This is a genomic window from Nonomuraea sp. NPDC049649, from assembly GCF_040675175.1.
Lineage (GTDB): Bacteria > Actinomycetota > Actinomycetes > Streptosporangiales > Streptosporangiaceae > Nonomuraea.
On the sequence record NZ_JBFAOH010000007.1, the window covers coordinates 168,443 to 223,514 of the forward strand.

At 72.9% G+C, this 55,072-nt stretch carries 55 protein-coding genes (2 of these 55 cut by a window edge); 30 read left to right on the forward strand and 25 right to left on the reverse strand.

Going from position 1 to position 55,072, the window contains the following annotated elements:
* A protein-coding gene (locus AB0J42_RS12520; RefSeq protein ID WP_364292301.1) for an HAD family hydrolase crosses the window boundary here: on the reverse strand, positions 1-638 show its 5' portion. It extends 52 nt beyond the left edge of the window; the window shows 638 of its 690 coding nt (coding positions 1-638); the start codon lies at positions 636-638; the stop codon falls past the left edge of the window.
* Entirely contained in the window at positions 635-1,291 is a 657-nt protein-coding gene (locus tag AB0J42_RS12525) for a GntR family transcriptional regulator (protein WP_364292304.1), read from the reverse strand. Before AB0J42_RS12525 ends, AB0J42_RS12520 begins: the two co-directional genes overlap by 4 nt.
* Before the next feature lie 54 nt (positions 1,292-1,345).
* Here AB0J42_RS12525 and AB0J42_RS12530 point away from each other — a divergent pair, with 54 nt between their 5' ends.
* The 6 genes from AB0J42_RS12530 (at position 1,346) to AB0J42_RS12555 (ending at position 7,057) form a co-directional block, all read left to right on the forward strand.
* Positions 1,346-2,533, forward strand: coding sequence for a CoA transferase (locus AB0J42_RS12530; RefSeq protein ID WP_364292307.1), 1,188 nt, complete (start codon positions 1,346-1,348; stop codon positions 2,531-2,533).
* Positions 2,530-3,357, forward strand: coding sequence for a CoA ester lyase (locus tag AB0J42_RS12535; RefSeq protein WP_364292310.1), 828 nt, complete (start codon positions 2,530-2,532; stop codon positions 3,355-3,357). The genes AB0J42_RS12530 and AB0J42_RS12535 overlap by 4 nt, the downstream gene beginning before the upstream one ends.
* 241 nt (positions 3,358-3,598) lie before the next feature.
* On the forward strand, positions 3,599-4,564 hold the full coding sequence (locus AB0J42_RS12540) for a sugar ABC transporter substrate-binding protein (RefSeq protein WP_364292313.1): 966 nt from the start codon (positions 3,599-3,601) through the stop codon (positions 4,562-4,564).
* Positions 4,561-5,601, forward strand: coding sequence for an ABC transporter permease (locus AB0J42_RS12545; RefSeq protein WP_364292316.1), 1,041 nt, complete (start codon positions 4,561-4,563; stop codon positions 5,599-5,601). The genes AB0J42_RS12540 and AB0J42_RS12545 overlap by 4 nt, the downstream gene beginning before the upstream one ends.
* Positions 5,598-6,356, forward strand: coding sequence for an ATP-binding cassette domain-containing protein (locus tag AB0J42_RS12550; protein ID WP_364292319.1), 759 nt, complete (start codon positions 5,598-5,600; stop codon positions 6,354-6,356). Before AB0J42_RS12545 ends, AB0J42_RS12550 begins: the two co-directional genes overlap by 4 nt.
* An 86-nt stretch (positions 6,357-6,442) precedes the next feature.
* Entirely contained in the window at positions 6,443-7,057 is a 615-nt protein-coding gene (locus AB0J42_RS12555; RefSeq protein ID WP_364292322.1) for a YigZ family protein, read from the forward strand.
* 43 nt (positions 7,058-7,100) lie between these two features.
* On the opposite strand, the gene AB0J42_RS12560 is transcribed toward AB0J42_RS12555, so the two are convergent.
* Entirely contained in the window at positions 7,101-8,330 is a 1,230-nt protein-coding gene (locus tag AB0J42_RS12560; RefSeq protein ID WP_364292325.1) for an isochorismate synthase, read from the reverse strand.
* A gap of 159 nt (positions 8,331-8,489) precedes the next feature.
* Here AB0J42_RS12560 and AB0J42_RS12565 point away from each other — a divergent pair, with 159 nt between their 5' ends.
* Positions 8,490-9,320: a GDSL-type esterase/lipase family protein gene (locus AB0J42_RS12565; protein WP_364292328.1), complete on the forward strand. Its 831-nt coding sequence runs from the start codon at positions 8,490-8,492 to the stop codon at positions 9,318-9,320.
* A 6-nt stretch (positions 9,321-9,326) separates the two neighbouring features.
* On the opposite strand, the gene AB0J42_RS12570 is transcribed toward AB0J42_RS12565, so the two are convergent.
* Both AB0J42_RS12570 and AB0J42_RS12575 read right to left on the reverse strand, forming a co-directional pair.
* On the reverse strand, positions 9,327-10,043 hold the full coding sequence (locus AB0J42_RS12570; protein WP_364292331.1) for an HNH endonuclease family protein: 717 nt from the start codon (positions 10,041-10,043) through the stop codon (positions 9,327-9,329).
* 88 nt (positions 10,044-10,131) lie between these two features.
* The gene (locus tag AB0J42_RS12575) at positions 10,132-12,891 is read right to left on the reverse strand and encodes a CHAT domain-containing protein (RefSeq protein WP_364292334.1); all 2,760 of its coding nucleotides are present in this window, start codon (positions 12,889-12,891) and stop codon (positions 10,132-10,134) included.
* Between the two features lie 306 nt (positions 12,892-13,197).
* On the opposite strand from AB0J42_RS12575, the gene AB0J42_RS12580 reads away from it, so the two are divergent.
* From AB0J42_RS12580 to AB0J42_RS12595, 4 genes are all read left to right on the forward strand, one after another.
* Positions 13,198-14,436, forward strand: a complete 1,239-nt coding sequence (locus tag AB0J42_RS12580) for a S8/S53 family peptidase (RefSeq protein WP_364292337.1) — start codon at positions 13,198-13,200, stop codon at positions 14,434-14,436.
* A 336-nt stretch (positions 14,437-14,772) separates the two neighbouring features.
* Positions 14,773-15,432 carry a sigma-70 family RNA polymerase sigma factor gene (locus tag AB0J42_RS12585; RefSeq protein ID WP_364292340.1) on the forward strand — a complete coding sequence of 220 codons (660 nt, stop codon included), beginning with the start codon at positions 14,773-14,775 and terminating at the stop codon, positions 15,430-15,432.
* Positions 15,371-15,835, forward strand: a complete 465-nt coding sequence (locus AB0J42_RS12590) for a hypothetical protein (protein ID WP_364292343.1) — start codon at positions 15,371-15,373, stop codon at positions 15,833-15,835. Before AB0J42_RS12585 ends, AB0J42_RS12590 begins: the two co-directional genes overlap by 62 nt.
* A gap of 66 nt (positions 15,836-15,901) precedes the next feature.
* The gene (locus tag AB0J42_RS12595; protein WP_364292345.1) at positions 15,902-16,810 is read left to right on the forward strand and encodes a trypsin-like peptidase domain-containing protein; all 909 of its coding nucleotides are present in this window, start codon (positions 15,902-15,904) and stop codon (positions 16,808-16,810) included.
* Here the strand turns inward: AB0J42_RS12595 and AB0J42_RS12600 are convergent.
* Together AB0J42_RS12600 and AB0J42_RS12605 are read right to left on the reverse strand one after the other, a co-directional pair.
* Positions 16,770-18,158 (reverse strand): glycosyltransferase family 4 protein, encoded by a 1,389-nt coding sequence (locus AB0J42_RS12600; protein WP_364292348.1) that lies wholly within the window; start codon positions 18,156-18,158, stop codon positions 16,770-16,772. The two genes, AB0J42_RS12595 and AB0J42_RS12600, sit on opposite strands and share 41 nt — an antisense overlap.
* 975 nt (positions 18,159-19,133) lie before the next feature.
* Positions 19,134-20,156: an Rv2578c family radical SAM protein gene (locus AB0J42_RS12605; protein WP_364292351.1), complete on the reverse strand. Its 1,023-nt coding sequence runs from the start codon at positions 20,154-20,156 to the stop codon at positions 19,134-19,136.
* A gap of 133 nt (positions 20,157-20,289) precedes the next feature.
* Here AB0J42_RS12605 and AB0J42_RS12610 point away from each other — a divergent pair, with 133 nt between their 5' ends.
* A complete protein-coding gene (locus AB0J42_RS12610) occupies positions 20,290-20,556 on the forward strand; it encodes a DUF3040 domain-containing protein (protein ID WP_364292354.1) in 267 nt (88 codons plus the stop codon).
* Positions 20,557-20,770: 214 nt separating this feature from the next.
* Here AB0J42_RS12610 and AB0J42_RS12615 read toward each other — a convergent pair whose 3' ends face one another.
* The 6 genes from AB0J42_RS12615 to AB0J42_RS12640 form a co-directional block, all read right to left on the reverse strand.
* Positions 20,771-22,384, reverse strand: coding sequence for a penicillin-binding transpeptidase domain-containing protein (locus tag AB0J42_RS12615; RefSeq protein ID WP_364292357.1), 1,614 nt, complete (start codon positions 22,382-22,384; stop codon positions 20,771-20,773).
* 48 nt (positions 22,385-22,432) lie between these two features.
* Positions 22,433-23,125: a lysophospholipid acyltransferase family protein gene (locus AB0J42_RS12620; protein ID WP_364292360.1), complete on the reverse strand. Its 693-nt coding sequence runs from the start codon at positions 23,123-23,125 to the stop codon at positions 22,433-22,435.
* 278 nt (positions 23,126-23,403) lie between these two features.
* The gene (locus tag AB0J42_RS12625; protein ID WP_364292363.1) at positions 23,404-24,000 is read right to left on the reverse strand and encodes a CoA pyrophosphatase; all 597 of its coding nucleotides are present in this window, start codon (positions 23,998-24,000) and stop codon (positions 23,404-23,406) included.
* 12 nt (positions 24,001-24,012) lie between these two features.
* Positions 24,013-24,171, reverse strand: a complete 159-nt coding sequence (locus AB0J42_RS12630; RefSeq protein ID WP_364292366.1) for a hypothetical protein — start codon at positions 24,169-24,171, stop codon at positions 24,013-24,015.
* A 46-nt stretch (positions 24,172-24,217) separates the two neighbouring features.
* Positions 24,218-24,580, reverse strand: a complete 363-nt coding sequence (locus AB0J42_RS12635; protein ID WP_364292368.1) for a nuclear transport factor 2 family protein — start codon at positions 24,578-24,580, stop codon at positions 24,218-24,220.
* A complete protein-coding gene (locus AB0J42_RS12640) occupies positions 24,577-25,431 on the reverse strand; it encodes an NmrA family NAD(P)-binding protein (protein WP_364292370.1) in 855 nt (284 codons plus the stop codon). The genes AB0J42_RS12635 and AB0J42_RS12640 overlap by 4 nt, the downstream gene beginning before the upstream one ends.
* 69 nt (positions 25,432-25,500) lie before the next feature.
* Here AB0J42_RS12640 and AB0J42_RS12645 point away from each other — a divergent pair, with 69 nt between their 5' ends.
* Positions 25,501-26,418 (forward strand): AraC family transcriptional regulator, encoded by a 918-nt coding sequence (locus tag AB0J42_RS12645; RefSeq protein ID WP_364292373.1) that lies wholly within the window; start codon positions 25,501-25,503, stop codon positions 26,416-26,418.
* A gap of 3 nt (positions 26,419-26,421) precedes the next feature.
* Here AB0J42_RS12645 and AB0J42_RS12650 read toward each other — a convergent pair whose 3' ends face one another.
* The 3 genes from AB0J42_RS12650 to AB0J42_RS12660 form a co-directional block, all read right to left on the reverse strand.
* Positions 26,422-28,770 (reverse strand): esterase-like activity of phytase family protein, encoded by a 2,349-nt coding sequence (locus AB0J42_RS12650; RefSeq protein WP_364292376.1) that lies wholly within the window; start codon positions 28,768-28,770, stop codon positions 26,422-26,424.
* Positions 28,771-28,779: 9 nt separating this feature from the next.
* A complete protein-coding gene (locus AB0J42_RS12655; protein ID WP_364292379.1) occupies positions 28,780-29,916 on the reverse strand; it encodes a PQQ-dependent sugar dehydrogenase in 1,137 nt (378 codons plus the stop codon).
* Between the two features lie 114 nt (positions 29,917-30,030).
* The gene (locus AB0J42_RS12660) at positions 30,031-30,825 is read right to left on the reverse strand and encodes an SDR family oxidoreductase (protein WP_364292589.1); all 795 of its coding nucleotides are present in this window, start codon (positions 30,823-30,825) and stop codon (positions 30,031-30,033) included.
* A gap of 267 nt (positions 30,826-31,092) precedes the next feature.
* Here AB0J42_RS12660 and AB0J42_RS12665 point away from each other — a divergent pair, with 267 nt between their 5' ends.
* Together AB0J42_RS12665 and AB0J42_RS12670 are read left to right on the forward strand one after the other, a co-directional pair.
* Positions 31,093-32,328, forward strand: a complete 1,236-nt coding sequence (locus AB0J42_RS12665; protein WP_364292382.1) for an MFS transporter — start codon at positions 31,093-31,095, stop codon at positions 32,326-32,328.
* Between the two features lie 67 nt (positions 32,329-32,395).
* Positions 32,396-33,988, forward strand: a complete 1,593-nt coding sequence (locus AB0J42_RS12670; RefSeq protein ID WP_364292385.1) for a peptide chain release factor 3 — start codon at positions 32,396-32,398, stop codon at positions 33,986-33,988.
* 113 nt (positions 33,989-34,101) lie between these two features.
* Here AB0J42_RS12670 and AB0J42_RS12675 read toward each other — a convergent pair whose 3' ends face one another.
* Positions 34,102-35,073 (reverse strand): tyrosine-type recombinase/integrase, encoded by a 972-nt coding sequence (locus AB0J42_RS12675; RefSeq protein ID WP_364292388.1) that lies wholly within the window; start codon positions 35,071-35,073, stop codon positions 34,102-34,104.
* 10 nt (positions 35,074-35,083) lie between these two features.
* On the reverse strand, positions 35,084-36,265 hold the full coding sequence (locus tag AB0J42_RS12680; RefSeq protein WP_364292391.1) for a cysteine desulfurase-like protein: 1,182 nt from the start codon (positions 36,263-36,265) through the stop codon (positions 35,084-35,086).
* 181 nt (positions 36,266-36,446) lie between these two features.
* Between AB0J42_RS12680 and AB0J42_RS12685 the strand changes: the two genes are divergently transcribed.
* Positions 36,447-37,859: a wax ester/triacylglycerol synthase family O-acyltransferase gene (locus AB0J42_RS12685; RefSeq protein ID WP_364292394.1), complete on the forward strand. Its 1,413-nt coding sequence runs from the start codon at positions 36,447-36,449 to the stop codon at positions 37,857-37,859.
* Between the two features lie 3 nt (positions 37,860-37,862).
* Here the strand turns inward: AB0J42_RS12685 and AB0J42_RS12690 are convergent, their stop codons facing one another.
* Positions 37,863-38,885 (reverse strand): RNA polymerase sigma factor, encoded by a 1,023-nt coding sequence (locus AB0J42_RS12690; RefSeq protein WP_364292397.1) that lies wholly within the window; start codon positions 38,883-38,885, stop codon positions 37,863-37,865.
* 73 nt (positions 38,886-38,958) lie between these two features.
* Positions 38,959-39,708, reverse strand: coding sequence for a protein phosphatase 2C domain-containing protein (locus AB0J42_RS12695; protein ID WP_364292400.1), 750 nt, complete (start codon positions 39,706-39,708; stop codon positions 38,959-38,961).
* A gap of 157 nt (positions 39,709-39,865) precedes the next feature.
* On the opposite strand from AB0J42_RS12695, the gene AB0J42_RS12700 reads away from it, so the two are divergent.
* The 7 genes from AB0J42_RS12700 to AB0J42_RS12730 all read left to right on the forward strand — a co-directional run bounded on the left by AB0J42_RS12700 (position 39,866) and on the right by AB0J42_RS12730 (position 45,783).
* Positions 39,866-40,627: a class I SAM-dependent methyltransferase gene (locus AB0J42_RS12700; protein ID WP_364292403.1), complete on the forward strand. Its 762-nt coding sequence runs from the start codon at positions 39,866-39,868 to the stop codon at positions 40,625-40,627.
* 45 nt (positions 40,628-40,672) lie between these two features.
* Positions 40,673-41,626 carry an adenosine deaminase gene (gene add, locus AB0J42_RS12705; RefSeq protein ID WP_364292406.1) on the forward strand — a complete coding sequence of 318 codons (954 nt, stop codon included), beginning with the start codon at positions 40,673-40,675 and terminating at the stop codon, positions 41,624-41,626.
* An 862-nt stretch (positions 41,627-42,488) separates the two neighbouring features.
* Positions 42,489-43,433, forward strand: a complete 945-nt coding sequence (locus AB0J42_RS12710) for a hypothetical protein (protein ID WP_364292409.1) — start codon at positions 42,489-42,491, stop codon at positions 43,431-43,433.
* Positions 43,434-43,558: 125 nt separating this feature from the next.
* The gene (locus tag AB0J42_RS12715) at positions 43,559-43,714 is read left to right on the forward strand and encodes a hypothetical protein (RefSeq protein WP_364292412.1); all 156 of its coding nucleotides are present in this window, start codon (positions 43,559-43,561) and stop codon (positions 43,712-43,714) included.
* A 162-nt stretch (positions 43,715-43,876) separates the two neighbouring features.
* Complete coding sequence (locus tag AB0J42_RS12720; protein ID WP_364292415.1) at positions 43,877-44,434, forward strand: DUF6624 domain-containing protein; 558 nt, start codon at positions 43,877-43,879, stop codon at positions 44,432-44,434.
* Between the two features lie 37 nt (positions 44,435-44,471).
* Entirely contained in the window at positions 44,472-45,059 is a 588-nt protein-coding gene (locus AB0J42_RS12725) for a helix-turn-helix domain-containing protein (protein ID WP_364292418.1), read from the forward strand.
* Position 45,060: 1 nt separating this feature from the next.
* A complete protein-coding gene (locus tag AB0J42_RS12730; RefSeq protein ID WP_364292421.1) occupies positions 45,061-45,783 on the forward strand; it encodes an SRPBCC domain-containing protein in 723 nt (240 codons plus the stop codon).
* 6 nt (positions 45,784-45,789) lie between these two features.
* Here AB0J42_RS12730 and AB0J42_RS12735 read toward each other — a convergent pair whose 3' ends face one another.
* A complete protein-coding gene (locus tag AB0J42_RS12735) occupies positions 45,790-46,455 on the reverse strand; it encodes an ROK family protein (RefSeq protein ID WP_364292424.1) in 666 nt (221 codons plus the stop codon).
* A gap of 21 nt (positions 46,456-46,476) precedes the next feature.
* On the opposite strand from AB0J42_RS12735, the gene AB0J42_RS12740 reads away from it, so the two are divergent.
* Positions 46,477-46,902, forward strand: coding sequence for a hypothetical protein (locus tag AB0J42_RS12740; protein ID WP_364292427.1), 426 nt, complete (start codon positions 46,477-46,479; stop codon positions 46,900-46,902).
* A 114-nt stretch (positions 46,903-47,016) separates the two neighbouring features.
* Here AB0J42_RS12740 and AB0J42_RS12745 read toward each other — a convergent pair whose 3' ends face one another.
* Entirely contained in the window at positions 47,017-47,802 is a 786-nt protein-coding gene (locus AB0J42_RS12745; RefSeq protein WP_364292430.1) for a TetR/AcrR family transcriptional regulator C-terminal domain-containing protein, read from the reverse strand.
* Positions 47,803-47,901: 99 nt separating this feature from the next.
* Positions 47,902-48,231, reverse strand: coding sequence for a hypothetical protein (locus tag AB0J42_RS12750; protein ID WP_364292433.1), 330 nt, complete (start codon positions 48,229-48,231; stop codon positions 47,902-47,904).
* A 228-nt stretch (positions 48,232-48,459) separates the two neighbouring features.
* Between AB0J42_RS12750 and AB0J42_RS12755 the strand changes: the two genes are divergently transcribed.
* Positions 48,460-49,122, forward strand: coding sequence for a class I SAM-dependent methyltransferase (locus tag AB0J42_RS12755; RefSeq protein WP_364292436.1), 663 nt, complete (start codon positions 48,460-48,462; stop codon positions 49,120-49,122).
* Here AB0J42_RS12755 and AB0J42_RS12760 read toward each other — a convergent pair.
* Positions 49,089-50,270, reverse strand: a complete 1,182-nt coding sequence (locus AB0J42_RS12760) for a Cmx/CmrA family chloramphenicol efflux MFS transporter (protein ID WP_364292439.1) — start codon at positions 50,268-50,270, stop codon at positions 49,089-49,091. The two genes, AB0J42_RS12755 and AB0J42_RS12760, sit on opposite strands and share 34 nt — an antisense overlap.
* Before the next feature lie 157 nt (positions 50,271-50,427).
* Positions 50,428-51,000, reverse strand: a complete 573-nt coding sequence (locus AB0J42_RS12765; RefSeq protein ID WP_364292442.1) for a TetR/AcrR family transcriptional regulator — start codon at positions 50,998-51,000, stop codon at positions 50,428-50,430.
* Positions 51,001-51,111: 111 nt separating this feature from the next.
* On the opposite strand from AB0J42_RS12765, the gene AB0J42_RS12770 reads away from it, so the two are divergent.
* The 5 genes in view from AB0J42_RS12770 to AB0J42_RS12790 are tightly spaced (at most 17 nt apart) and all read left to right on the forward strand, a layout consistent with a single transcriptional unit that may run on beyond the window.
* On the forward strand, positions 51,112-52,008 hold the full coding sequence (locus AB0J42_RS12770; RefSeq protein ID WP_364292445.1) for an ATP-binding cassette domain-containing protein: 897 nt from the start codon (positions 51,112-51,114) through the stop codon (positions 52,006-52,008).
* Positions 52,005-52,766: an ABC transporter permease gene (locus tag AB0J42_RS12775; RefSeq protein ID WP_364292448.1), complete on the forward strand. Its 762-nt coding sequence runs from the start codon at positions 52,005-52,007 to the stop codon at positions 52,764-52,766. Before AB0J42_RS12770 ends, AB0J42_RS12775 begins: the two co-directional genes overlap by 4 nt.
* 11 nt (positions 52,767-52,777) lie before the next feature.
* Positions 52,778-53,887, forward strand: coding sequence for a histidine kinase (locus AB0J42_RS12780; RefSeq protein ID WP_364292451.1), 1,110 nt, complete (start codon positions 52,778-52,780; stop codon positions 53,885-53,887).
* Positions 53,878-54,522: a response regulator transcription factor gene (locus AB0J42_RS12785; RefSeq protein ID WP_364292454.1), complete on the forward strand. Its 645-nt coding sequence runs from the start codon at positions 53,878-53,880 to the stop codon at positions 54,520-54,522. The genes AB0J42_RS12780 and AB0J42_RS12785 overlap by 10 nt, the downstream gene beginning before the upstream one ends.
* 17 nt (positions 54,523-54,539) lie before the next feature.
* Positions 54,540-55,072, forward strand: the 5' portion of a protein-coding gene (locus tag AB0J42_RS12790; protein WP_364292458.1) for a pentapeptide repeat-containing protein. It continues 259 nt past the right edge of the window; 533 of the gene's 792 nt are visible here — the first part of the coding sequence; the start codon lies at positions 54,540-54,542; the stop codon falls past the right edge of the window.

Genomic DNA, 55,072 nt, shown 5'->3' on the forward strand with positions numbered 1-55,072 from the left:
AAGCCCTCCGGGGCCGGGGACGTGCCCAGGCGGTCGAGCCAGACCGAGCGCATGCCCGTCGCCGCCGGCCCCGTCACGTCGTTGACGATGTCGTCGCCGACCAGCAGCACCTCCCGCGGCGGCAGCCCGAGCGCGGCCGCCGCCGCGGTGTAGCAGGCCTCCGCCGGCTTGTAGCAGCCGCCCAGCACCTCGCCGGTCAGCACCCGGCCCACCCGCCCCTCCAGGCCGATGGCGCGTACCTTCTCCTCCTGGATCTCCTGGGCGCCGTTGGTCAGCACCCCGATCCGGAACCCGTCCAGCGCGGCCAGCGCCGCCGCCGCGTCGGCGAAGGCCGTCCAGCCCCGCCGGTAGTGCCCGGTGAATTCGGCGAAGGCCGCGTCCAGGTCGGCGGGGGGCTCGATGGCCAGCTCCGCGCAGAGCGCCCGCAGACGGCGGCGCCGCTGCTCCTGCCACGAGCACTCGCCCGCGTGCCAGGCCGCCAGGTGCGGCTCCTCCAGCGCCGCCCAGAGCGCGGCCGCCTCGCCCAGCCGGGGGTTGCCCGGGGCCCGCTCCGACACCCACGCGCCGATCGCGGTGTCGGCGGCGGTCCGGTGCTCGAGAAGGGTGCCGTCCAGGTCGAACAGAATGCCGTTGATCACGTCGTCGTCCTCCTGCGGTATTCGCCGGCCTCCCGGACATGGTCGATCATCGCTTGCTCGGCCGCCTCACCGTCCCCCCGCTCCAGGGCCGCGAGCACGTCCGCGTGCGCGGCGAGCTGACGGCGGGCCTGGTCGGGATCGAGCCACTGGGACGCCCCGGCGGGCACCGGGAAGCTGTCGCGCACCGCCCTGGCCTGCCGGCCGAGGAACGCCGGGCCGCCGATGTCGGTGATCCGCAGGTGGAAGTCCCTGCTCTGGCCGGCCAGCCGGTCGTGGCGGCCGGCGTCGGCGTCGCGGGTCATCGAGGCGTGCAGGTCGCGCAGCCCGGCCAGCTCCTCGGCGGTGATCCGGGCCGCCGCCAGCCGCGCCCCGAAGCCCTCGACGACCGCGCGCAGCCCGTAGAACTCCTCCAGCGCGTCGTCGCCCAGGTCGACCACCGTCGCGCCGTGGTGCGCCTCGTAGCTGATCAGGCGGTCCCTCTCCAGCCTGCGCAGCGCCTCCCGTACCGGGGTGACCGAGACGCCGAGCCGCCGCGCGACCGCCCCGGCCCGCAGGGCGGTCCCGCCGGGGATGCGGGCGGTGCGGATCTCCTCCAGCAGCACGCGGTAGACGTAGTCGGCCTTGCTCATGGGCGGCCGGTGGTCGGAGGTCATGGGGTAAGTCTCCCAAAGTTGACCCAGGCCCTTTTTCTTATAACTTATATGAATATGACGAGTCTCGCGGGTTTACGGGTCATCGACGCCGCCACGCTCTTCGCCGGGCCCACCGCCGCGATGATGCTCGGCGACTTCGGCGCGGACGTGATCAAGATCGAGCATCCGCGGCGCGGCGACCCGGCGCGCGGCCACGGCGCCTCGGCCGACGGGGTGGGGCTGTGGTGGAAGACGCTCGCCCGCAACAAGCGGGCCGCCGCCGTCGACCTGTCGCGGGCCGAGGGCCAGGAGATCCTGCGCCGCCTCGCCGGCCGCTCCGACGTGCTCGTGGAGAACTTCCGGCCCGGCACGCTGGAACGCTGGGGGATCGGCCCGGACGTGCTGCTGGAGCGCAACCCCCGGCTGATCGTGGCCCGGATGACCGGGTTCGGGCAGTTCGGGCCGATGGCGGCGCGGCCCGGGTTCGGCACCCTGGCAGAGGCCATGAGCGGGTTCGCGGCGATGACGGGGGAGCCCGGCGGTCCGCCGACGCTGCCGCCGCTCGCGCTGGCCGACGGCATCGCGGGCCTCGCCATGGCCTACGCGGTCATGGTCGCGCTCCGCGCCCGTGAGCGGACCGGCCGCGGGCAGGTCGTCGACCTGGCCATCATCGAGCCCATCCTCGCCCTGCTCGGCCCCCAGATGACCGCCTACAAGGCGACCGGCGCGGTGCCGCGGCGCACCGGCAACAGGTCGAGCAGCAACGCGCCGCGCAACACCTACCGCACCCGCGACGGCCGCTGGCTGGCGATCTCCACCAGCGCCCAGCCGATCGCCGAGCGCGTCATGACCCTGGTCGGGCGGCCCGACCTGGCCGAACAGCCCTGGTTCAAGAGCGGCGCCGGGCGCGTGGAGCACGTCGACGAACTGGACGAGGCCGTCGCCTCCTGGATCGCCGCCCGCGACGCCGCCGAGGTCGTCGCCCGCTTCGAGGAGGCGCAGGCCGCGGTCGCGCCCGTCTACGACGTCACCGACATCGCCGACGACCCCCAGTACGCGGCGCTGAACACGTTCGTCGAGCTGCCCGACGAGGAGCTGGGCTCGGTCACCGTGCAGAACGTGCTCTTCCGCCTCTCCGACACCCCGGGCGAGGTGCGCTGGCCCGGCCGCCCCCTCGGGCGCGACACCGACGCCGTGCTCGGCGAGCTCTCCTACCCGCCGGACGAGATCGCCCGGTTGCGCGAGAGCGGGGTGATCGCGTGACCATCCCCGTCACCTGGTTGTACGTGCCCGGGGACCGGCCGGAACGGTTCGCCAAGGCGGCCGCGTCCGGTGCCGACGTGGTCATCATCGACCTGGAGGACGCGGTCCCGCCCGCCCGCAAGGACGAGGCCCGCGCCCACGCCGCCGCCTACCTGCGCGCCCGCCCGGCCGGCGGGCCGCCCGTGCACGTGCGGGTCAACGACCTGAGCACCCAGCGCGGGCTGGACGACCTCGCCGAGCTGGCCGGGGCCGCCGACGCGGTACGGCTGCCCAAGGTGGAGTCGGCGGCCACGCTCGACCTGGTGGAGCGGCTGGGCGCGCGGGCGTACCCGCTGCTGGAGTCCGCCGCCGGGATCCTGGAGGCGCGGGCCATCGCCGCCCACCCGTGCGTCGACGGCATCGCCCTCGGCGAGCAGGACCTGGCGGCCGAGCTGTCCGTCACCGGCGGGCCCGCGCTGGACCACCTGCGCCTGAGCGCCGTGCTGGCCGCCGCCGCCGCGGGGCTGCCGCCGGTGCCGCTCTCCGTCTATCCGGACGTACGAGACGAGGCCGGGCTGGCGGCGTCCTGTGCGCACGGGCGGACGCTGGGCCTGTTCGGTCGTACCGCCATCCACCCGCGGCAGATCCCGGTGATCAGGGCCGCGTTCCGCCCGACGCCGGAGGAGACGGCGCGGGCCGCCGAGATCGTGCGGGCGGCCGAGACCGCGGGCGGCGGCGCGCTGGCCCTGCCGGGCGGCGCCTTCGTCGACGCCCCCATCGTGGCCCGCGCCCGCCGCACCCTCACCCTCGCCGCCCAGCTCACCGAACCTTCGCAGCCCTCGTAGAGCCGCCCTCGCGCATCCCGCACCGTGGTAGGGGCCGCCCTCGCCTGTTCCGCGCCGCCGCCCCCGTGCCGCGGCGGGGCCGTCCTCCTGCTCGCCGTCTCCGTCCTCCTCAGGGCCGCTTGGGGACGTTCCGTGCCCGTTCCCCCAGGGGTCAGGCCGCTGGTCTCATTGGTCTGTATGTCTATACATACGGATGATATTGAGGTAGAACCGGGGCGAGCCCATCGCTCTGGAGGTGTCCATGAGACGAATCCCTGTCGTGCTGGCACTGGCGAGCGCCCTGGCGCTGACCGCCTGCTCCGCGCCGGCCGAGCAGAACGCGGAGCCCGGATCGGCGCCTCCGGCAGGCGGCGGCGAGTACGCGGTGATCACCCACGGCGCCCCCGGAGACTCCTTCTGGGACGTGGTCAAGAACGGCGCCGAAGCCGCCGGGCAGGAGTACGGCGTGACCGTCACGTACCAGGGCGACGGCGACCCCGCCAAGCAGTCGCAGCTCATCGACCAGGCGGTGTCCGGCCAGGCGGACGGCATCGTGGTGTCCATGGCCAACCCGGACGCGCTGCGCGAGGCGGTGGGCAAGGCGGTGGCGGCGGGGATCCCGGTGGTGACCATCAACTCAGGAGCTGACTCGTCCAAGGAGTTCGGCGCGATCACGCACGTCGGCCAGTCGGAGGACGTGGCGGGGCGCGGCGCCGGCGAGCAGCTCAAGTCCGCCGGGGTGACGAAGCTGCTGTGCGTGATCCACGAGGCCGGGAACATCGGGCTCGACCAGCGCTGCACGGGCGCCGAGGAGACGCTCGGCGGCGCCGTCGAGCGGCTGCAGGTCGACGTGAGCAACCTGGCCGACGTCACCTCGAAGGTCACCGCCAAGCTCCAGTCGGACCAGTCGGTGAACGGGGTGCTGGCGCTGAACCCGGCCGTCGCGGTGGCCGCCAGGGACGCGATCAGGGACTCGGGTTCGCAGGCCAAGCTGGCCACCTTCGACCTGTCGGCCGACGTGGTCGCCGCGATCCAGGCCGACGAGATCCTGTTCGCGGTGGACCAGCAGCAGTACCTCCAGGGCTACCTGCCGATCACGTTCCTCCACCTGTACAAGAACAACCTGAACACCGTCGGCGGCGGCCTGCCGGTCAACACCGGCCCCGGGTTCGTCACCAAGGAGAACGCCGAGCGGGTGGCCAAGCTCGCGGAGGCGGGCACGCGATGACGGCCGCCACGAGCCGCGCGGACGAGCGGGTCGCCGACGTCGGCCTCCTGCGCCGCCTGCTCATCCGGCCCGAGCTGGGCGCGGTCGTCGGGGCGATCGTGGTGTTCACGTTCTTCGCGAGCCAGTCGGCGGTCTTCCGCTCGCTGGACGGCATCGCCAACTGGCTGGACCCGGCGGCGACGCTCGGCATCATGGCGGTCGCGGTCGCGCTGCTGATGATCGGCGGCGAGTTCGACCTGTCGGCGGGCGTGCTGACCGGCACGACCGGGCTGATCCTGGTGACGCTCGCCACCCGGTACGGCCTGAACGTCTGGGTGGCGATGCTCGCCGGCCTGGTCGTGGCGCTCGCCGTCGGCCTGTTCAACGGGCTGATCGTGACCAGGACCCGGCTGCCGAGCTTCATCGTGACGCTCGGCACGTTCCTGATGCTGCAGGGCATAAACCTCGGCGTCACCAAGGCGCTCACCGGCACGGTGCAGGTCGGGGGGTTGCGCTCGGCCTCCGGGTACGAGGGGGCGCGCACGGTCTTCGCCGGTACGGTCGAGATCGGCGGGAGTTCGTTCCGGGTGGCGATCCTGTGGTGGCTGCTGGTCACCGCGGTCGCGACCTGGGTGCTCATGCGTTCCCGCCAGGGCAACTGGATCTTCGCGGTGGGCGGCGACGAGAAGGCGGCCCGCGCGGTCGGGGTGCCCGCGGCCCGCACGAAGATCGCGCTGTTCATGACGACGGCGTTCGCCGCCTGGCTGGTCGGCTCGATCCTGGCGCTGCGCTACACGTCGGTGCAGGCCAACGTGGGCATCGGGCAGGAGTTCATCTACATCATCGCGGCGGTGATCGGCGGCTGCCTGCTCACCGGCGGGTACGGGTCGGCGATCGGCGCGGCGATCGGGGCGGTGATCTTCGGGATGGCCGACAAGGGCATCGTGTTCCTGGGGTGGGACGCCGACTGGTTCAAGTTCTTCCTGGGCGCGATGCTGCTGCTGGCCACGCTCGCCAACCGCCTGGTGCGCCGCTACGCCGAGGGGGTCAGGCATTGATCCTGGAGACGAGGGGCATCGGCAAGTCGTTCGGCTCGGTGCTGGCGCTGCGCGAGGTGTCGATGTCGGTGGAGGCCGGCCAGGTCACCTGCGTGCTCGGCGACAACGGGGCCGGCAAGTCGACGCTCATCAAGATCCTGTCCGGGGTGCATCAGCACGACGCCGGGTCGCTGCTGGTCGACGGGGCCGAGGCCCGGTTCGCGAGCCCGCGTGACGCGCTCGACCGCGGCATCTCCACGGTCTACCAGGATCTGGCGATGATCCCGCTGATGTCGGTGTGGCGGAACTTCTTCCTCGGGTCGGAGCCGCGCAGGGGCCTGCTCGGCTTCGACGTGCGCCGGGCCAGGCGGGTGGCGCGCGACGAGCTGCGCGCGATGGGCATCGACGTCCGGGACGTGGACCAGCCGGTCGGCACGCTGTCCGGAGGGGAGCGGCAGTCGGTGGCGATCGCCCGCGCGGTGTACTTCGGCGCGCGCGTGCTCATCCTGGACGAGCCCACCTCCGCGCTCGGCGTCAAGCAGGCCGGGGTGGTGCTGCGCTACATCGCCGCGGCCCGCGACCGGGGGCTGGGGGTGGTGTTCATCACCCACAACCCGCACCACGCCTATCCGGTGGGGGACCGGTTCCTCCTGCTGAACCGGGGGACGAGCCTGGGGCAGTACGCCAAGGCCGACATCAGCAGGGAGCGGCTGACCTCTCTGATGGCGGGCGCGGCCGAGCTGGAGGAGCTGGCCCACGAGCTCGAACGGGATTGAAATCTACAATGTAAAGGCGCCCGGCCGGGTCACGCCGTGCGCTCCGGGGTTCGAGATCGACGACGGCGGGGCCTAGCCTTGAAGGCGTGTCCTCGTACCTGACCCTGAAGAGCCCCATCGAGCACGAGACGGAGGCCAAGCGCTCCCGCTTCATCTGCGCGATCGCCCCGGCCGAGACGACGGAGCAGGCCGCGGCGTTCATCGCCGAGCGGCGGCGGCTGCACCCGTCGGCCACGCACAACTGCACCGCCTACGTGATCGGGCAGGACCGCAGGGGCGACGACGACGGCGAGCCCGGCGGCACCGCCGGCACGCCGATGGTGCAGGCGCTGGTGGGGCGCGGGTTCGACCGGGTGGTGGCGGTGGTGACGCGCTACTTCGGCGGCACGCTGCTCGGCGCCGGCGGGCTGGTGCGGGCGTACGGGTCGGCGGTGACCGAGACGCTGGACCGGGCCGAGGCGGTGCGGATGGTGCCCGCCCGGCTGATGACCGTGTCGGTGGCGCACGACCAGGCGGGCCGGGTGGAGAACGACCTGCGGGCCTCGCGCTACCCGGTGCGCGGGGTGACCTACGGGCAGGCGGCCGAGTTCGCGGTGGCGGTCGGCGAGGACGAGGTCGCGGCGTTCACCGACTGGGTGGCGACGCTGACGGCGGGCCGGGCGCGCGTGACGCCCGGCGAGCACGTCCACCTGCCCGCCTGAGCGGGTCAGCCTTCGAGCGCGTCCGCCTGCCCGCCTGAGCGGGTCAGCCTTCGAGCGCGTACTGCATGACGCGGAACTTCGCCTGGGCCTCGGCCAGCTCGGCGGCCGGGTCGGAGTCGCCCATGATGCCGCCCCCGGCGAACAACCGGGCCCGGCGGCCCTCGACGATGCCGGAGCGCAGCGCGATGCCCCACTCGCCGTCGCCGTGGGCGTCGATCCAGCCGACCGGCCCCGCGTAGCCGGCCCGGTCCATCCCCTCCAGCTCGCGGATCACCTCGATGGCCGTGGGCGTCGGGGTGCCGCCGACCGCGGCCGTCGGGTGCATGGCCGCGACCACGTCCAGCACGGACGCGCCGTCGGCCAGCCGGCCGGTGACGTGGCTGGCCAGGTGCTGCACGTTCGGGAGCATCAGCAGCTCCGGCTCGTCGGGCGTGCGCAGCGAGGAGCAGAGCGGGCCGAGGGCCTGGCGGACCGAGGCGATCGCGTACTCGTGCTCGTGGCGGTCCTTGGCGGAGGCCAGCAGCGCCTCGCCGCGGGCCAGGTCGTCCTCCGGGCCGGTGCCGCGGGGCGTGGTGCCCGCCAGCACCAGCGACTCGATCTCCTGGCCGGTGCGCCGGATCAGCAGCTCGGGGGTGGCGCCGACCAGCCCGGCCACCGAGAACGCGTAGCACTCGGGGTAGCGGCGGGCCAGGCGGAGCAGCAGGAGCCGGATGTCGATCGGGTGCTCGGCGGTGGCCAGCAGGTCGCGGGCGAGCACGACCTTCTCCAGTTCGCCGGCGCGGATCCGGCGGGCGGCGCGGGCCACCACGTGCTCCCATTCGGGCGCGGTGAGGCTGCCGTCGCCGTAGCTGATCCGGCCCGGGTCGGCGAGCGGGGAGAACGTCTCCAGCGGCGGGTCGCCGATCGTGGTCAGCCAGGCCCGCCCGTCCTTGCGACCGAGCACGGCCTGGGGGACGACCAGCGTGGAGCCGGGGGAGTTCTCGTCGAAGGTGAAGGTGCCGAAGGCGACCGGGCCGCTGCCGGGCACGCCCACCGGGTCGTCGACCTGTATGCCCTCGAACACGCTCGCCAGCCACTGGTGCGCCCAGGCGAACCGGCCCGGGCCGGGCGGGACGTCGGCGCGCGCGGCCTCCCCCCATCCGACGAGTCCTTCGCCGTGCCTGATCCATGCGAAAGGTGCTGTTTTGGGCAGGCTGGCGATCAGGTTACCGGGGTCGCGTACAGGAGTGGTGCGAACCGGTAGATGACGGGAAGTTCCGAGCGCGACACTCACCCGAGACACTCTATGCGGGATCTGAACACGTTCGACTAAGACCCCCGTGAATGGGCGTTACGGTCCCATCGTCAAGCGGCGATAGCGAGTTGGTTCAGAGATGGCAGACGTTGCCCGGAGGTGATGGCCGCATGGTGATCGGCTGCCTACGGTGTGTGCATGATCAACAAGGTGGCGCCGGTGCTGGCGATCGCGGGGGTGCTGGCGGGCTCGGGAACGGCGGTGGCCGAACCGCTGCGGAGCGAGCCGCTGCCCCGGGTGATGGCGGCGCTCGGCGACTCGATCTCGTCCGGGTTCAACAGCTGCGGCTTCTTCCTCTCGTGCCGGTCGCGGTCCTGGTCGGCGGGCCGGCACGACTCGGTGGACAGCCACTACGTGCGGCTGAAGGCGCTCGGCGCGAGCCTGGCCCCCAAGAACTACGCGGTGCCCGGCGCCGCCAGCGCCGACCTGCTCGGGCAGGTGCGCAAGGCGGTGGCGGAACGGGCCGACTACGTGACCGTGCTGATCGGGGCGCAGGACGCGTGCACCTCCTCCGAGGGGCGGATGACGTCGGTGGCGCTCTACCGGTACCGGCTGGAGCGGGCGCTGGACCAGCTGCGGGCGGGGGTGCCCGGGGTGCGGGTGCTGCTGGCGAGCATCCCGGACGTGCACCGGCTGTGGGAGGTGGCCAAGGACCAGGCGAAGGCGCGGACCGTGTGGCGGCTCGGGCGGGTCTGTCAGTCGATGCTGGCCCGGCCCACCTCCACCGCCAAGGCCGACGTGCGCCGGCGCGCGAACGTACGAGCGCGGATCATGGACTACAACCGGGAGGCGGCCGAGATCTGCGCGGCCCGCAGCTGGTGCCGCACCGACGGCGGGGCCGTGTTCGCCTACCCGTTCACGCTCAAGCAGGTGTCCCGGTGGGACTACTTCCACCCGAACGTCGCCGGTCAGCGGGTGCTGGCCGAGCTGACCTTCGGCAACGGCTTCGACTGGGCCGACCCCCGCTGAACCCCGTCACCGGCACTGGGCGAGCATGACGCGCTTGTCGGCGCGGGTGACCGGGACCGCGTACTTGACGGCGACCTGGGCGAAGCGGGTCACGTACGCGCAGCGCACGCGCCGCCGCGGCGGCAGCCAGCTCGCCGGGCCCGACGCTTCCTTCTGCTCGTTGGCGGAACCCTTCACCGGCAGCAGGTTGAGCGGGTCGTTGGCGAAGTCGACCCGCTTGCCCATCGGCCAGCGGGAGGCGCCCATCCGCCAGGCGTAGGCGAGCGGCACCACGTGGTCCACCTGGACCTCGCCCGGGTCGCGCTTGGACCAGGAGATGAGCTGCCCGGTGTACGGGTCGGACAGCTCCATCGCGATCACCACGCAGGTGGATCCCTCGCGGTATCGGACGTTGCGGCCGTCGCGGGCCAGCAGGTCGTCGCGGGTGCGGCAGCCGTTGCGCGCGTACGGGACGCCGGTGGCGCTGTCGGCCCAGTTCTCGCCGAACCGGGTGCGGCGGTAGCCGGTGCTGGGGCCGCGGCCCTTGACCTTGAGGCGGGCGATGACGGCGCGGGCGCGGGCCTTGTCCTGCTCGCTCGTGATGGGGGCGAGACCGGGCAGGGTGCCGCTGGCGTTCGAGAGGGGGCTGGCGGCGGCGACGTGGGGGGTGGTCTCGGCGCGGTTGGCGAGGGAGACGAGGATGACCACTCCGGCGAACAGGGCGACGGCGTCCTTGGCACTCAAGCAGGGCTCCGTGAGGCGGGGGCGACTTCTCTGGAGAGGTTCCCGCGGCGGCGTGTTCCGACACGGTGAGGAATGCGTGGCGGCGGGGTCAGCAGGTGCCGAGCGAGACGAAGGACCAGCCGGTGGCGGTGGCGACCGGGTCGGTGGCCGTCGCCCGGCGGGCGTCGCGCAGCGCGGCGGGCAGGCAGGCGCCCTTCGCGAGCCGGCGGTGCAGCTCCACCATCAGCGGCACCGCGGCCGCGTCGTTCACCAGCAGCACGCCGGCCACGATGCCGGTGGTGCCGAGCTGGATCAGCGAACCGGCCAGGCCCAGCAGCTCGTCGGCGCCGGTCGGCGCGGTCAGCCCGGAGTCGCAGCTCGACAGCACCACCTGGCGGGGCGCCCGGCGCAGCTGCTCCAGGTCGTAGACGGTGAGCGGGCCGTCGTCCACCCGCAGCGCCGAGAACAGCGGGCTGTCGGCGCGGAAGGTGCCGTGCGCTGCCACGTGCGCCAGCCGGGCTCCGTCGAGCGCGCGCAGGATCCGGGCCACCGTCGCCGTCCCGCCGCCCAGCACGACGGGGGAGGGGTACTCGGGGATGATGTCGCGGATCTCGGCGCCCTCCGAACGCAGGCCGGGCCCTCGTACCAGCACCACCTCGCCCCCGGTGGGCGGACCGGCGCGGCGGGCGCGCAGCCACGTGCCGGCCGAGGGGGCGACGCTCACCGCGCGGTCACGCAGGCTCGGCAGCAGCGCCCACGGCACCGCGTGCAGCCGGCCCGGCGGGACGATCACCACCTCGCCGCCGCCGAGATGGCGGGCGGCCTCGCCCAGCAGCGTCTCCTCCAGCGCGCGGCCGCTCCTCTCCGCCTGGGCGAGCAGGTCGGCGGGGCTGAGCGCGGAACGGCCGTGCGTCAGCCGGGACAGGCCGAAACGGGCGATGTCGAGGTGGCGGGCGGCCTGCGCGGTCTCACCCGCGGGGTAGCGGCGCACCCGGCCGGAACCGCAGACCAGGACGTGCAGCCGGCCGTCCACGTCGACCAGCTCCAGCAGGCGGTCTTCGCCCAGCTCGGCCAGGAGCGCCGGCACGTCGCAGCCGGTGGCGCCCTTGTCGTGGCCGCGGGCGTGCAGGGCGCGGGAGCGGGCGGCGCGCTCCAGCCGCAGCTGCTCGGCGGTGAGGTGCGCGGTGGGCAGTCCCCGCGCGCGGGCCCGCGCCAGCCGGTCGGTGACGGCGCGGATCGCGGCCAGGTCCGCCCGCAGGCGCTCGTCTTCGTGCGGTCGTACGGGGGGAACGGCGAGCGCGGTGGCCCGCCAGCGTTCGCTCCAGGCCAGCAGCAGGCGGGGACGGTCCAGGCGCAGGGCGTGGCGCTGGCCGAGCGCGGCCAGTTCGGCGCCGTGCGCGCTGGCCTGGGCGCGCAGCTCGCTGGAGCCGAGCGTGGCGCGGTGCTGGTCGAGCACGTCCAGGCCGCGCCTGCACGCCCGCATCAGCCTGGTCCCGTCGTGGTCGGCCTCGGCGCGTAACGCCTCGGCGAGCCAGGCCACCGCCCGCGACAGCGCCGGGCCGTGGCGGCGGCCCCGGGCGGCGGCGGTCAGATGTGTACGTGCCGCGCTTGTACGGCCCAGCTCCAGTGCCAGCCGCCCGGCGATGAGGTGGGCCAGCGGCAGATCCGGCGAGGACAGCGAGGCGAGCTCCCGGGCGCACCGCCGCGCCTCCCGCAGCAACCCGCCCCCACGTTCCGATTCGGGAAGCCCGTCATCGCCTGACGTCCGAGCGCGCCCGGTGCCTGGACGAGATCCCGCACCGTCATGTTCGTTGTCGGGGTCGCGGGGTTCCGCTCTGGCCTGGCCGTGTTCGGGGTCGTGCTGGAGGTGGGGTGGTCGGGCGGCCTGGGCGCGGACCATCATGAATGTGGCGTGGGCGCGCCACCAGCGGCGGCGCTGGCGGCCGAAGAGGTCGGCGGCGCGGGTGGCGTGGTGTAACGCGGCGGTGCTCTGACCTGCGGCCAAGGCACAGGCTGCGGCGGTCAGTTCCAGTTCGGCTCTCTTGGTGGCCTGGCCGTGGGTGCGTTCGAGACGGTGCAGCGCGGTGTGCGCCTCCTCCAGGGCGTCGTACGGCAGGCCGGCGGCGAGCAGGGCGGCGCAGCGCTGGATGGCGAGGTTGGGGTCGGGCAGGCCGAGCTCGCCGAACCGCTCGGCGGCCTGGTCGAAGCAGGCGAGCGCGGCCGGCAGGTCGCCGATGCGCAAGGCCAGCACGCCGCGGTGCACGATCGCGTCGGCCGACTCCAGCTCCTGGCCGGTCGCGTTGAACAGCTCCTCGGCCCTGCTCAGGTCGGTGGCGGCCCTGGTCACGCCGCCGAGGGCGAGGTCGCAGGCGGCGCGCTCGGTGCGGGCGCGGGCCTCCCAGACGGGGTCGGCGGCGGCCCGCAGTACGGTGACGGCGCTGTTGAGGTCGGCCAGCGCGTCACGGTGGTGGCCCAGCGTGGCCAGCACACCGCCCCGGCGCAGCAGGATCCGCCCGTGCAGATGGCCGGTGGACTGGCGGACGGCCGCGTTGAGCGTGTTCCGTGCCGCGGTCGTACGGCCCGCGAAGGCGAGCGCGACACCCAGCGTCGCCCGCACGTCGGCCTCCCGCTCCGCCGAACCGGACCGGCGGGCCAGGCGGCGGGCCGTCTCCAGTTCCTCGACCGCCGCGTCGATGTCGCCGAACTCGCGCAGCACGATCCCGATGGCCTGGTGGGCGAAGGACGCCTCCAGCGGCGGCGCCCCGGCGGTGAGCAGGTCACGGGCCCGGCCCAGCGCCTCGTGCGGGCGCGACAGGGCCAGGGGCAGCAGGCCGGGCGCGTCCGGCCGGGAGGGGGCGGGGTCCGGCATGTTCCGACTTTGAACGCTCACCTGTCCCACCCGCAAGCCCGCGCCGACAGTCACCTGTATCAGCCGCAGGCCCTCGCCGATACTCACCCGCGCCGACGCTCACCCGTCACCCGCAAGCCCGCGCAGATACTCCCGTGTATGTATCACCCGCAACCGCGCGCGGATACTCACCCCGCAACGGTGAGAGGAGCGCGACCATGGGTGATGTGGGCGCAGATATTCGCCTGTATCACCCGCAACTCCGCGCCGATATAGGAGGGGGAAACGCCAGAGCCACCACGCGACGCCTGGGAAGAGGCCTGATACATGGACGCGGTGTTCGACGCTCAGTTCCGGATCATCAAGGATGCCTTCGCCCGGCGGGGAACCGAGGTGGCGGTGGCCTACACTCCCGCGGGCGAGGTCGACTACCTGTACGAGGAGGGCCGCCTGCTGGCGCGCCGCGGCGACGTCGGGCGGATCGCGGCGGCGCTGCCGGACGGGCTGGAGCGGCTCGACCGGCGCGGCGGCGGCGAGCTGGCGGTGCTGTCGCTGGACCGGGTCGCGGGCGGCGCGATGACCGTCCAGGAGGCGCTGGCCAGGATCGAGGCGCGGCTCGGCGGCCCGGCCGGCCGGGGGGAGGCGCCCATCGCCTCACCCGTGCACGTCCTGCACATCTCCCGGCTGTGCCCCGGCACCGAGCCGGAGGTGCCGACAGGCGACCCCGCCGTGCCGTGGCCGCCGCCCTGCGAGGCGGGAGAGACCGTGCGCGAGGTGACCATCGGCGTGTGCGACACCGGCTGGCTGCAGCTCGACCCGGCCTCGTACCCCTGGCTGAGCGGCGTCGGCGGCGACCCCGAGCCGCTGGGCCCGCCCTCGCCGGTCAGCGGGCTGCCGCGCATCCCCGCCTTCCGCGGGCACGGCACGTTCGTGGCGGGGGTGGCCAAGTGCCAGGCGCCCACGGCGAGCGTGACCGTCGCCGACCACTTCACCGCCTCCGGCGCCGAGCTGGAGGACGTGATGATCGCCAAGCTGGAGGAGCTGGTCAACCGTTCGCCCGCGCCCGACGTGGTCAACCTGTCGGCCGGCACCTACACCCGCGGCAACTGGTCGTCGCTCGGGTTCGAGCTGTTCCAGCAGGCGCACCCGGACGTGGTGCTGGTCGCCGCGGCCGGCAACGACGCCACCGACCGGCCGTTCTACCCGGCCGCCTACGACTGGACGGTGTCGGTGGGGGCGCTCGGCCCCGACCAGGCGCACCGGGCCTGGTTCAGCAACCACGGCCCCTGGGTGGACGTGTACGCGCTCGGCGAAGGTCACGTGAACGCCTACGCCACCGGCGAGTACACCTACCAGGAGCCGCCGAAGCGGCCCGCCGTGCAGAACTTCGCCGGGATGGCCCGCTGGGACGGCACCTCGTTCGCGGCGCCGCTGGTCGCCGGGCTGATCGCGGACCGGATGGCGCGCACGGGAGAGACGGCGCAGGACGCCAAGGCGGCCGTGCTCGCCTCGGCGCAGGACCTGCCCGGGGTGGGGCGGGCGCTGTTCCCGTGCGGGCAGCCCTGACGGCGCCCGCGCCGCCGCCGCGGACCACCGGGCGCGGGGCCCCCGTGCCCGCGCCGGTGCTCCCGGTGTCCGCCCCTCGCCTGGCGGGCGGGTGCTTCCGCCTGTAGGAGTACGGCGGCGCCGATTTGATACGGGTGACATTCCTTACAGAGGGCGGCCGGTGTATCAGAAGCGCGGTCCGGCCGCTCCGTCAGGGTGACCGCCGTCACCGAGTAGCGAAGAGACGTCATGCCCCTTTACTGCTCGCACCGTCCGATGCAGCGTCACACCTGGACGCACCGCGCATACGCGTTCACCCTGACGGGGTGGGCCGGGCCCGGAGAGGAGCACACGGACATGCGAGACGATCCATCGGTCGTCGCCCTGGTGACGAGGGCGAGGGCCGGTGACAAGGCGGCCTGGGACGAGATCGTCGAGCGTTACGCGCCCCTGGTCTGGTCGATCTGCGTGGCCTTCCGGCTGAGCCGGGCCGACGCCGACGACGTGGGCCAGACGGTGTGGCTGTCCCTGGTCGAACAGTTGCCGAGGCTGCGTGAACCGGCGGCGCTGCCCGGCTGGCTGGCCACCGCGACCCGGCGCGAGTGCCTGCGGTGCGCCCACGGCGCCGAGCGGCGGCAGCGCCTCGGCCTGCGGCTCGACCAGGAGGCGCTGGCGGACGAGCACGCGCCCGCGCCCGACCGGGATCTGCTCGACGCCGAGCGGAACGCGGCGCTCATGGCGGGGTTACGGCAGCTCGGGGGGCGCTGCCGGGAGTTGCTGGCGATGCTGATGCGCGAGCCGCCCGTCTCGTACGCGGAGATCGGCGCGAAGCTGTCGATGCCCGTCGGAGCGATCGGGCCGACGCGGGCGCGGTGCCTGGCCAAGCTGCGCCGCACCCCGTCGGTGGCCGCCCTGATCAGGTCCGAACGGGAGACGCAGGGAGAAGGCGAGAGGCATGGCCAGGCCGTGGTGGACGGACGACGACAGGTTGCTCGCCGCGCTCAGACGGGCCGATGAGGCGGCCCGCGAGGTGCCGCCCGAGTTCGTGGTGGCCGGGAAGGCGATCTTCACCTGGCACGACATCGACGCCGAGCTGGCGTCGCTGACCTACGACTCCGTGGCTGAGCACGCAGAGCTGTCGCCGACCCGGGGCCCGGAGCACGTGCCGCTGCGGGCGCTCATCTTCGCCACCGGCGAGGTGACGATCGAGCTGGAGGTCGGCCGGGAGGCGCTGCTGGGGCAGGTCGTGCCCGCCCGGCCGGGCGTCGCCTACACCCACCTGGTCACCGGGGCGGTGGTGGAGTCGGCGATCGACGAGTCGGGGTGTTTCGTGTTCCGGCCGCCGCCGTCGCAGGCGTTCCGGCTGCAGTGCCGGCCGAGCAGCGGCACCAACGTGGTGACCGACTGGATCTCCTTGTGAGCGTTGCCCGGCTTGATGGGTAATGATGTAATCACATCAACGGCCCGCAACGCCGGGGAGGCGCCCGTGGACTCCTACTCGCAGATCGTCTCCTCGGTGGCCGCCGCGCTGCTGCCCAAGGTCGCCGCGGTGCGCGCCGGGCGCGGCAGCGGCTCGGCCGTGGTGTTCACCCACGACGGGTTCCTGCTGACGAACGCGCACGTGGTCGGGTCGGCCCGGTCCGGCACCGTGGCCTACGCCGACGGCACCTCCGGCCCGTTCACCGTGGTGGGCCGCGACCCGCTCTCCGACCTGGCCGTGCTCCGCTCCGAGGTGCCCGCCCCCCAGCCCGCCGAGCTCGGCGAGGCCGGCGAGCTGGTGGTCGGTCAGCTCGTGGTGGCCGTCGGCAACCCGCTCGGGCTCGCCGGTTCGGTGACGGCCGGCGTGGTCTCGGGGCTCGGCCGGTCGCTGCCCGCCCGCAGCGGCTCGTCCGTACGGCTCATCGAGGACGTGATCCAGACCGACGCGGCGCTCAACCCCGGCAACTCCGGCGGGGCGCTGGCCGACTCCCAAGCGCGGGTGGTCGGCGTGAGCACCGCGGTGGCCGGCGTCGGCGTCGGGCTGGCGGTGCCGGTCAACGGCACCACGCGGGACATCGTCGCCGCGCTGATCCGCGACGGCCGGGTGCGCCGGGCGTTCCTGGGGCTGGTCACCTCGCCGGCGCCGCTGCCCCCGCCGCTGCGGCGGAGCACCGGCCGGGACGCGGCGCTGCGGGTGGTGGAGGTGATCGCCGGCTCGCCCGCCGACCGGGCCGGGCTGCGCGCCGGCGACCTGGTGCTCAGCGCGGGCCGGAGCCCGGTGGACGACGCGGGGAGCCTGCAGCGGCTGATGTTCGCCGACGCCATCGGGCGGCCGCTGCCGATCACCGTCTACCGCAACGGCGCGCTGGTCGACGTCATCGCCGAGCCGGTTGAGCTGTCGGGGTCGGAGGTGTGACGCGGGTGCGCCGCGCCAGCAGCTCCTCCAGCAGCGCCTCCCAGCGGGCGCCGATCGCGGCGATGTCGTAACGCCTGGCCGTCTCCCGGCCGCCGGCGGCCAGCCTGCGGCGGAGCGGCTCGTCCTCGATCACCTGGATGATCGCCGCCGCCAGGTTGTCCTCGGTGCGCGGCTTGACCAGCAGCCCGTCGACCCCGTCGGTGATCATCTCCTTGGGGCCGTGCGGGCTGTTGAACGAGACGATCGCCACTCCCTTGGCCATCGCCTCCAGGATGGTCAGGGAGAAGCCCTCGTGGCGCGAGCTCATCACATGGATGGAGGCCTTCTCCAGCTCGGCGCCGATGTCGGCGGTCTTGCCGGGCAGCTCGACCGTGCCCTCCAGGCCCGCCTCGGCGACCTGCTCGCGCAGGCTCTCCTCCTGCGGGCCGGCGCCGAAGATCCGCAGCGTCCAGCCGGGGTGCGCCGCGGCCACCTGCTCCCAGGCCCTGATCAGGCGGTGGAACCCCTTCAGCTTCGTCATCCGGCCCATCGCGACCGCCACCTTGGCGCCGGGGTCGGCCACGCCTCCGTTCATGGGCGGGACCGCGTTCGGGATGCGCAGCAGCTTCCCGGGCCCCTTGGGCAGCGCGTCCCGGTAGTCGGCGAGGTCCGCCTTGGTGAGCGTGACGAGCGCGTCCAGGCGGCGGTAGCGCCACTTGATCAGCTCCCGGAGCCGGTCCGGCTTGCCCTGGAGCCCCACGTGCTCCTGCCCGACCGTGATCACGCTGGGCGGCGCGAGCTGGGCGGCCACCAGGTTCAGCCCCGGCCTGGTGGCCATGAGCACGCCGGTGTCGAGCGAGCGGACGAACCGGGCCAGCAGCAGATCCGTCCATAAGCTGAACCGGTGGTAGGCCGTCTCCTCCCGCGGGATGAGCCTGCTCGGCAGCTTCGACAGCATCGCCCGCATCGGGTTGGGGCCCGGGGCGAGCCGGTCGTCCAGATAGCGCACCCGCACCCGCGGGTCCAGCGGGAAGAACGGCTCCTCGGCCTCCCGCAGGACCGACACGATCTCCACGTCGTGCCGGTCGGCCAGGTGACCGGCCAGGGTGAACACGGTCCGGATGGTGCCGCCCATGCCGTTGGCGTGCAGCAGCAGGATCTTGATGTCCCGCGTCGACGGCGGGGGTGCCTTGCGCGCCCTGCGCCGGTCGTGGCCCCGGTACAGCCGAGCCAGCGCTGATCTGCCTTTACGCGCGAATGTCCGCACCTGAAACGTCCCCCTGCCGATCGACAACGTCCATGACAGGCAGAGCAGGCGGCCCGGGAACGACCCCCGCCACACGCCCTGCCGCTTACGAGCGGTGTGCACCGTCCATCCCCGTGGCGCTATCCACTCCTATGATCTTTAGACGCCCCAGGGGGTGGGTAACGTTGCCTGGCCATGTCCAGCTATTTCAGGACAGAAATGGGCAGACAGCCGGGGACGGTGCCCCCGGCTGCCCGGATCTACAACCGGTTACATCTCTTCAGGCTGCCTATCGGCTTCCTTCTTCATTTCCTTTTCCTGGCGATTGGCCTTCATCGCCTGCTTCTTCGCCTTGCCGGACTTGGCATTGGGCTTCTTCTTCATGTCGGACATGGTGTCCCCCCTGTACGGACAGCGCACCTCATTTAGCGCACTAACCCCGTAATACCCCTTCACCACCAAAACGCGACATACCATCACTTTGGTGCGAGTCCAGAACCCGGAAAGCTCCCACCCCACCCGACCCAGCGGCCTACGGGCTGTCTCCCGACCCGCCTCACCTTGGCGCGGCTGCAGAACGGGGGAACGCCCGCCCCGCCCATCAGTCAGCGCACCGCTAGCACCAGCAGGCGAGTCGGCGAGAGCGCGCGTGGAAGTCCGTGGGTCGGTCGCTGAGGGACGGGGATGGCGGGAGTCTTGCTCTGTGGGGTGTCCGGCGGCCCAGAACAGAGGGTGTCGTGTCCGATGGGCCCTGCAACCCCGGCCGTCCCGGCTTGGTGAAGTTCGGTGGTGAGGCGGCCAGGCGGGGCGTCGTGGAATACCGATGGGTCGGGCAGCGGGGAGTCTGGGCGCGGGAGTGTTTCCGTGAAGGCCCGAGAGGTTGTCGAGAAGGCTGAGCTGATGGGTGATCTAGTTCGTACGGATCAGCAACCCGGAATTCATGCCCCGTCGGGCCCGCAGGGCATCAGGCGCTGTAACCAACTCACCGCTACTTTGGTGCGGCTCCCAGACTCGGAGCGGGCCGTCTGCCGATACGCCGTCGCCTTCGTACGAGTCAGAACGCGGAAAGCTCGTCCCCCCAGACGCCTGAAAACACCTTCACAGGAGGGTGAGTTGCTGTGGCTGCGGGGGTTGCGGGGGCGGGACGCGGCGGGCGCGGGCGGGGGAGGCGCGGCCGATGCCGTGGCGGGCGGCGAGTTCTCGGATCTGGGCCGTGATGCGCTCCTGGTAGGCCTTGGGGGCGTAGGCGCCGCGGCCGTACAGCTCCAGGTAGCGCGGGACGAGGCGGGGGTGCTCGCGGGAGAGCCAGGCCAGCCACCACTCGCGGGCGCCCGGGCGCAGGTGGAGCACGATGGGGGACAGGTGGGTCGCGCCCGCGGCGGCGATCTCCTTGACCGTGCGCTCCAGCTGGGCGGGGGAGTCGGTGAGGTAGGGCAGCACCGGGGCCATCAGGACGCTGCAGCCGATGCCGTTGTCGTTGAGCGTCGCGCATGCCTCCAGGCGGCGGCGGGGGTCGGGGGTGCCCGGCTCTACCGAGCGCCACACCTCGGAGTCGACGAAGCCGACGGAGACGGCGGCGCTCACGTCGGCGCGGTCGGCGGCCTCGGTGAGCAGGTCGAGGTCGCGCAGGATCAGCGTGCCCTTGGTGAGGATCGAGAACGGGTTGGCGGCGTCGCGCAGCGCCGCCAGGACGCCGCGCATCAGCCCGTAGCGGCCCTCGGCGCGCTGGTAGCAGTCGACGTTGGTGCCCATCGCGATGTGCTGCCCGCGCCAGCGCGGCGAGGCCAGCTCCTTGCGGGCCAGCTCGGCGGCGTTGACCTTCACCACGATCTTTGAGTCGAAGTCGGCCCCGGCGTCGAGGTCGAGGTATTCGTGGGTCTTGCGCGCGAAGCAGTAGACGCACCGGTGGCCGCAGCCGCGGTACGGGTTGATGGTGTATTCGAACGGCACCCGGCTGGCGGCCGGAACCCGGTTGATGATCGAACGCGCCTGGATCTCGTAGAACGTCATGCCCCGGAACCCCGGGGTGTCGAAGGTGCGGGCGACCGCGCCGCGGGCGAAGAGCGGCGTGGCCCGATCGTCCTGCCCGTCGCCGGCCAGGCGCAGGTTGTCCCAGCGCATGGCTTGATTAGAACAGATTTTCGACTGTGATCGCAAACGGCAAGAGATCGCAATTACCTGGTCGGCCGGAGGCTAACGATCTTCATGGTTGGGCAGGAATCCCGCACAGAGCTTGCGTTCCGGAGGTGCATCCATGGCCTGGTCGCAGGACGAAGAGCGGATGCTCGCCCAGATCGAGCAGCACCTCGTCGATGACGATCCGCGCCTCGTCGCCCGGCTGGAGTCGTTCAACGAGCGCGCGCGCCGCAGCGAGGAGAGATCGGCGAGCGGACGCGAGTCCCGCCGCTCGACCGCCATCATCGTGATCAGCTGGTTCCTGATCGCCACGCTCGTCGCCACGCTCCTGATCCTCGTCCTCCGCGAGGGAGCCGCCACCGCCCTCGCCCTAGCCGCCGCCTGACCCCACCACCCCGCCCGAGACTTTTCAGCCCCGCCCGTGAACACAAGCGGGGCTTGTCGTGCGTACGGAACAAACCGTCGGTGACGCGTACGAAACGAGCCAGGACGGCCTGCCGACAGCCCTCAGCGAGAAGACGGGCCGTCAGCGAGAAGAAAGCTGTAGCGGGAAGACGGCCCGCGAAAGCCGTCAACGGGAAGACCGCCCCAAGAAGCCGTCAGCGGGAAGACGGCAGCGCGCGCAGGAAGGCGGCGGCCACCGGCGCGGCGACCGAGCCGCCACCGCCGCCGCCCTCCACCACCACCGCGAACGCCACATCGTCCTTGAACCCGATGAACCAGGCGTGGGAGTCGAGCTTCGGCCCGGTGCCGTACTCGGCCGTCCCCGTCTTGCCGTGGGTGCCCGCGGGGAGGCCGGCGTCCTTGGCGGTGCCCTTGGTGACGACGGCCGCCATCAGCTTGCGCATGTGCTCGGTCACCCCGTCGGGCAGCGGGCGCGGCTCGACCTTCTGCTCCGCCTCGGGCACCAGCGTGGGCGGCCGCCAGGTGCCGTCGGCGAGCGCGGCGGCCACGGACGCCATCGACAGCGGGCTGGCCGTGATGCGGGCCTGGCCGAACGACTCGGCCGCCAGCTCGGCGTCCGACTCCGCCTTGGGGAAGCTGGCCTCGGTGGCGGGCAGGCCGATGTCGAGCGCGGTGTTGAAGCCGACCAGCTCGGCGGCCTCCAGCAGCTTGTCGGCGCCGAGCCGCTGCTGCGCGAGCGGGGCGAAGGAGGTGTTGCAGGAGTACGCGAACGCGTCGAGGAACGACACCCGGCCGTAGGCGGCCCGTTCGGAGTTGCGGATGCGCAGCCCGCCCACGGTGGCGTACTTGGGGCAGTTCACGGTGTCGCCCGGCTTCAGCCCCTCGGCCAGCAGCCCGACCGCGGTGACCGCCTTGAACGTCGACCCGGGCGGGTAGCGGCCGTCGATGGCCCGGTTGAACCCGCCCCGGTTGTTGACCACCCCAAGGATCTCCCCGGTGGCGGGCTTGATCGCCACCAGCGAGGCGGGCTTGTCGAGGTCCTTGACCGCGGTGACCGCGGCGTCCTGCACCTGGGGGTCGAGGGAGGTGGTCAGCGACTCGCCTTCCTCGCCCTCGATCGTCTCCAGCGTGGTGTCGCCGGCCTTGATCTCGGTCGTCGGCGTGCCGGCCAGGCGCTTCTCGAACGTCTCCTGCAGCCCGCCGCGCCCGATCGCCTGCCCCGGCTCGTAGGCGGGGCCGAGCCGCTTGACGTCCTTGGCGGTGGCCTTGTCGAGGAAGCCGACGAGCTGCTGCACCGAGCCGCCGACCTGGCCGGTGTCGATGCGGTTGCCGTGGGCGTCGACGATCGAGGCCCGCTCGGGCCAGGTCTTCTTGAGCGAGAACTCCGCCGCCGCGGTCACCTTGGGGTGCAGCGCGGCGGGGCTCCAGTCGACCTTCCAGTGGCGGTCGGCGACCTTGAGCTTGAGCTCTCCTTCGTACGTCCACTCGCCGAGGTTCTTCAGCCGGTGGGTGGCCGTGTAGGGGACGGTGGCCTGGCCGTCGCCCTCGCGCGGCCGGCCGAGTGTCACCTCGGTGGACTCGACGCCGAGCTTCTCGCGGAGCCGCCCGTAGAGGCCGAGGTCGGCCGGGGCGGCCAGTTCGGCGCGCATCCGCGCCTGGTCGCCGGCCTCCCATGCGGCGGTGAACCGCTGCGCCGTCTCCGCGGGCGTGCCGCGGGTGTGCAGGACGTAGTAGGCGCCACCGGCGGCGGCCCCCACCGCCAGCACGGTGACGACGGACCCGATCACGATGGTGCGCGTACGCGCCACTGTCAGCCCCCTGACCGTCGACAGAGGACCGAGCTTAGCGAAGCCGGTTCACGATGTGCCATTGGTGGCTTTGTGACCGGAAGCGTATTCCGGGACGTACTCCTGCCCGGAGAGCCGCTGGATGGCGGCCATGACCTCGTCGGTCACCCGCCTCCGGTCGCGGGCGTTGCGATGGTCGCCCTCGAACCGCATCGGCTCGCCGATCCGGATGCCGACCTGGGCCGGGCGGGGCACCTTGGCGCCGAACGGCATCACCTTGTCGGTGCCGCTGAGCGCCACCGGCAGCACCGGGGCGCCGGTCTTGAGGGTCAGCCAGGCGACGCCGACCTTGCCGCGGTAGAGGCGGCCGTCGGGGGATCGGGTGCCCTCCGGGTGGATGCCGAACAGCTCGCCGCGCTCCAGCAGCGCCGCGGCGGCGTCGAGCATCTCCTGGGCGGCCCGGGCGCTCTCGCGGTCGGTCGGCAGGCTGCCGCCCAGCCGCATGAACCAGCCGGAGACCGGGTTGCCGGAGAAGTACTCGGTCTTGGCGGCGAACGTGACATGGCGGGGGAGCAGCGCGGGCAGCAGGAACGAGTCGATCACCGAGAGGTGGTTGGCGGCCAGGATCGCCGGGCCGGTGCGCGGAACGTGGGCGGCCCCCGACAGGTGCGGCCTGCACATGGCGTGGGTGAGCGGCACCGCGGCGAACTTGACCACGTTATACAGCAACTCGGCTCCCCAGGAGGTGATCGGTCCGGCCATTCACCCTAGACGCGCCCGCGCCCCGTCCGTGGACGGGGCGCGGTCAAGCGTTAAGGCCGATGTGGCGGTCGCCTCCTCGGCGAGATGCACAACACGGCTCCAGCCGAACGGTATTCCGTGAAGGCGGTAATTTGCGGCCCGGGGGACACAGACCACATCGGCCACTCGATGCTAACGGACATCCGGCCGGACGTATTCCACCCGGCCCCAAGATTCGGTCACGATGTGCCCGGATGACGGCCCTGGCCTGCGGTCGCGGAACCGCGAAAAAACCTCGCTCACGTCCTCGTCCAGTGTGGCTGGGCCACGTCGTGCACCCGCTGCTCCCGCCCCCGCAGCGCCACCTCCGCGAACTGCCACAGCAACGCCCCCGTCGGCGCGTGGATGAGGATGGACGGCCCCAGCGGCATCTGCAGCAGCCCCTCCCGCCAGCGCGGCACCCCCGGAGCCAGCAGCCACTCCAGCGGCACCTCGTGCACCGACGCCACCTCCCGCGGGTCGGGCACCGGCCGCTGCGCCCCGCCGAACGCCACCACCGGCGTGATCACGAACCCGGAGTCGGTCACGAAGTCGTCCAGCAGCCCCGCCACGGTCACCCCGCTGACCGCCGTCTCCTCCTCCAGCTCCCGCAGCGCCGCCTCCACCGGCCCCTCGCCGTCGTCCAGCCGCCCGCCGGGCAGCGCCCACTGCCCCGGGTTCCGGCCGCGCGGCGCCCGCTTGATCACGATCGTGTACGGGTCGCGCCGCTCGTCCTCCAGCACGCAGATCGTCACGGCGGCCCGGCGGATCCCCTCGGCGGGCGGCACCTCACGCCGGTCGAAGGCCCGCAGGCGGGCGGTCACCAGGTCGCGGAGCTCGTCGATGGGAGGCAACATCCGCCCAGGATCTCATGTCCCCACCAGCGCCCCGAGCACGGCTCCCACGGCCATCCCGGCCGCCGCGCCCGCCGCCGCCCACCTCCCCATCGCCTCGCCCCGGACGTGCACCGCGACGCCCAGCAGAATGCCCGCCACACCGAACACCACCGGCAGCCAGAACACCGCCACCCCCGCCGAGGTCCAGCACCCGCGGCCTGCTGCTGGGGCGGGCCGTTCAGGGCAGCCACGTCTCGTGCAGGTGGAGCCAGGAGGGCGTCTCTCCGTCCATCCGCAGCACCGCGGTCGACGCCCGTCCGCGCCCGCCGTGCCATTCCTCGTACGCGGCCACGACCAGAGGCCCTGAGGCGGCTACGACGCGCACATGGCGGATCTCGATGACCAGCCCCGGCACGCTCCCGTACGCCGCCTCCACCGCGGCCAGCATCCGCTCGCGCCCCAGCGACCGCCCGTCCGGCGTCACCATCGAGAAGCCGGGCCCGTGCGCCCCGGCGAACCGGGCGAACTCCTCGCGCGCCGCCGTCCCCGCCAGCCACCGCTCGATGACCCGGTGATGCCGTACGATCTCAGTCCCGATCATCGGTGCCCCGCCCACGCCGCCACCGTCGTCAGCCGGACCCCGAGCGACGGGCCCGTCCCGAGCAGAGAGGGCGGCGCCGCAGAGGCGATCCACCGGTACGTGGCAGCCACCTCGCCCGCCGTCACCGCGTCCACCACGCCCGCCAGCCCCGCCTCGAACGCATCCACATCCTGCTCCTCGTACCGCAGCCCGAACACCGCGGCCACCTCCGGCCCGGTCAACGCCGAAGGACCGCCCGCGTCCACCACGCAGCCAGGCCCGTCCCCGGTGGGCGCCGCCGGGCGGTTCTTGTCCAGCTTGTCGGCGAAGCCGGTGAGTGCTGCGGCCGTGAGGGCGGCCAGGTCGGTGTGGGTGAGCCAGGCGACCGGCAGGGCGGCGGGGAGCGGGTAACGCAGGACGCCGTCCGCCATCACCCCGGGCGCCAGCAGGTTCTCCAGGTAGAGGGCCGGGCGCAGGACCACGACCGGCAGCCCGGACGCCCGCAGCGCGCGCACCGCCGCCCGCCGGGTGTCGAACGCCGCCACCCCGGTCTCGTGGTCCGGCAGCCGGTTGCCGGTGTTGAACACCAGCCGCCGCACCCCCGCCGCCCGCGCCCCCGAGATCACGTGACGGGTGAACGCCGCCACCGTCTCCGGCTCGTACACCATCGGCAGCACCACCGACGCATGAGTCACCCCGGCGAACGCCTCCTTCACCCGCGCGGCGTCGCCCAGGTCGCCGCGGAACGGCTCCACCCCTCGCGGCGCCTTCCCCGTACGGACGAACCCGCGCACCTCGTACCCGCTCTCCGCCAGCGTGCGCGCGACCGCGCCGCCCTGAGCGCCCGCGGCGCCGAACACCAGAAATCGCATGCGGCGAGTCAACCCGGACGGCCCGATACGTTCGATAAAGGGAAATCTCTCCTTCTTAAGGGATCGTCCGTGACAGGTGACCTGCTGAGCGAACTGCTCGCCCCGCTCCGGCTCCAAGGCGTCTTCCACAGCCGCTGGACCGCCCGCGCGCCGTGGGGCGTGGCGGGGGAGCGGGAGGACTGCGCGCTGCTGCACTACGTCCAGGAGGGCGCCTGCCTCATCGAGCTGCCGGACCGGACCGTACGGCTGGCGGCGGGCGACCTGGCCGTGTTCCCGCACGGCAGCGCCCATACCCTCGCCGACGCCCCGGGCCGGGGGACGATCCCGCTGGCCCGGCTGCTCCCGGCGAGGGAGCCCGGCGCCGCCGGCGCCGTCCGCATCGACGGGCCGGGACCGGCCACCACCCTGCTCTGCGGCGGGCTGCACTACGACGCCTCCGCCGCCGCCCCGCTGTACCGGGCGCTGCCGCCCGTGATCGTGCTGCCCGCGGCCGTGGTGGCCGGAGAGCCGCTGCTGGGCGGGACGCTCGCCCGCCTGGCCGAGGAGTGGGACCTGGCCGGGCCGGGGCGGGCGCTGGTGGCGCTGCGCGGCTTCGAACTGGCGTACGTGCTGGCGCTCCGTGCCGCGCTGGCCTCGCCGGACGGCGAACCGGTGCTGCCCGCCCTGCGGCACCCGGCCCTCGCGCCCGCCCTGCTGGCGATCCACACCCGCTTCGCCGAGCCGTGGACGCTCCCGGCGCTGGCGGCGGAGGCGGGGATGTCCCGGTCGGCGTTCGCGGCCGCCTTCCGCCACCTGGTGGGGGAGCCGCCGATGCGGCACCTGACGGCCCGCCGCATGCAGGAGGCCGCCCGGCTCCTCGCCGCCACGTCGCTGCCCTGCGAGACCGTCGCCCGGCGCGTGGGCTACGGGTCCGCGGTCGGCTTCCACCTCGCGTTCAAGCAGTGGTACGGCCGGACCCCGGGCGAGTTCCGCCGCTCCCGCCGGTAGGGGTCAGGTCCCGTCGTCGTGCAGGCGGACGTCGAGCTTGTACACCCGGGTCGTCTGATCTGCCGAGAGATTGTCGTCCGAGACGAGGTAGAGGGCCCGGTGCCCGTCGGGCAGCATGGGGCCGAGGGTCATCCCCTCGATGTTGTCCAGCAGCGGGTTGTACTGCGGCTGAGGGGCCCGGGCGCCCGACGGCGGGCAGTCGCCGAGGTCGACGAGGAGAGTCTTCTTCGCGAAGGACTCCTTCGGCTCGTTGCGCAGCGACCCCTTCCAGGACAGGTCCCAGTGCTTGGTGAGGGTCGTCTGGTAGATGCGGGCGGTGTTCCCCACCCCCTTGACGTGGCCGCGTTCGAGCGTGAGCAGCCTGCCGGTGTCCAGCGCCACGATCTCGGTGAGGACCAGGCCGTTGTCGGACTTGTAGGCGTACTGGGCGTCCGCTGTGAAGGTCTGACCGGCCGCGGCCGAGTAGCGCAGGATGCGGAGGAGGTTGCCGCCCTGGTAGACGCCGTCGCGCGGCAGCGGGTTCTCCAGGCCGGTGTAGAGGTGGTCCCCCTTCGGCGTGACGGACAGCGACTCGAGCGTCTCGTTCTTGACCGCGGTGTTCCCGGACCGCTCGCGGAACGGGGGCGGCACCGGCAGCGAACCGGTCTGCCTGCCGGTCGAGGTGTCGAACACCAGGATCGACGGCCCGACCTCCGAGGAGACCAGCGCCCGGCCCGGCTGGATGACCAGGCCCTCGCCGTCGATCTCGTCCTGGCCGAAGGGGGTGCCGTCGGAGCGGAGCAAAGGTGTGATCCTGGTGATCTCGACGTCGAGGTCGTCCCCCTCGCCCAGTGAGAGGCGGACGAGACGGCCCGGCTCGTTGTCCGTCAGGGCGACGGCCTCCGTCCTGCCGGTCATGGCGATCGCCGACAGCCCCCCGATCGCGGCGCCCTCGTACACGGACTTGTCGAGATCGTCGGAGTAGTCGAGGAGCATCGCGTGCGGCGAGCAGGGGCCCTTCGGGCCGGAGTCGTGCCAGAACACCGCGGTGGCCAGCAGCGTGGCCGACAGCAGCAGCCCGCTCCCCACGAGGAACGGGCGCCGCCGCCAGAACCTGGCGTCCTTCCCGCCCTCCTCGGGTGGTGCGCCGCCGGTGCTCCGCGCGGCCGGGGGCCGGGTGGTCCGGAAGAAGGGCAGCGTGCCGAGGTGCGCGGGGCCCGCCCGCTGCGGCTCGGGCAGGCCGGGGCCGAGCGCGTCGCGGACCCGGTGGTAGACCTCGTCCAAGGTCAGGAACTCCGCCTGTTCGTCGGGGGAGCGCAGGACGTGGATGAGCCTGCCGGTGAACGCGGTGTGCGGCTCGGTCCGCGGCGCCAGGGCCAGGCCGTCGCCGGTCGCGGACGTTAGGGTGTAGACGCCCTCGGACTTCACCGACTTCAGCAGGCTGGCCGACGGATCGCGCTCGCCCAGCGCGAGGCCGCTGTAGCAGCAGTCGAGGATCACCACGCGGCGGGCGGCGGGGCTGGCGAGCACGATCGAGCGCACGCTGCTCCAGGCCACCGTCCCAGCCGGCTCGCCCGGCGCCGTGCCGGGAGGGGCCGCGCCGGGCAGGCACAGGTGCAGGGCCTCGCCGCCGGAGGCGGACAGCCCGTGACCGGCGAAGTAGACGACCAGCGTGTCCTCGGCGGCCTCGGCCGCCGCCGTCACCGCGTCCAGCACCTCGCGCGGGGTCCGGGGGTTCAGGACCTGCCGGCAGTGGTCCCGGGGCACGCCCCAGATGCGCGGGTCCGTCAGCGTGCTCGCCAGGTCCGCGCAGTTCTGCCCGACAGCGGGCAGGTCGCCCAGGTGGGGGTAGTCGGTGACGCCGACGAGGACGCAGCGGGACTTGGCCGGGTCGGGCTGCCCGCTCAGCGCGCGCAGCGCGGACGGCAGGTCGCGCAGGTCCTCGTCGGCGAGGGTCCTCCTGGTGCCGTCGAGGTCGACGACCAGCCGCACCGGCCGGGGCTGCTCCTGACGCCAGCAGAGAAAGGCGAACGCCAGGGTGGCGATCTGGAATCCGCTGTCGACGACGAGCTGGATGACGTCGAAATCCGGCCCCATCGTATCGGAGGTGTGCGAAGCCGGATGTAAAGCGAAATTCGCGTCCCGCAGATCCGTATTGTTGATGAGAGCGTTGATCAGCGAGCGCTGGGCCTCCCGCTGACCGGCCACCCAGACGGATATCTTCACGCTGCCCCTTCCCCGGCCCGGAAGTGTGGAGATGCTATCGCGCGGCCCGGCTGAGGAGCAGACGAATAGTGAATAGCGAAGAATGTACGAATTAATACGTAATTGCGATATCGCAGGAGTTCGGGAATCGCGGCGCCGTGCCGCCACGTGGTCTGCTCAGCCGGCGGGAATGAGCTCGATCCGGACGATCCGGTCGTCTCCCGGGCGGGGGTCGGTGCCGCCCCAGGTCGCCCGGTCGGTGTTGGAGGTCACGATCCACAGCGCCCCGTCCGGGGCGACCTCGACCGTGCGGATGCGACCGTACTCGCCTCTGTAGTGCTCGATGGGCTCGCCGGCCGGCGAGGCTCCGTCCACGGGCAGCTGCCACAGCCGCTGCCCGCCGAGCGCCCCCATCCAGAGCGAGCCGTGCGCGTAGGCGATACCGGACGGGGAGGCGTCGTCGGGGTGGATCGTGAAGATCGGCGCCTCGCCGGTGTCGCCGGCGACGCCCTCGGTCTCGGGCCACCCGTAGTCGCGCCCGGGCCGCAGCACGTTGACCTCGTCCCAGGTGCGGTGGCCGAGCTCGGAGGCGTACATGGTGCCGTCGGGGCCGGAGGTGATGCCCTGGACGTTGCGGTGCCCCGAGGAGTAGATCGCGGTGCCGGACGGGTTGCCGTCGGGGATCGATCCGTCGAGCCCGATGCGGAGGATCTTGCCGTTCAGGGACTCGTCGTCGGCGGCGTTCTCCGGGAGGAACGCGTCGCCGGTGCCGATCCACAGATGGCCGTCCGGGTCGATGTAGAGGCGTCCGCCGTGGTGGCGGTCCGCCGTCTGGATGCCGTCGATCAGGACGCGGCCCGGCCGCAGCGACCTGAAGTCCTCGCCGATCTCCAGGGCGACGACCCGGTTGGTCGGGGTTCCGGATACGTACGCGAAGATCGTCCGGTCTTCCGGGAAATCAGGGGAGACCGCCAGGCCGAGCAGGCCGCCCTCCGAGCTCGTCTCGACGCCGGGCACCTCGCCGACCACCTGGGCGTCCCCGCCCTCGGCCGGGACGTGCCGGATCCGTCCCGTCAGCCGTTCGGAGATCAGCGCGGATCCGTCCGGGAGGAACGCCAGGCCCCACGGCGCGTTCAGCCCGGTGACCAGCTCGGTCCGCTCGCCCAGCCGGGCGACCGCGGCGCCGCCGGTGGGCGTGGTCGCCTGCGCCGGGGCGGTGCCGCCGGTGGGCGCGGCCGTCTCCGCGGGGGCCGGGGAGCAGGCGGCCAGCGCGAGTACGGCGGCGACTAACGTGATCTTGGTTCTCAGGTCCATGACTCCTCCACGAGAGTGTTATCGCCGATAGCGTCGCACAGTTTCCGGTGATATGGAACACTGGTAACAGCTTCTCGTTATCGATGATTCCTGGAGGAGTCGTGGCCGGACGGATCAGGGGACGATGGAGTCGACGTAACCGCCGTCGACCCGCACCGCCGCGCCCGTCGTCGCCGAGGCCAGCGGCGAGGCCAGATAGACCACGAGGTTCGCGATCTCCTCGGGCTCGATCAGCCGCTGGAGCAGCGAGAGCGGCCGGTGCTCGCGCATGAACTCCCGCTGCGCCTCCTCCCACGGCTTCGACCGGTCCACGAGCTGGTAGACGAACTCCTCGACCCCGCCCGTGCGGGTCGGGCCCGCGATGACCGAGTTCACGGTGACGCCGCTGCCCGCCGCGTGCTTGGCGAACCCGCGCGAGACCGCCAGCAGCGCGGTCTTGCTCGTGCCGTAATGGATCATCTCCTCGGGGATCACGATCGCCGAGTCGCTGGCGATGTTGAGCACCCGGCCCCAGCCGCGCTCGATCATCCCCGGCAGGTAGTGGCGGATCAGCCGCACCCCGGCCAGGACGTTGACCTCCCAGTACCGCCGCCACTCCGCGTCGGTGATCTCCAGAGCCGGGGTCGCGCCGAAGATGCCCAGGTTGTTGACCAGAATGTCCACCGCGGGCGCGACCTCGGTGACGGCGGCCGCCCCCTCGTCGGTAGCCAGATCACCCGGCACCCCGAAGAACCGCCCGCCCCCGGCCTCCGCCGCCAACGCCCCCACAGCGCTCTCGACAGCCTCCGGACGCCGCCCGTTCACCCCGACCCGGGCCCCCGCCTCGGCGAGCCGGCGCGCGATGGCCGCCCCGATCCCCTGAGTCGAGCCCGTCACCAGCGCGGTCCTGCCGCTCAGATCAAGCGTGATCACGCAGCCCACGCTATACCCGCCACCCCCGCCCACCCCGGACCTGACCAGCCACGTCACCCCGCGCCGTCCCTGCTCGGTCTCCGCCCACCCGGGACTTGGCCGGCCGCGTCACCCCCCGCGGAGCCGGGGAGCCGCCCCCTTCCTGCTCGGTCGCCGCGGGCGGTGACATGACGAAAGGTTAGATTGGGCCAGTCTGGCGGAAGCCGCGCACCCCGGCTTGCTCGCTCGGTCCTCAACCCCCTGGGAGAACCCCTGTACAACCTCATGCCCGCCCTGGCCCGCCTGCGCTCCGCACCTCCCGGATCGGTCCGCCGTTCGCAGTGGCGCATCCTGGTCAGCGCCACGGCCGCCGTCGCGCTGACCGCCCCCGGGCAGACCGTCGGCCTGTCGGTCTTCGTCGACCCCCTGATCAACGACCTGCACCTGACCCGCACCCAGATCAGCACCGCCTACCTGATCGGCACCCTCACGGGCGCGGCCGCCCTCCCGTGGGTCGGCCGGGCGCTGGACCGGTGGGGTGTGCGGCGGCTGGCGATCGTCATCGCGGCCGGTTTCGGCGCGGTGCTGGTCGGCCTGTCGTGGGTGACGGACCTGGTCGGCCTGACTTTCGGGTACGTCGCCGTACGGCTGGCCGGGCAGGGGGCGCTGACCCTGGTGGCCACCACGGCCGTGGCGCTCTGGTTCGACCGCCGCCGGGGCACCGCCTCCGGGATCAGCACGGCGGTCGGCGGCATGGGCATCTCGCTGACGCCCGTGCTCACCGAGCATCTGATCGCCGAGTTCGGCTGGCGGGCCGCCTGGACGGCGCAGGGCGTGGCGATCTGGGTGGTGCTGCTGCCGATCGCCGTCTTCGGGCTGCGCGGCAGCCCGCCCGTCCGGCACCGGCCCGGAGCGCCGGGGGACGGTTCGCGCGCCGGGGTCGGATGGGCGCTGCGCACCCCGCTGTTCTGGGTGATCACGGCGGGGGCCGGGGCGACCGGGATGCTCGCCACCGCGCTCGGGTTCCACCAGATCTCCCTGCTGGGCGAGCAGGGCCTGAGCGCGACCGAGGCGGCGGTCAACTTCCTGCCGCAGACGGTGGCGGGGCTGGCGGCCTCACTGGTGATCGGCCCGCTGTGCGACCGGTTCTCCGCCCGGCCGATGATCGCCGCGTGCATGCTGATGCTCGCGGCGGCGATGCTGTGGACGCCGCAGGCCGCCCCGGGCTGGCGCGCGCTGGTGTTCGCGCTGCTGCTCGGCGCGGCGGCCAGTGCGATCCGTACGGTCGAGGTCGCGGTCATCCCGCGCCATTTCGGCACCGGCCGGCTGGGCGCCCTGCGCGGGATCGTGCACTTCGTCACCGTCGCCTCCAGCGCGTTCGGGCCGATCGTGCTCGCCCTCGGATACGCGGCGAGCGGCTCGTACACGCCGGTCGTGCTGGCTCTGGCGGCGGTGCCCGCGACGATCGCGATCGCCGCACTCGTCGTCCCGCTGCCCCGGCAAGACAGCACTCCTTCTTAGTACTCTTCCGTAAGGGTAGGGTTTGCCAGTCCCAGCAGGACGTGGAGGAGACGATCGGAGCGACGCGATGAGGGACGTCGTCGGCGAGGCCACGCAGCGGCGGACGTTCGCCGTCATCAGCCACCCCGACGCGGGCAAGTCCACCATGACGGAGGCGCTCGCTCTGCACGCGTCGGCGATCCAGCAAGCGGGGGCGGTGCACGGCAAGGCCGGTCGGCGCGGCGTCACCTCCGACTGGATGGCGATCGAGCGGGCCCGCGGCATCTCCATCACCTCCGCCGCGCTGCGCTTCGACTACCGGGGCCACGTGTTCAACCTCGTCGACACGCCCGGCCACGCCGATTTCTCCGAGGACACCTACCGGGTGCTGGCCGCGGTCGACTGCGCGGTCATGCTCATCGACGCGGCCAAGGGCATGGAACCGCAGACGATGAAGCTGTTCGAGGTCTGCCGTCACCGCCGCATCCCGGTCATCACCTTCGTCAACAAATGGGACCGCCCCGGCCGCGACGCGCTGGAGCTGCTGGACGAGATCGAGGAGCGCACCGGCCTGCGCCCCACCCCGATCACCTGGCCGATCGGCATCCCGGGCGAGTTCCGCGGGGTGATCGACCGGCTGTCCGGGCGGGCCATCCGCTACGAGCGCACTCCCGGCGGCGCCACCAGGGCGCTGGAGACCGAGCTCACCGCGGAGCAGGCCCAGGCCGAGCTGGGCGCCGCGTGGCAGCAGGCGAGCGAGGAGGCCGCGCTGCTGTCGGCCATCGGCGCCGACCACGACCAGAAGGCGTTCGAGGCGCACGAGTCCACGCCGGTGCTGTTCGGCGCGGCGCTGCCCAACTTCGGGGTGGCGCGGCTGCTGGACGCGCTGGCGGAGCTGGCACCGCCGCCGGCGCCGCGCCCGGACGAGGACGGCGCGGTCCGGGCGCTGGACGCCCCGTTCTCCGGGCTGGTGTTCAAGGTGCAGGCCAACATGGACCGCGCGCACCGCGACCGGATCGCGTTCGTCCGGGTCTGCTCCGGCCGGTTCGAGCGGGGCATGGTGCTCACCCACGCCGCCACCGGGCGGCCGTTCGCCACCAAGTACGCCCAGAGCGTGTTCGGCCAGGACCGCACCACCCTCGACGAGGCCTACCCGGGTGACGTGGTCGGCCTGGTCAACGCCACCGCCCTGCGGCCCGGTGACACCCTGTACGAGCGGTCGCCGGTGACGTTCCCGACGATCCCCAGCTTCGCCCCCGAGCATTTCGCGGTCGCCCGGGTGCGCGACTCCGGCAAGTCCAAGCAGTTCCGGCGCGGCATCGATCAGCTCGACGCCGAGGGCGTCATCCAGGTGCTCCGCTCCGACCGGCGCGGCGACCAGGCGCCGGTGCTGGCGGCGGTCGGGCCGATGCAGTTCGAGGTGGTGCAGCACCGCATGCTCGCCGAGTTCGGCGCCGAGATCAGCCTCGACCGGCTGGACTACACGCTGGCCCGCCGCACCGACGCCGCCTCCGCGCCCGCACTCGACCGCGAGCGCGGCTGCGAGGTCCTGACCCGCAGCCATGACGGGGCGCTGCTCGCGGTGTTCACCGACCGCTGGCGGATGCGCTCGGTCAAGGCCGACCAGCCCGGCCTCACCCTGGAACCGCTGATCGCCGACACCACGGAAGAGCTCCGGTGACCCCACGCGCCTTCCTCCCCGGGCTGCACCGGATGAAGGGTGACGGCTGAGCCGCGCCCAGTGGCCGCACATCCCCACCGAGCAGAGGACGCTCCGCGCTCGGTGCGTGTGGGTCAGGCGAGGGGGCGTGGGGGCGGGAGGCGGAGGCGGTCGACCGCGTCGCGGCGGGTCTTCTCGGGGCGGCGGTCGTAGCGGGCCGTGGTGGCCGGGGACGAGTGGCCGACCAGGGCCTGCGCCGTCGCCAGGTCCACGCCCGCGTCCAGGAGCTCGCCGATGAAGGTGCGGCGGAAGTCGTGCGCGGTACGGGGGGAGGCCCCTGCCGAGGTGAGCCGCCGCTCCAGGATGACGGCGATGCCCTGCCCGGTCAGCGGCACCGGACGCCCGTCGCGGCAGCGCAGCCGCCCCGCCTTGCTGATCGGGCTGAACAACGCGCCCGGCGCGCGCCCCCGTACCGCCAGCCAGCGCTCCACCAGCCCGAGCGCGTCCGGCGTGAGGTACACCAGGCGTTCCTTGTCGCGCTTGCCGCGCACCCGCAGCGACCGCGCGCCCGGGTCGTAGTCGTCCAGCGCCAGCCCGCAGACCTCGGCCCGCCGGCAGCCGGTCGAGTAGAGCACCGCGATCAGCGCCGCGTCGCGCTTCCCGGCAGGGGAGTCGTCGCAGGCCGACAGCGCCGCGCCCACCACCTCCGGCGGCACGTGCTGGCCCACCGGCAGCCTGCTCTGCCTGACCGGCGCCAGGTCGGAGGCCCGCGCGTAGTCCTCCGCGCCGGTCTGGCCGAGCCGCCACGCCTCCTTCAGCACCCGCCGCAGCGCCACCAGGTGCTTGTTGACGTACGCGGCCGACCAGCCCCGCTCGATCAGCATCGTGCGGATCCGCACCGTGTGCTCGTACCGCAGCAGGTGCCACGGCTGGCCGGCCCCGGTCGCCCGCTCGTCGCCGGTGAGCAGCCGCGCCAGCCGGTCGAGGCAGCCGCGCATCGTCCGCCGCGACTCGGCGCTGGTCAGCGAGTCGAGATAGACGTGGTACGGGTCGCGGGCGGGCTCGACGCCGGGCGCGGCCGCCCCGGGCACGGCGGGCAGGCTCATGCGCCCGATCTTAGAAGACCAGGGCCTCCAGCAGCCGGTCCACGTCGGAGCGGTCGTTGTAGTGCACCAGTCCCGCCCGCACCGCGCTGCCGGTGTCGCGGATGCCGAGCGCCGCGGTCAGCTCCCAGGCGTAGTTGTGGCCGTTCCACACGTTCACCCGGGCGGCGGCCAGCCGCTCGGCCACCTCGCGCGGCGTCTTCCCCGCGACCGTGAAGTAGGCGGTGGCGGTGCGCCGCGCGGGCTTGCCGTACAGGGTGACCTTGGGCATCGACTCCAGGCCCGCCAGCAGGTGGCCGAAGAGCTCCAGCTCGTGCGCCTCCGCGGCCGCCATCGAGGCCAGCAGCCGTTCGCGCCGCGTCCCCGTGCCGGGCACCATCGCGGCCAGATGGTCCACGGCCGCCGTCACGCCCGCCAGGTCGGCGAAGGCGGCCGTGCCCCATTCGAACCGTTCCGGCACCGTGTCGGCCGAGGAGGCGAGCTTGTCCGGCCGTACCGTCTCCAGCAGCGCCGGGTCGGCGACCACCGCGCCGATGTGCGGCCCCGACCACTTGTAGGCGCTGGTGGCGTAGAAGTCGGCGCCCAGCGCCTTCATGTCCACCGGCCCGTGCGGGGTCGCGTGCACGCCGTCGACGTACGTGAGCGCGCCCGCCTCGTGCGCCAGCGCGCAGATGGCGGCCACGTCGGGGCGGGTGCCCAGCACGTTGCTCGCCGCCGTCACCGCCACCAGCCGGGTCCGCGGCCCGATCAGGTCCGCGTACTGCTCCACCGGCAGCTCCCCGGTCACCGGGTCCACCTCGGCCCAGCGCACGGTCGCCCCGGTCTGCACCCAGGGCCGCACGTTCGCGTCGTGGTCCAGCCGCGACAGCACCACCTCGTCGCCCGGCCCCCACTGCTTGGCCAGCGCCTGGGCCAGCCGGTAGGTGAGCGTCGTCATGTTCGGCCCCAGGATGACCCCGTCCGGGTGGCCGCCGACCAGGTCGGCGACGGCCGCCCGGCAGCCCGCCACGATCTCGTCGGAGCGGCGGCTGGCCGGGAAGGCGCCGCCCACGTTGCCGATGCCCTGCCGGTAGGCGCCGGCGATGGCGTCGATGACCGCCTGGGGCACCTGCGTGCCCGCGGCGCCGTCCAGATAGGCGTACCCGTCGGCCAGCGCCGGGTAGGCGGCGCGCACCGAAGCGAGAGGAAATGCCATCAGAAACCTCCGAGGAGACCCCGCCCGGGGGCGGGAAAGAACCGGACCTCTGCCAGCAGACTAGGGACAGACGGCCCAGAAGGCACCGTCCGGGGTCATCCCGGACGGATCGTCGAGGTCGGCGGCACCCCCGCTTGCTCCCGGCAGGACAGAAATGGTTGGGTCTGGGCAGAGGTGACGCATGCCCCAGCTATCCGCACTGGACGCGCAGTTTCTCCATTTCGAGACCGCGACCAACGTGGCCAACATCGCCGGCCTGGCCATCCTGGACGGCGATCTCAGCCGTGCCGACCTGCAGGACATGCTGCGGGCGCGGCTCCCGTACGTGCCCGCGCTGCGGCGCAAGCTGGCCCCGGTGCCGCTCGGCCTGGACCACCCGTACTGGGAGCAGGAGGACGACCTCGACCTCGACTATCACGTACGCGAGATCGGCCTGCCGCCTGGCGGCGACGACCGGCAGCTCGCCGAGCAGGTGTCGAGGCTGCACGCGCGCCGCCTGGACCGGTCGCGGCCGCTGTGGGAGATCTACCTGATCCACGGGCTGGCCGGCGGCCGCACCGGCCTCTACACCAAGATCCACCATGCGGCGGTGGACGGCATCGGCGGCGCCGACGTGCTGGCCGCGCTGCTCGACCTGGCGCCCGAGCCCGCGCCGCCGCCCCCGCACGCGCCCGAACGCGACGAGCCGCCGCCCGGGGCCGCCGAGATGCTGCTGCGCGGCCTGACCAGGCTGGCGCTCAACCCGGCGCACGCGGTGCGGTTCGTGGCGCAGGCGGTGCCGCACCTGGACGAGATCCCGGTGCTGTCGTCGCTGCCCGGCAGCCGCGCGCTGTCCGGGCTGGCCCGCAAGGCGGCCGGTGCGGGGCAGGCGCCGGAGCTGCCGGCGGCGCCCGCGCCCTGGACGCCGTTCAGCGGCCCGGTCTCCCAGCACCGGCGGTTCGCGTTCGTGTCGCTGCCGCTGGGCGAGATCAAGACGGTGCGCAAGCGGTTCGAGGTGACCGTCAACGACGTGGTCATGGCGGTCTGCGCGGGGGCGCTGCGCCGCTGGATGGACGCGCACGGCGGGCCGCCCGACCGGCCGCTGGTGGCCGGGGTGCCGTTCTCGCTCCGTGACACCGGCGACGAGGAGGCGGGCAACCAGGTCACGCTGGTGCCCGCGCCGCTGGCCGCGCACCTGGCCGACCCGGTGGAGCGGCTGCGGGACGTCCACGACGCGATGGGCCGGATCAAGGACCGGTTCGCGCTGGCGCCGGCCCGCTGGCTGCGCGAGTTCAGCGAGGCGATGCCGGCCGCCCTCATGGGGCTGGCCTCCCGGTCGGCGTTCGGGCTGCTCGGCCAGACGGCGCCGCCCATCAACGTGATGGTCTCGAACGTGCCCGGCCCGCAGTTCCCGCTGTACGTGTCGGGCGCGCGGCTGCTCACCTACTATCCGGTCTCGGTGATCACCGACATGAGCGGCGGGGTCAACATCACCGCCTTCTCCTACGACGGCTCGGTCGACTTCGGCGTCGTCACCGACCGGGAGATGGTGCCGGACGCCTGGGAGCTCGCCGAATACCTGCGCGACTCGCTCGACGAACTCCTGGACGCCTGAGCCTCAGCTCAGATAGTCGCGCAGCGCCATCGCGCGGGACGGGTGGCGCAGCTTCGACATGGTCTTCGCCTCGATCTGGCGGATCCGCTCGCGCGTCACCCCGTAGACCCGGCCGATCTCGTCGAGGGTCATCGGACTGCCGTTGATCAGCCCGTACCGCATCGAGATCACGCCCGCCTCCCGCTCCGACAACTGGTCGAGCAGCGCGCGGAGCTGGTGCTGGAGCAGCGTGAAGGAGACCGCGTCGGCGGGGGAGACCGCCTCGGTGTCCTCGATCAGGTCGCCGAACTCGCTGTCGCCGTCGTCGCCCAGCGGCGTGTCGAGGGAGATCGGCTCGCGGCCGTAGCTCTGCACCTCCACCACCCGCGCCGGGGTCAGGTCGGTCTCGGCGGCGATCTCCTCGGGCAGCGGGTCGCGGCCCAGCTCGCTCTGCAGGCGGCGCTGCGCCCGCGCGACCTTGTTTATGAGCTCGACCATGTGGACCGGGATGCGGATCGTGCGCGCCTGGTCGGCCATCGCGCGGGTGATCGCCTGCTTGATCCACCAGGTGGCGTAGGTGGAGAACTTGTAGCCCAGCCGGTAGTCGAACTTCTCGATCGTCCTTATGAGGCCGAGGTTGCCCTCCTGGATGAGGTCGAGGAAGAGCATGCCGCGGCCGGTGTAGCGCTTGGCGATGGACACCACCAGCCGCAGATTGGCCTCCAGCATGCGCCGCTTGGCGCGCTCACCGTCGAGGGCGATCCACTCGAGGTCGGCGCGGAGCTCGTCGTCGAGGTCGGGCTCGGTGTTGAGCCGCTCCCTGGCGAACAGCCCCGCCTCGATCCGCTTGGCCAGCTCGATCTCCTGCTCCGCGGTGAGCAGGGGGACCCGTCCGATCTCCTTCAGATACGTCTTGACGGAGTCGGCGCCGACGCCTGGGCTGTCGGCGGTGCTGTCGTCAAGTTCGATGACCTGTGCGGCTTGGCTCACGGCACTCTCCTCGCTCTGCGGGTGGACGGATCGGCGGCTGCGGCGGCGTTCGGGCATCGACCCCCTGCTGGCAGAGGAGGAACTCTTCCCTTTCAAGCTACCCAACGCGGCCTGATGCTTGTGACAGCGGTCACCCGGGCGGGAACGACACCCAGGCGGCGGTGGCGTCGTCGTGGAGCTTTCCGCGCGGCACGCCCCTGGCCAGCTCCTGCTCGCGCACCTCGGCCAGCAGCCGCTCCGGCTCGGCGGCCCCGGCCACCAGGCTCTCCCAGGCTCGCCCGTACCACTCGGCCAGCCGCGTCACGCCGTCGGTGAACAGCGCCGCCCCGCGCAGCTCCCGCACCGGCACCGCGCCGCTCAGCGCCTCCCGCGCCGCCCGCGGGCAGGCGCTGGCGACCCAGAACCCGCCCGGCCGGTTGCGCATCGCGTTCACCAGCTCCAGCGAGTACGGACGACCGCCCGGCAGCTGGTCGAGCCGGTCGTCGCGGACGACCGTCACCCGGCCGTCGCGCCGCCACAGGGCCACCGGCGAGTCGCACAGCACCAGGTAGTCGAGCAGGTCACCGCGGCGGCGGGCGAGCGCCACCGTCGCCGACGGCGAGCCGGGGGCGGCCAGGTCGCAGGAGCCGCCGTGGGCCGCCATCGTGGCGGTGATCGCCGCCTCCAGCGCTTCCGGCAGCGGGGCGCCGCCCTCCAGGCCCGGGACGAGCGCGGCGGCGAGCGTGCGCACCAGCCACGGCACCCCGTGATCGCAGCCCGCGTCCACCCCCGGCGCCGGGGTCGCCCCGTCGAGCAGCACCACCCAGGAGGGCCCGGCGAGCACGTAGTCCTCGTTCGCCCGGCCAGGGGCGGCGGCGCTCGCGAAACTGACGCGCAGCATCGAACTCCTCGGGTTTCACCATCGGACCGGCGGGCAACGGCCAGGAAAAGCCATGCGGGAATCAAGATTTCCGTGTCACGCGATCACAAACTCCCGGGCCCGTTCTAGGTTCTGAGCACCAGGCCCTCGTCCGCACATCCCATTGGTGGTGCCTCTTGTGACACGCCCCCGTTCGAGCCTCGTCCACCAGGCACGGTATGCGCTCAAGAACCCGCGCAAGATCATGCCGCACCTGCGGCGGCTGTCCCGCGACACCTGGTTGCGGCTGCGCACCCGCGACCACGTCGCCTACTACCGCGCCGTCATGAAGGACGACACCGCGCGCAGCCCCGAGGGCGCCGTCGGGTCGCACTCCCACCGGCGCTGGCTGGCCCTGGGCCAGCTGCAGTTCGACTACCTGATCGAGCACGGGCTCAAGCCGGAGTTCCGGATGCTGGAGATCGGCTGCGGCAACCTGCGGGCCGGCCGGCTGTTCATCGACTACCTGCACAGCGGCAACTACTACGGCCTCGACATCTCGCCGGACATCCTGATGTCCGCCCAGGACACCGTGGTCACGCATGGCCTGCGCGACAAGCTGCCGCACCTCACGCCGGTCCGCGACCTGCGCTTCGCCTTCCTGCCGGACGAGCACTTCGACGTCGTGCACGCCCACAGCGTCTTCTCCCACTCGCCGATCGAGGTCATCGACGAGTGCTTCGCGCACGTGGGGCGGGTCATGAAGCCGCAGGCCTGGTTCGACTTCACCTTCGACAGGACGGTGGGCAAGGAGCACCACGTGCTGCGGGAGGACTTCTACTACCGCACGGAGACGCTGGTCGCGCTGGCCGCCCGGCACGGGCTGGACGCCGTCTTCATGGACGACTGGGAGCAGCTCCCGCACAAGCAGTCGAAGATCCGCATCACCCGCAGGTCCTGAAATATCGGGATGCGTCTGGTGCGGGGAGATCCCTAGAGTGCCCGGGTGAGAGACATCCGGGCGCTTCCCAAGGCCCACCTGCACGTCCACCTCGAAAGCACCGTACGGCCCGAGACCATCCGCGACCTCGGCGGCACACCCCCCGGAGACACGCCGTTCCGGAGCTTCCGCGACTTCGCCGACCAGCGGGCGCGGGTGCGCGGCCTGCTGCGCACCCCTGAGCACTTCCGGCGCGTCGCGGCCGAGTTCTGCGAGGACGAGGCCGCTCAGGGCACCCGCTACGCCGAGGTGACGTTCACCGCGGCCTCTCACGGCGAGCGGCTGGGCGCGCCGGAGATGCCGCTGGAGGCGGTGCTCGACGGGCTGGCCGAGGGCAAGAAGCACGGTCTCGAATGCCGCGTGCTGCTCGACCACTCCCGCCGCCGCCCGGCCGCGCGCATGTGGCGCACCTACGACCTCGCGGTGCGGTACGAGGAGGTCGCCGGCATCGGGCTGGCCGGCGACGAGAGCCACCCGCTGGCCCCGTTCGCCGAGGTCTGCGACGCGGCCCGGGACGCGGGACTCCGCCTGGTGCACCACGCGGGCGAGTTCGGCGGTCCGGACAGCGTCCGCGAGGCGCTCACGCTGGGCCACGCCGAACGCCTCGGCCACGGCATCCGCGTGCTGGAGGACCCGGCGCTGACGCGCTACGTGCGCGAGCGGGACATCCCGCTGGAAGTGTGCCCGACGTCGAACGTCCTGCTCGGGCTGGTGCCGTCACTGGCGGAGCATCCGCTGCCCCTGCTGCGCGAGGCGGGGCTGACGGTGACGCTCAACACCGACGGGGAGACGTCGCTGGCGGACGAGTACGCCCGCGTGCGCGACACGTTCGGCTGGCCGGACGCCGACCTCGCCGAACTGGCCAGGGCCGGGGTCCGGGCGTCCTTCGCCCGCCCGGAGCTCAAGACGGAGCTGCTCGCGGGCATCGACGCGTGGCTGGACGGGGGGACGGGGTTGTAAACGATCACGCGGCAGAGGCACCCCGTCGAGATGCTGCCAGCCCTGCCGCAGGCTCTCATATCCGTTGGGCCGCACCGGGCCCTGCCCGGCCGGCGGCACTCGCTCGCCGGCGAACTGAGGGCGGCTCTCCGCCCTGGGAAGGCGCGCACTCACCGGACGCGAGCGCGCGGGCCGATCGGCCGCCGGGAGCCGGCGGCACGGCGTTTCCGGAATCCGGCATCCGGGCAGACGGATTAAGGCACGGCGGTGCGCCCGGCGGTACCCGGGTTCGGGGACCGGCCGGCGCGAACACGACCGGGCCGCGGGACGGGTCTGAGACGGCGACTCGCCATGCATGGTGGAACTCCTCGCACGAGTCTTTACTCAGGCCTACCGCCTGGCCAGTAGGGACAAGCCCAACTTGTCACCAAGTTTCGGGCTGGGCATGCGGTCCCACGCCCACAGTCCCGGTGCACAGGCGCGTTTCCCCTCTACAACGTAGCCGACCCGCGCCACCTGCCGCTCCACGCCGTGAGAACTTCGCCATCCGGTCGCCAGTGTCCGACCCGATGGTCGCGGCGCGTGGAATGAGACCCCTGTCCCTGAAACGGTGAGATCATGCCCCGGCGACTACCAGTTCACCCGGGAACCCATGACGGCTACCTGATCCGACCCCGAATCCCTATCCTGGCGTTCGGTTTCGAATCTCGGTCACACAGGATGAACGGAAGCCCAGCCGGTGATCATAGGCAACCACGGCAACGGTCCTCACCTCCACGCCGCGAACTCAACCCCTTTCGACTTGTGGGGACACAACAACTGGTGCAACCAAGAGGTCGCTGGGGAGAGCCACTACCTTCCCGCATTAGAGAGATTGCTGCGCATGGGTGCCAAGGGACTCGACGAGTTCGAGACGACCGCACTCCTGGTCCCCGAACCGGCCAACCGGCACGACCCGTACGCGGTGGTGGTGCTGGTCCAGCACGAGACCGTCGGATATCTCCCACGAAATGACGCGGTCAGGTATCAGGCCTTGCTCCGTCACCTGACTACCTCCGGGTTCGTCGCCCGCGTGCCCTGTCGCATCCGGGGCGGGCAGTTCACTGATCACGACTACGACCGGAACGGGAACCTCGCACCGATCGAACGGTTCAGCGCGAGAGTCACCGTCGCCCTCGGCGAGCCGCACCTTTGTCTGCCGATGAACACCCCGCCGCAAGAACTCCATGTCGTACTACCGCACGGCGGGGCAATCCAAGTGAGCGGCGAAGAGCATCACCTCACCGAAATCAAACCGCTGCTGCAGGCAGAGGGCGAGAGTTACGCGTACGCGACGTTGCACGAGATGAGCGACTCCAGCGGGCGCACAGTGAAACAACTCGTCGAGGTACGGCTCGACGGGAAACGCGTCGGGCAACTGACGCCGAAGATGAGCGGCGAACTACTTCCGGCGATACGTCACCTCGACGCCATGGGGCATATGGCTGTCTCCAGAGCGAAGCTGAGAGGAAACCACCTCAAGGCGGAGGTCACGCTCTATTGCGCCCGCGCTCACGAACTGCCTCACGACTGGCCGGGCCCCCTCGGTCACGCTCGGCCCGACGTCCAGACGGAACCCGAGGCTCCCACCGTCGGTGACTCATCCTCCGAAAGTCCGGCCGCTACGGGGTTCCACGCACCCATTCCACCGAAACCCACGCGGATCAGATTCGTCGCACCACCGGGCTGGCCACCGGCTCCCGAAGGCTGGGAACCCCCGCCCGGCTGGCTACCCGATCCCACCTGGCCCAGGGCACCGGAAAACTGGAGCTTCTGGGTCGCCGAGTGACGTGTGATATCCCCGAATGATGGACCTGAGCCTGTCATGAAGGGGCCTCGGATCAGCACTGTGAACCTTCCGGACAAGAGCCGGACTTGTCACATCCCGGCGGTATCTTCTTGATCGTGCAGCAAATGGACGACGAAGAGGTCTACGACTCGGCCGAGCATGGCGGTCCCGAATACGACAGCCCGGGTACGTCGCTGGAGCCCGCCGACATGACGCGCGAGGAGTTCCTGGCCGCCGGCGGGGACGAGGACGATGCCGATTTCTACTACGGCGAGGACTGAGCCCTACGCGCCAGATGTCGGGCATGAGCCACACCGCTTGACGGTCACCGCTTCGTCGCGCGAGTCCGCAACGTCTCTGGTTGCTCGGCTCGCCGCCTGACTGCGCGCTGTCACTCGTACGCGAGGTCTGTTCCGGTGATCCGCGGCGCGGTACGGTCGAGCATGCGGACGTTTCTGACATGTGTCCTGACCGTCCTGCTGCTGGCCGCGGCCTGTGGTGACGGCGCGCCGGCCGATCCCGGGCTCCGCGCCGAGCTGCTGGACATGCTCCGGCAGGATCAGGAGATCCGGACTCCCGACGCCGACGAGGCCGAATGGGATCGGGTCGAGCGGGCCAACACCCAGCGGATGCACGCGATCCTCGACGAGCACGGCTGGCCCGGCTACGCGCTGGTGGGGGAGGACGGCGAGGACGCGGCCTGGGCGCTCGTCCAGCACGCCGACCGCGACCTCGACCTGCAGCGCCGGGCCCTGGGCCTGCTGCGCGAGGCGGTCGCCGAGGGTGACGCCTCCCCGGGCAACCTCGCCTATCTGGAGGATCGGGTAAGGGTCGCGGAGGGCAAGCCGCAGCGCTACGGCACCCAGTGGCAGGTGGACCGGGACGGCGAGTGGCAGCCACGCACCCCGATCGAGGACGAGGCGGGGGTGGACGCGCGCCGCGCCGAGGCCGGGCTGCAGCCGCTGGAGGAGTACCTGAAGGAGCTGAAGGCGATGGAGTAGGATTGACAATATTTTTTGTCGGTGGGATGTTGGGCGCATGGACGAAGTGACGGTGATCGAGGATCCTGCGGCCGCCGAGGCGTCGCTCGATCCGATGCGCTCCCGGCTCCTGGCAGAGCTGGTCGAACCCGGTTCGGCCACCTCGCTCGCCGCCAAGGTCGGCCTCGCCCGGCAGAAGGTCAACTACCACCTGCGCACCCTGGAGAAGCACGGCCTCGTCGAGCTGGTCGAGGAACGCAAGAAGGGCAACGTCACCGAGCGGGTGATGCGCGCCAGGGCCGCGTCCTTCGTGATCTCCCCGACGGCCCTCGCCGCCCTGCAGCCCGACCCCGGCCGCGCCCCCGACCGGCTCTCGGCCGCCTGGCTGCTGGCCCTCGCGGCCAAGACGGTGCGCGACGTCGGCTCGCTGATCACCGGCGCCCGCGCGGCCGGCAAGCGGGTCGCCACCTTCGCCGTCGACGGCGAGGTCCGCTTCGCCTCGGCCGCCGACCGGGCCGCGTTCGCCGAGGAGCTGGCAGACGCCGTCACCCGCCTGGTGAGCAAGTACCACGACGAGCAGGCCCCCGGCGGGCGCCCGCACCGGCTGGTCGTCGCCGTCCACCCCGCGGTCAAGGAGGAGAGCTGAGGTGGGTCACGAGTTCGAGCTTCCCCTGGAGGCCGAGGTCGGGGCGACCCCGGAGGAGGTGTGGGCGGCCATCTCCACCGGCCCCGGCATCGACTCGTGGTTCCTGGGCCGTACCGAGGTGGCCGGCGGCGTGGTGCGCACCGCCTTCGGCGGCGGCGAGATGCCGCCGTCCCGGGTGACCGCGGCCGAGGAGCCGCGCCGCTTCGCCCACGCGAGCGCCACCGGCGACGACGGGCGCTTCGTCGCGTACGAGTTCCTGGTCGAGGGCCGCGACCGGGGCAGCACCCTGGTGCGGATGGTCACCAGCGGCTTCCTGCCCGGCGACGACTGGGCGGAGGAGTACGAGGCCATGACCGGCGGCGCCGCACTGTTCTTCGCCACGCTCGTGGAGTACCTGACCCACTTCCCCGGCCGCCGCGCCACCCCGGTCACGGAGTTCGGCCCGCCGGTCACCGACTGGCCGCGCGCCTGGCAGACCCTGTACGCCGAGGTCGGGGACGCCGCGCCCGGCGGGAAGGTCCGGCTCGACCTGCCCGGCCTGCCCCCGATCGACGGCGTCGTCTACCACCGCGGCGACCAGACCCTGGGCATCCGCGCCGGGAACGCGCTCTACCGTTTCATGCAGGGCTTCCGCGGCCCGATGATCGCCTCCCACCACCTGTTCGGCGACCCCGCCGACCAGGGCCCGGCCTGGCGAGCCTGGCTGGACCGGCTCCACGGCTGACCCGGCTCACGGCGCGCCGAAAAGCGCGTCGCGCGCCATCGTCAGGGCCGTGGCCACCGCCCCCTTGACCACCGGGTCGCCCTCGACCTCCGTCGCCCGTACCTCGGTCGGCACCGGCGCCGGCGCCGCGAGCCCGCCGGCGACCCGGGACGCCAGCTCCGGGCCGCACTCACGCCCGGTGCTGCCTGCCAGCACGACCAGGCCGGGGTCCAGCACCGCGACCCCGGGGAACGCGGCCTGCACCGCCCGGCGGGCCAGCTCGTCGATGTCCACCCGGGCGACCTCCTCGCGGGTGAGCAGGTCGCAGATCGACCCGGCGGGGGAGCCGAGGAAGCCGATCTCGCCCGCACCGCCCGACGCCCCCTGCCGCGGGACGCCGCCGAGGACGATGGCCGACCCCGCCCCGTCGTCCAGCCACAGCATGATGAAGTCGTCCCGCCCGGCCGCCGCGCCCTCGCGGTGCTCGGCCAGCGCGGCCAGGTTCACCTCGTTCTCCAGCACGACCGAGGTGGCCAGCCTCTCGCGCAGGTCGCCCAGCAGGCCGGGCCGCCAGCCGGGCAGCATGCTCGCCTCCAGCATGTCGCCGGTGCGCGGGTCCACCACGCCCGGCACGCCGACGGCCACGGCGTCGAGGGCCGGGCCGGCCGCCGCCGCGGCGACCTGCCGCCGCACTTCGCCCTCCCGACCAAGGCCGTGTTCGTCATCGGTCTCGTCGGGGTGTGCGCGGCGATGGCGGAGCTGTCCACCATGCAGTGGGCCGCCATCTACACCATCGAGGTCACGGGGGCGAGCGAGGCCGTGGGCGCCGTGGCCTACGCCGTGTTCGCCGGTTTCATGGTGCTCACCAGGTTCGGCGGGGATCGGGTCATCGCCAGGTTCGGCCCGGTCCGTACGGTGCGGTGCGCCGCCGTCCTGGCCACCGTGGGCACGGTGCTGGTCGCGGCCGGGCGCGTCCCCGCCGTCACGGTCGCCGGGTTCGCGCTGTTCGGTGTGGGGATGGCCGTCGTCATCCGGCTGGTGTTCGCCGCGCTCACCGCCGCGATGGGCCTGCTGGCCGGGTCGCTGCGCCCCGCCTCGGCCTCGCACGGTGTGCCGGTCCCCGAGCTGCGAGAACTGTGACATCGAGTGTGAGGTGTGCCGGTCCCTGAGTTGCGAGAGATCGCGGCCTGGCGAGGTGTGCCGGTGTCCGGGCTGCGGGGGCGTGACGTCGTGGACTCGCGGGGCGTTGCGGGCTTACGAGGGGCGGGAGATCGCGGCTTCCAGGCCGTCGAGGATGACGGTGAGGCCCGTCTCGAATGCCTGGCTCGACTTGCGCTCCAGGTAGCGGATCGGTTCCTCGCCCGGCCGGGGTGGCTCGGCCTCGATGCGCGACAGCGCCGGGTAGCGGCCGGTGAAGCCGGGGGCGACCTCCGCCAGGATCGCCGACCTGGCGCGCCACCACTCCTCGTCCGGGACGCCCGTCTCCGCCCGGGCCTGCCGGGTCTCGGCCACGGTGGCGGCCGACCCGCGGACGAAGTCGGTCAGCAGCGCCACGGCGCCGCGCAGCGTCTCGGGCGGCAGGCCGGTCTCGTGCAGGATCGCGGCCAGCGACTCCAGGAGCGCGAACTCGTTCGGGCCGAGCACCGGGCGGGCCTGCGAGAGCCGCAGCGCCCAGGGGTGGCGCAGGTAGAAGGCGCGGACCTCGCGTGCCCACGAAGACACGGCCGCCCGCCAGCCGCCGGACAGGTCGTAGGAGGCGGGCAGCGCGGCCAGCGCCCGGTCGTACATGAGGTCGACCAGCTCGTCCTTGCCCGGCACGTACGTATAAAGCGCCATGCCGCTGCGGCCCAGCCGCTCGCCGACCCGCCGCATCGAGACCGCGGCCATCCCCTCGGCGTCGGCGATGGCGATGGCGGCGTCGACGATCTCGCCGACGCTCAGCCCGGGCTTGGGCCCGGGGCGCGGCCCGGCGGCGGGTTCGGCCCGCCACAGCAGCGCCATCGACCGGCGCGGATCACCCTGCCCGGCGTAGACGACCAATGTGCGGCTCCTCGCGATCTCCTCAGGCGTCGAGGATATCGACGGCGAGCGCCGGCACGGACGGGCCGTGCCGGCGCCGGTCATCGCCGGGAGCTCCGGTCAGTAGTCGTAGTCGTAGGTCTCGACGTCGTAGTCGTCGCCCTCGTCGTCCTGGTAGGTGTCGCCCTGGTAGTTGTCGGGGTTGTAGCCGTGGTAGTAGTGGCCGGGGACCGGCAGGTAGCGGTGGAAGTCCCAGATGCGCTTGCACACGTCGGCGCGCCGGGTGCCGATCTCGATGTCGTCGCCGTGGGTCCTGAGCCAGGAGCCGTCATAGCCCGCGTCGAACACGCAGTGCGGGAACGACGTGGCGGTCGCCGGGGCGGCCGTGGCGGTAGCGAAGGCAGCGGAGGCGAGCAGCAGGCCGCCGGCGGCGATGAGCTTAGCTTTCATGATCTCCCTCTGATCACGAAGTGTTATAGATCCGTTGCTCTATGTAGCCATCATCGCGATCTGGGAAACCCTCGCTAGACGCCAGAACTCCCCCAAGATCGGGCACATCCCGGCTTTACCGAAAATGCGGCGCGTTTCCGGGAGTCGAGGGCCGCGCCGTTGCCGCTCGCGGAGCGATCTCATCGTGCAGGATGAAATCTCCGGGGATCGCGACGCGGGGGAGGCCGCATGGCGCGGGTCAGAGATGTCGGGGACAGGCTGCACCGGACGTTCTTCCGGTCGCTCTCACTGCTGGGGTCGCGAGGGCAGGGCGCGCTTCTGCGCCGCTATTTCGACTGGTGGCATCGCAACCCCGACCCATGGCGCATGGGTACGGACGCGTACGAGCAGGCCAAGTACGCGGCCACCCTCGCGCAGATCCCCGACCGCCGCTACGGGAGCATCCTGGAGGTCGGCTGCAGCGAGGGCGTCTTCACCACGCAGCTGCTGGACGCCTACCCCGACGCCGACGTCACCGGGCTCGACATCTCTCAGCGGGCGCTGGCCCGGGCGGCCGAGCGGGTGGAGATGGCCGCGGACCGTGCCACGCTGCTGTCCGCCGACATCCTCACCTTCAGGCCCGGCCGCCGCTACGACCTGGTGTTCTGCGCGGAGACGCTCTACTACCTGGGACGCCGCGACCGGCTCAAGCGCGCCAGCGAGCAGCTGCGAGGGCTGCTCAGCCCCGGCGGGGTGCTGGTGCTGGTGCACCCGTGGCCGGAGGCGCGGCGGCTGCACCGGTTCGTGCACGCGGGGCCGCTGTCCCAGGTGAGCGAGCTCGTGGAGAACTCGGCCGACCGGCCGTTCGCGGTCTCCGTCTACGAGGCGCGCACGACCGGCTCAACCGGCTGAACTACCGGCTCCGCCGCCCTCCGGGCGAGCGCCACCAGGGCCAGTGCCGCCAGGCCGAGCACTGCGCCGATCCAGCCGATGGACGGGTATCCGAGCCCGGCCTCCAGCGCCAGCCCGCCCAGCCAGGGGCCGGCGGTGATGCCCAGGTTGAAGGCCGACACGTTCACCGACGCGGCCAGCGTCGGCGCGCCCGCCGCCAGCGTGAACACGCGGGCGTTGAGCGCCGGGTTGGCCGCGAAGCCGAACGCGCCCAGCAGGAACGCCAGCGGCACCACCGCCCAGGCCGCCGCGGCGCCCAGCGCGATCCCGGCCGACACCAGCGTGACGCCCGACAGGCCGGCGAACAGCAGGGCGAACGGCCGGGCGTCGGCCACCCGTCCGCCGAGGGTGACTCCGATCAGCGAGCCCAGCCCGTACAGAGCGAGCACGCCCGCCACCCAGACCGGCGCCAGGCCCGTCGTGTCGACGACCAGCGCGCCGAGGTAGGTGAAGACCACGATCAGGGCCGCGGTGGAGACGGCGGTGGTGGCGACGGCGAGCCAGACCTGCGGCCGGGCGAGCGCGCGCACCTCGGCCCGCACGCTCGGCTCCTCGCCCTGCGGCCGGGTGTTCGGGACGGTGGCGAGCACGCCGGCCGCGGCGAGGGCCGACAGCGCGGCCACCGCCCAGAACGTGGCGCGCCAGCTCAGGCTCTGGCCCATCAGGGTGCCGGCGGGCAGGCCGATCAGGATCGCCATGGTGAGCCCGCCCACCACCACGCTCAGCGCCCGCCCCCGGGCACCGGCCGGGACCAGGTTGATCGCGGTCACGGCCGCCACCGCCCAGAATCCGGCGTACACGAAGGCGCCCGCCACCCGGGTCGCCAGCAGCACCTCGTAGGAGGAGGTCAGCCCCCCCACCACGTGCATCGCGGCGAACGCCGCCATGAAGGACAGCAGTGCGGTACGGGGCGGCCAGCGCAGGGTCAGCACGGCCAGCGCCGGGCCGCCGACCAGCATGCCGATCGCGAACCCGGAGATGAGCAGTCCCGCGTCCGGCACGGACACGCCCAGGTCGGCGGAGAGCTCGGGCAGTAACCCGGCGAGCATGAGTTCCGAGGTGCCCTGGGCGAAGATGGCCACGCCCAGGATGTAGACGGCCAGCGGCATGAAAGGCCTCCGATTTTAGATGGGTCAGTACAAAATGAAGACGAAAAAGAACACAAACAGATGTGGGGGAGGGGGGCGAAGAAACGTGGACGGATGTGGGGGAGAGGGCGAATGAGACATGGTCAGGAGTGGGGTGGAGGGCGGAAAAGACGGGGGGTCAGAACGCCTGGAGTGCGGTCCTGGCGATCGCCTCCAGTGCCGCCCGGTCGGCGCCGCCGCGGGCGGCCACCCGCATGCCGCCGATCGTGGCCATGAGGAAGTGCGCGAGCGCGTCCGGGTCGCGGTCGGGGGCCAGTTCGCCCTGGGCGCGGGCGGCCGCGAACGCGTCGCGCAGCCGGGCCACCCGTTCCTCCTGGTGGCGCCTGGCCGGCCCGGCCAGCTCCGGGTCGCGCGTCCCCAGCTCCACGAGGGTGTTGGTGACGAAGCAGCCCGGCGGGTCGCTCTCGGGGGAGTCGACCGCGTACCACAGCAGCGCGCGGACCTTCTCCCTGACGGGCAGCCCGCTCTCCAGCAGCTCCGCCAGCTCGGCGTCCTTCTGAGCCATGTAGCGGCGGAGCGCCTTGTCGAACAGCTCCCGCTTGCCCTCGAAGGCGTTGTAGATGCTGCTGCGGCCCAGCCCGGTGGCCGTGCACAGGTCCTGGGTCGAGGTGGCCTCGTAGCCGGACTCCCAGAACGCCCGCATGGCCGCCTCGACGGCCTGCCCCTCCTCGAACGTCCTCGGTCGTGCCATGTCCTTCACGGTAGCGTTTTTGGACTGGTCTGTGCAATACGGGAATCCGCCATACGAGTCGACGGGCCGCCTCATGGCCGGCGCCCTCCCGCCCGCCTAGCGTGAGAGCACATGATCACCCTTGACCGGCTCACCAAACGCTACGGCGAGCGCGCCGCCGTGGACGGCCTCACCCTCCAGGTGAAACCCGGCGCCGTCACCGGGTTCCTCGGCCCGAACGGCGCGGGCAAGTCCACCACGATGCGCATGATCCTCGGCCTGGACCGGCCCACCTCCGGCACCGCCCTCATCGGCGGCATCCCGTACCACCGGCTCGACCGGCCCCTGCGCACGGTCGGCGCGCTCCTCGACGCCCGCGCCGCGCACCCCGGCCGCAGCGGGAGAGCCCACCTGCTGGCGCTCGCCCGCGCCAACGGCATCCCCGCACGGCGCGTCACGCTCGTCCTGGAACGGGTCGGCCTGGCCGCGGTGGCGGGCAGACGGGCCGGCACGTACTCGCTCGGCATGAGCCAGCGGCTGGGCATCGCCGCGGCGCTGCTCGGGGACCCCGAGGTGCTGATGTTCGACGAGCCCGTCAACGGGCTGGACCCGGACGGGGTGCGCTGGGTGCGCGAGCTGATGCGGTCGCTGGCCGCCGAGGGCCGCACCGTCTTCGTCTCCAGCCACCTGATGAGCGAGATGCAGCTCACCGCCGACCACCTGGTGGTGATCGGCAAGGGCAGGCTGCTCGCGGACGCGCCGCTGTCGCGGCTGCTGGCGGCCACCGAGGTGCTGGTCCGCACCCCGCACGCGGGCGACCTGGCCGCCCGCCTGACCGCCGAGGGGCTGAAGACCGTCAGGCGCGGCGAGAACGAGCTGCTGGTGACCGGCGCCGCCGTCGAACGGGTCGGCGACCTCGCCCACGAGGCGGGCGTGCGGCTGCACGGGCTGAGCCCCCGCGAACCCTCCCTGGAACAGGCGTTCCACGAGCTCACGGCGGACAGCGTCGAGTACGGGGTGACACGATGAGAGACGCCGTGGCGGCCGAGTGGGTCAAACTCCGGTCCGTCCGCTCCACCTGGCTCTGCCTCGCCGCGGGCGTGGTGGTGAGCGTGCTCGGCGCGGTCGCGCTCGGCGGCGCCGCGGCCTCCGCGGGGGAGCGGGTCCAGGCGACCGAGCCCGTCGTGTCGGTGATGCTGTTCTCCCAGTACGCGGCGATCACGCTGGCCGTGCTGGCCGTCACCGCCGAGTACGCCTCCGGCACCATCAGGCCCACCCTTCAGGCGGTGCCGGTGCGCGGCCGGATGCTCGCGGCCAAGGCGCTCGTGGTGGCGCCGCTGCTGTTCGCCGCCACGGTGCTGACGGGCGCGGCCGCCGCCCTGGCCACCTACCTGGTGCTGCTCGCCCCGGTGTTCCGGGCCGCGCCCGGGCTCGCGCCCGCCGAGACCGCGGCCGACCTGCTGCGCTTCGGTGTCTTCCACGCGCTGATCGGGGTGCTGGCGGTGGGGGCGGGCGCGGCGCTGCGCGGCTCGGCCGGGGCGCTCGCGGTGCTGTTCATGGCGACGCTCGGGCTGCCGCTGCTGCTGGTCATGACGGGCGCCCCGGTCGCGCTGGAGGTCTCGCTGCGGCTGCCGACGTTCGCCGGGATGGCGTTCCTGGAGAGCACCGACAACCTCACCGGCGGCCCGCTCCCGTACCCGCCGGGGGAGGGCCTGGCCTGGCTCGCCGCCTGGACGGCGCTCGCCCTGGCCGCCGGCTACGCGGTGCTGCGCCGGCGCGACGCCTAGACTGCGCAGCCGTGGACGTCATCCTGCGCAGGCTCGCCGGCGTGCTGGCCGGGATGGTCACCGGGGCGGCGGCGCTGGTGCTGCTCGCCCTCGCCTGGCCCGCGCGCGGGCGCTGGGCGCCGCGGCTCGTGGCCCTGGAACGCGCCCGGCTGCGGGTCTTTCTCGGGTACGAGCCCGAACCGGGCGGGGCGGGCACCGGCTACCTCGCGGCCCGTGCGGTGGCCGGCCTGATCGGCGGCTATGCGACGCTGGCCTTCGGCTTCGTCGGCGTGCTGTTCCTGACCGGCGCCGGATGGGCCGTGGCGACCGGGTCGGCCACGCCGGTGGTGCTGCGCTTCCCCGGGATCAACCTGACCACCGACAGCCTGACCATCGGCCTGGCCTGCGCCGCGGTGCTGCTGGCCCTCGCCGGGCTCTGCTGCTGGGCCACCGTCGCCGCCGAGCACCGCCTGGCCGAACGGTTCCTCGGCCCCGGCGTCCAGGAGCGGCTGCGGCGGCGCATCGCCGAGCTGACCACCACCCGCTACGGCATCGTCCGCGCCGTGGACGACGAGCGCCGCCGCATCGAGCGCGACCTGCACGACGGCGTCCAGCAGCGCGGGGTCGCCCTGGCCATGCTGCTAGGCCGGGCCCGTCACAGCCCCGCCGACGCCCCCGCCCTGGTCGACCAGGCCTACGCCGAGTCCCGCCGGCTCCTGGACGAGCTGCGCAGCGTCGCCTGGCGGATCTACCCGACCGCCCTGGACGAGCTGGGCCTGCGCGCCGCGCTCGACGGCGTGGCCGAACGCTCGCCCGTACCCGTGACCGTCCACTACGACCTCAGCGAACGACCGGCACGGGAGGTCGAGACCGCGCTCTACTTCGTCGCCCGGGAGGCGATCACCAACGCGATCAAGCACGCCCGCGCCCGTGACATCCTGGTCGTGCTCGGCGAGGACGGGAAGGCGGTGCGGGTGGACGTCTCCGACGACGGCGCGGGCGGGGCCGACCCGTCCGGCGGCGGGCTGTCCGGGCTGGCCCGCCGGGTGCTCGCGCTCGACGGCGCCTTCGAGGTCGTCAGCCCCGCCGGCGGCGGCACCCGGGTCACCGCCACGCTGCCGAAGGAGCCGGCGTGCGGCTGATCCTGGCCGAGGACAGCGTGCTGCTCCGCGAGGGCCTGGCCAGCCTGCTGCAGGACGCCGGCCACGAGGTCGTGGCCGCGGTCGGCGACGCGCCCGCCCTGATCGAGGCGGTCGCCGCGCACCGGCCCGACGTGGCTGTGGTCGACGTGCGCATGCCGCCCACCCACACCGACGACGGGCTCCGCGCCGCGCTGCGCATCCGCGAGAGCTGGCCGGAGGTGGGCGTGCTGGTGCTGTCGCAGTACGTGGACCGGACGTACGCCGCCCAGCTGCTGGCCGGGTCCGGCGAACGGCTGGGCTACCTGCTGAAGGACCGGGTGTCGGAGGTGGCCGAGTTCCTCGGCTCGCTGGAGCGGGTGCACGCGGGCGGCACCGTCATCGACCCCGAGGTGGTCCGCCGCCTCCTGGCCCGCGCCCGCCGCGCCGACCCGCTGAGCCGGCTCACCGGCCGCGAGCGCGAGGTGCTGCACCGCCTGGCGCAGGGCTACGCCAACGGCGCGATCGCCGACGACCTGCACGTATCATTGAGCACGGTCGAGAAGCACATCCAGGCCATCTTCGACAAGCTGGAGCTGCCCGCCACCCCCGCCTACAGCCGGAGGGTGCTGGCGATCCTGCGTTACCTCAACGACTGACCCGGGGGCGACGGCGCGTGCGTGAACTCAGAGCCGACTGCGCGAGCTGCTCGGGGCTGTGCTGCGTGGCGCTGCCCTTCTCCCGCTCCGCCGACTTCGCCGTCGATAAGGCGGCCGGCGAGCCGTGCCGCAACCTGCGCGCCGACTTCCGCTGCGGCATCCACCGCGACCTGCGCGGCGAGGGCTTCCCCGGCTGCGCCGCCTACGACTGCTTCGGCGCCGGTCAGCAGGTCTCCCAGGTCGTGTACGAGGGTCACGACTGGCGGAGCCGGCCCGGGACGGCCCGCGAGATGTTCGCCGTCTTCCCGGTGGTGCGCCACCTGCACGAGCTGCTGTGGTACCTCACCGAGGCGCTGACGCTCTCCGCCGCCCGCCCGCTCCACGCCGACCTCCGCGCCTGTCTGGACGAGATCGAGGGGCTCACCCGCGGCACCCCCGATCAGATCCTCGCCGTGGACGTGGCCGCCTGGCGCGAGCGGGTCAACCCGTTGCTGCTGCGCGTCAGCGAGCTGGCCCGCGCCGGGCTGCGCGGCAAGGAACGCCGGGGAGC

What these genes read in the sequence shown, in the direction of transcription:
- AB0J42_RS12525 (WP_364292304.1), bottom strand. Translation starts at nt 1,291, where the DNA reads ATGACCTCCGACCACCGGCCGCCCATGAGCAAGGCCGACTACGTCTAC.
- AB0J42_RS12530 (WP_364292307.1), top strand. Translation starts at nt 1,346, where the DNA reads ATGACGAGTCTCGCGGGTTTACGGGTCATCGACGCCGCCACGCTCTTC.
- AB0J42_RS12540 (WP_364292313.1), top strand. Translation starts at nt 3,599, where the DNA reads ATGAGACGAATCCCTGTCGTGCTGGCACTGGCGAGCGCCCTGGCGCTG.
- AB0J42_RS12545 (WP_364292316.1), top strand. Translation starts at nt 4,561, where the DNA reads ATGACGGCCGCCACGAGCCGCGCGGACGAGCGGGTCGCCGACGTCGGC.
- AB0J42_RS12565 (WP_364292328.1), top strand. Translation starts at nt 8,490, where the DNA reads ATGATCAACAAGGTGGCGCCGGTGCTGGCGATCGCGGGGGTGCTGGCG.
- AB0J42_RS12575 (WP_364292334.1), bottom strand. Translation starts at nt 12,891, where the DNA reads ATGCCGGACCCCGCCCCCTCCCGGCCGGACGCGCCCGGCCTGCTGCCC.
- AB0J42_RS12580 (WP_364292337.1), top strand. Translation starts at nt 13,198, where the DNA reads ATGGACGCGGTGTTCGACGCTCAGTTCCGGATCATCAAGGATGCCTTC.
- AB0J42_RS12585 (WP_364292340.1), top strand. Translation starts at nt 14,773, where the DNA reads ATGCGAGACGATCCATCGGTCGTCGCCCTGGTGACGAGGGCGAGGGCC.
- AB0J42_RS12590 (WP_364292343.1), top strand. Translation starts at nt 15,371, where the DNA reads ATGGCCAGGCCGTGGTGGACGGACGACGACAGGTTGCTCGCCGCGCTC.
- AB0J42_RS12605 (WP_364292351.1), bottom strand. Translation starts at nt 20,156, where the DNA reads ATGCGCTGGGACAACCTGCGCCTGGCCGGCGACGGGCAGGACGATCGG.
- AB0J42_RS12610 (WP_364292354.1), top strand. Translation starts at nt 20,290, where the DNA reads ATGGCCTGGTCGCAGGACGAAGAGCGGATGCTCGCCCAGATCGAGCAG.
- AB0J42_RS12620 (WP_364292360.1), bottom strand. Translation starts at nt 23,125, where the DNA reads ATGGCCGGACCGATCACCTCCTGGGGAGCCGAGTTGCTGTATAACGTG.
- AB0J42_RS12625 (WP_364292363.1), bottom strand. Translation starts at nt 24,000, where the DNA reads ATGTTGCCTCCCATCGACGAGCTCCGCGACCTGGTGACCGCCCGCCTG.
- AB0J42_RS12635 (WP_364292368.1), bottom strand. Translation starts at nt 24,580, where the DNA reads ATGATCGGGACTGAGATCGTACGGCATCACCGGGTCATCGAGCGGTGG.
- AB0J42_RS12640 (WP_364292370.1), bottom strand. Translation starts at nt 25,431, where the DNA reads ATGCGATTTCTGGTGTTCGGCGCCGCGGGCGCTCAGGGCGGCGCGGTC.
- AB0J42_RS12655 (WP_364292379.1), bottom strand. Translation starts at nt 29,916, where the DNA reads ATGGACCTGAGAACCAAGATCACGTTAGTCGCCGCCGTACTCGCGCTG.
- AB0J42_RS12665 (WP_364292382.1), top strand. Translation starts at nt 31,093, where the DNA reads ATGCCCGCCCTGGCCCGCCTGCGCTCCGCACCTCCCGGATCGGTCCGC.
- AB0J42_RS12670 (WP_364292385.1), top strand. Translation starts at nt 32,396, where the DNA reads ATGAGGGACGTCGTCGGCGAGGCCACGCAGCGGCGGACGTTCGCCGTC.
- AB0J42_RS12675 (WP_364292388.1), bottom strand. Translation starts at nt 35,073, where the DNA reads ATGAGCCTGCCCGCCGTGCCCGGGGCGGCCGCGCCCGGCGTCGAGCCC.
- AB0J42_RS12680 (WP_364292391.1), bottom strand. Translation starts at nt 36,265, where the DNA reads ATGGCATTTCCTCTCGCTTCGGTGCGCGCCGCCTACCCGGCGCTGGCC.
- AB0J42_RS12685 (WP_364292394.1), top strand. Translation starts at nt 36,447, where the DNA reads ATGCCCCAGCTATCCGCACTGGACGCGCAGTTTCTCCATTTCGAGACC.
- AB0J42_RS12690 (WP_364292397.1), bottom strand. Translation starts at nt 38,885, where the DNA reads ATGCCCGAACGCCGCCGCAGCCGCCGATCCGTCCACCCGCAGAGCGAG.
- AB0J42_RS12695 (WP_364292400.1), bottom strand. Translation starts at nt 39,708, where the DNA reads ATGCTGCGCGTCAGTTTCGCGAGCGCCGCCGCCCCTGGCCGGGCGAAC.
- AB0J42_RS12710 (WP_364292409.1), top strand. Translation starts at nt 42,489, where the DNA reads ATGGGTGCCAAGGGACTCGACGAGTTCGAGACGACCGCACTCCTGGTC.
- AB0J42_RS12715 (WP_364292412.1), top strand. Translation starts at nt 43,559, where the DNA reads ATGGACGACGAAGAGGTCTACGACTCGGCCGAGCATGGCGGTCCCGAA.
- AB0J42_RS12720 (WP_364292415.1), top strand. Translation starts at nt 43,877, where the DNA reads ATGCGGACGTTTCTGACATGTGTCCTGACCGTCCTGCTGCTGGCCGCG.
- AB0J42_RS12725 (WP_364292418.1), top strand. Translation starts at nt 44,472, where the DNA reads ATGGACGAAGTGACGGTGATCGAGGATCCTGCGGCCGCCGAGGCGTCG.
- AB0J42_RS12750 (WP_364292433.1), bottom strand. Translation starts at nt 48,231, where the DNA reads ATGAAAGCTAAGCTCATCGCCGCCGGCGGCCTGCTGCTCGCCTCCGCT.
- AB0J42_RS12755 (WP_364292436.1), top strand. Translation starts at nt 48,460, where the DNA reads ATGGCGCGGGTCAGAGATGTCGGGGACAGGCTGCACCGGACGTTCTTC.
- AB0J42_RS12760 (WP_364292439.1), bottom strand. Translation starts at nt 50,270, where the DNA reads ATGCCGCTGGCCGTCTACATCCTGGGCGTGGCCATCTTCGCCCAGGGC.
- AB0J42_RS12765 (WP_364292442.1), bottom strand. Translation starts at nt 51,000, where the DNA reads ATGGCACGACCGAGGACGTTCGAGGAGGGGCAGGCCGTCGAGGCGGCC.
- AB0J42_RS12770 (WP_364292445.1), top strand. Translation starts at nt 51,112, where the DNA reads ATGATCACCCTTGACCGGCTCACCAAACGCTACGGCGAGCGCGCCGCC.
- AB0J42_RS12775 (WP_364292448.1), top strand. Translation starts at nt 52,005, where the DNA reads ATGAGAGACGCCGTGGCGGCCGAGTGGGTCAAACTCCGGTCCGTCCGC.